The following is a 57671-nucleotide window of genomic DNA, read 5'->3' on the forward strand; positions in this document are numbered from 1 at the left end:
ATGCATTCAGATCAAGGGTGGCATTATCAAATGAAACAATATGCCCGGACACTTGAATCAAGAGGTATTGTGCAGAGTATGTCTCGAAAAGGAAACTGTTATGACAACGCAGTAATGGAGAATTTCTTCGGGATCATGAAGTCGGAATTCCTCTACATAAAAGAGTTTGAAAGTGTAGATCATTTTAAAATAGAATTAGAAAAATATGTAGATTATTATAATACGAAACGGATAAAGGCAAAATTAAAAATGAGCCCGGTGCAATACCGGACTCATTTGGATCAAGCTGCCTAATGAAATAACCGTGTCTAACTTTTAGGGGTCACTTCACATAAGGATGCTCGTTTTTACTTTTATGGGGGACTCTCGGGTCAATATCATCTCTTTCCAGAAAGTAAAAATCAAATCAGCTCATAAACAAGGTTTTTTAAATTTAATTCATAGATCTTACTGCAACTTGGAATTGTCCCTTAGAACCATCATCATTTGAAACGTAAATTTTATATGTTCCAATCGGTAATGGAGATAAAGCATTCCGTACATTTGTAACATTAATTTGTTGTTCTCCAGGCCTTATATAACCACCAGCAATTAACTCCGTATTTGGGCCTTTTACACTATACCCCATTGTATTTTGGCCATTATTTTTCATAAAGAAGCTTAAATCAGTACTCCCATTATATACAAAAGAAGTGACAGCCTCTCCACTATAATCCATTGTTTGAGTTAATAATATGTCTGCAGGAACGTGTTCAACTATATTAATTGCATCATTCGTTTTGTGCACTTCTTCAGCATAAGTATTATTCCCTAACACACCAAGTGTTAATGCCGAAATCACTCCACAACTAAGCATTAGTTTATTTAACTTCATTTTAAGTTCCCCCTTGATGTTTGTATTCTATTACCATCATACATTCTTTTTTAAGTGCGTTTTTATGTAATAATTCATATCCTTAAATATACATATAATAACTTTACGTATTAACATTTATTGAGTAACTCACATAGATAAAGCTACATTATTATGTTTTATAAAAAAGAACATGTTAATTTCAAAGGTTTTTTCACACAAAATGTATACGATTCATTACAATAATACTCGAGTGAACAGTGTTTTCATTTCAGATAAATTATATGAATAAAAAAATTTAAAATTTTCACTTTGTAATTCGGTAAATTCCATGTTAATATAACGAAAGCTACAAAACAATGGTCGTCATATATATTATTTTCACAGAATATTCACACTCATAAACCCATTATTTTACCAGTAATTCAATCTCAATTTTACCTATACAAAAGTTAGTTTCTAATTTCATATGTACATAAATTCAAGTAGATTTTTTATCTATTATTTTTTCTATCTTCCTCATCAATTCTAATACGAGTAATATAATAACATTTTTTCAAGTACCCTTCCTTTTTTAGATAGAAAGTCTACTAATACTAAACATCTAGGTCCAACTTATACATAATACTACTTACAAACTATCGGAGATGCAAAACTATGGGAATTTCTACTCTCTTATTAAATACCTTTATTATAATAATTTGTATCCTTAGCTATCACGTATTTTGGCTAGAATTTAAAGAAAAAATAACATGTAATAATATGTTAATTTCTACTCTCTCCTCTATTGCTATTATTTTTTGTATGACTTTTCCTTTTCATTTACATGCTGGCTTTATTTATGATTTACGTTTTATTCCTATCATATTAGTTTTTCTGTATGGAAATACAAAAAACATTGTTCTTATAGGAATTTTATATCTTTCTTATCGCTTTTACTTAGGTGGAAATGGCGTTCTTCCATCATTTATTATCTTTACAATTATTTCTGGTATAACAATGCTCTTCCGTTACTTATTACCTATGCATTTTAAAGAAAAAAAGATATTATTAAGCTTACTCCTTATTTTAGTATGTACAGCTTCACTTTCTATCTGCGGTATTGTAACTCAAATAAATACAGGAGGTAAAATAGACGCTACTCTCATAGAATTTTTATTAAATTATATAATCATTAATATTTTCACATTATTATTATCAGTTTATTTAATAGAGGGAATGATTGAGAAATATAAAATGAAAGAAAAACTGCAACGGGCTGAAAAATTTTATATAGCTAGCGAACTAGCGGCGTCAATTGCACACGAAATCCACAATCCACTAACCACGGTACATGGATTCACTCAATTATTAAATGAAAAACATGCCTCTAAGCTATCTCAGGATCAGTACTTAGAAATCATGTTAATTGAAATGCAGCAAATACAATCTACTATCAATAACTATTTATCTTTAACCAAACCACAGAATACCCTAAAAGAGAAAATAGATATTAATTACATTTTAAATCAGGTGAAAGACACTATTTCACCACTTGCTCTATCATACAAAGTTGAAATAAAACAAAATAGTACAGATTCCTTTTATATAAATGGGGATCCCGAAAAATTCAGACTCTGTCTAAACAACATCATACAAAATGGAATTGAGGCTATGAAAAATGGTGGAGTTTTACAAATAAATATACAAAAAATAAAAGGAAATATTATAATTAACATTATTGATTCAGGTATTGGAATGTCATCTCAACAAATAAAACGAATTGCTTTGCCGTTTTATTCAACAACAGAAAAAGGGACTGGACTTGGTACTATGATTGCTTACAGTATTATTAAAGAATTAAACGGAGATATAGAGATAGAGAGTGAATTAGGTAAAGGGACACGCTTTTCTATTAGTATCCCCTGCTAATGTAATGAAAGTTATTTAGATAATAAAAATTTTCTACTTAACTTTTTAAATAAATGAATTTTAAAAATTCCGCTACCTTACGTATCAATTATCTTACTTTCAAATAATAAGGATCAGAGTTTATCTGTAAAAATAGATAAACTCTGATCCTTTAATTAAACGTACTTACAATTCACTACTTTTCTTACATTTTGATGAACTAATAATTTATCGATTTCATCTCATTTACTGTTCAAATCTGTTTAATTTAAATATAAGATCTCTCGACACTTAATTTGTTAATGTCATTAGAGTCATTGTCTACAGTTGTTTTTTCATTAAAAGCATAGATCTTTTTGCTATTCATTGAAAAAAACAAATTCCCTTTTACTACTTCACTTCTACCGTATAATTCCCTGTTCCCCCACCATACTGATACACATGTAAATAATATTTCCCTGGATACGTATAGTAGCTACCTACTAGTTGATTTCCTTGTTGCTGGGCATACGTAACATAATTATTTAAATCTGCTTCTGAATAAAGAACCCAGTTTACTCCAATATTATTTTCTTTCGTTACATTGATTTGAAGGTTTTTAGCTGTTTCTACATTTATTTCAAAGAAATCACTTGTATCACCATTTCCTAAACTAGCACGTAAAATTTGATTCAACTGCAGTTTATTTGCTGTTTGGAATGAATTGTTTGGCTCTTTTTCTACACTGTTATCTTCTTTCTTTTTAACTGTCACACTCGTTGTAGCAGTATTAGTTGCTCCTTTATCGTCTGTTACTGTTAATTTCGCTGTATATGTTCCTTCTTTTGTATAAATGTGCGTTGAGTTTTGTTCATTACTTACAGTACCGTCTCCAAACTCCCATTTATAAGAAGCGATTTTTCCATCTTCATCTTTTGATCCATCGCTTTTAAAAGAGATTGCTTCGTCCACATTTCCGCTATACGGACCATTTATAACTGCGACCGGCGCTTTATTCACAGCTCCTTCTTCTGTATTCATACCATGGAACACAACGTCATACTCAAATTGTTCTGATGCATTCACACGATAATTCACAAAATAAGCTGTTACTGTTTTATAGCCTGTCCATTCTTTTGCACTTAAACGTTTTAACGTATCATTCACCTTTTGTGTAATTGTTTTCCAGTCTTCATATTCTCCTTTTGCAGCAGTACCTGTATATGTTCCTTGTAGTGTAAATGTATTAAAGAACTGTGATTTATGTTTCTTTACAGATACATTTTTTACATTTGCTTCCGCCGTAATTTCTGCTGCAATATCTGAAACTGGTTTCGGTGCGTGCGTTGCTAAATAATCGTCTGATACTAACGGAACATTATATTTATCACGATTATCAACTAACATTTGCATATAGTCTTGATACTCTTTATTTAAATTCGCATCTTTACTTAACGCAGAGCGATATGCATCATATGCTGTCACATCATTTTTCCTAATAAGGTCATGAACTTTATCAAATATATCATACCTCTTATTGTACATGTACGATTGTAAAGCGAAGGAATAATTATAGAAATCCCACGTTCCATACTTTGCATTTAACGTTCGCTCGGCCGTATAACGCTCTGCTGGATTTGAAGATAATCCTCCTATAATGCTCTTTCTCGGTACAATATTATCCGTTCTCGTTGCTCCTGCAAAAAATTCAGCATTTCCTTCTTCAAACCAAGATAATCTTTCATTTTCATACATCTTACCTTGTCCCCATAGTCCTGGCACTTCATATCTACCTTGTAAATAATGCGTGAACTCATGTCGAAATAACTCTTCTAAACTATAAATACTTTCTTGTGGTGTACGTTCATAAGTAAAGAATGTACCTGTTCCTTCTATATAAAGACCACCATTATTCGTTTCATACCCGTACAATTGACGATTAAATTGATATTCTGCTGGACTATTATAAATAACCATCGTCAATACATCATCTGGATTCCCTTTTTCTAATGGCTGGTCACTTTCAACGGTACGATGGAATTGTGCCTTCACTTCTTTCGCTGCCCAATATAGACGTTTTACTTTTTCCTCAGTCACTTTATCTCCAGCTTTTAAAACAATTGCACCATCATCAAACGTATACGTTTTCGGTAAATATTTTTTCTTACCATCTTCTCGTATTTGATCTAAATTAACCATATTTCCATTTGCATCTTTTCCGCCATAATTTGTCGCGATTTGCTCAGCTGCTACGAAATATTGCTCCCCTAAGTACGGGTATATGTTCATCGCATCTGTTACAACTTGTAACCCTTTCGTCCCTGTACTATGGAACGTACCGAGTCTACCTGTATAATAAATGCCATTGTTAATAAGCCATCCGTTTTTCGCTGTAATCGTTCCCATTAATGCAAAACGACTTAGCTCATTAATATAACTATCTATTTTCTGATACCATACTGTATCTTTCGGCACTTTTCTCGTATCGTACAAATATGATTGAATATCGTAATCCACACCTTGCATAATATCGTAAATCGCATTTCCAGCTGAAAGATTATCTACCAATGTAGAAAAACTATCATTATATTGTTTAAAAATCTTCGCAGCCGATGTTATCGTTTCCACATCACTCGAAGCGTTTCCTATTAATTTTCCGTATGATGATACAACTCTATTTTGTTCTAATGTACCGAGCTTAAAATTCGGGTTGCTCGCAATGGTTTTTAATGCAGGTAAGCATTTATCATGATAGCTTCGTTCATTCAGTTTACTTAATTCTGTATTATAAAATCCTAAATAAAACCCAGATCGCAATACCTCTACTAATGTCTCAATCCCTTTTGAATCATCTTGCGTATAAGTTTGCCCTTGCTGCTTCAATTTATCAATAATCGCCTGCATCCTACTATCATTTTGATAGAATGCTAGACTGTCTTTATTAAACTGAAATAGCCCCGTAATTTGCTCCCAGTCGATTGTTACAAGTAAATCTACTAATTGCTGATTGCTTAATTGATTTAATTCAGCAATTGTATAAGTTTTCGCTACAGCTAATTGTTTACTTTCTTTTTTTACTTCTGGCGGTCTTTGCGATAAATCAGCAAATTGTAGCCTTTTCTCAAAAGACTTATTTTCTAGCACTTTTGATGAATGAGCTAATTCTTGCACTGGAAATTGCACACCAACTGGCTCCATTTTGAGCACATTTCGATAAGAAACTTGCTCTTCCTTAGTATTTTCCGCCGATATGCTCCCTTGAAAACTCCCTAACAGTAAACTAGCAAAACTTACCCCTACTAAAACTTTTTTTGAATAGCCTTTCATACTCTCCCCTACCTTACATTTTTTAGTGTCCCGCACTAATACCTTACTATTCTGACTATTTATTATGTATTGAGAAAAAATAAGGTAACGTTCACATATGTATCCATTCATAGCAAAATTAACGCTTGACTCTCCATGCGAGTTGTGTCAAAAAAGGATAGATAATAGCAAAATTTCTGCTACATCTAACCTCTTTTTCAACGCTATGAATTTAACTTTACAAACGTTATTTCTGGTAATGTTTGTATATATTGAATGAATGCATTCTTTTCTTCAGGTGATATATTTTTCAGCTGCATTCCTACCTTATAAACTACACCTGTATCTTGCTGTAAAGATTCCACTTCATATGAAAGTATTGGAATACCTTTCATATGAAGCTTCTCTAATATTTGTTGTACCGTTTCATGTTTATTCATACAAATTTGCACTGTTATATTTTGCGGAAATAAAAATCGCACTTTAAAAATACGACTTACAATCTCTAACCCAATTAAAACGAGAATCGTAGCTCCAATCCCTACTACATACATACCCGCTCCAATTGCTAATCCAATTCCTGCTGTAGCCCATAAACCAGCCGCTGTCGTTAATCCTTTCACTACCTGTTTTTGAATAATAATTGTACCTGCACCTAAAAAACCTACTCCACTAACAACTTGCGCTGCAATACGACTTGGATCAAGGGACATATGATTTTCAAACATAATATCTGAAAAGGCATATTTCGAAACAACCATTATTAAAGCGCTCCCTACCGCTACGAGGAAATGAGTCTTTAATCCAGCTTCTTTTGATCGAATTTCCCTTTCAATACCAATCATTGCTCCTAATAAACCAGCAATACCAATTCGTAAAATAAAATCAATATGTAAGCTCACGAACACTTCCCCCTTTCATTCATTATAGATGGATAAAACAAAAATTATCACACACATCCATTTATCGATATAAAAACATTCCATCTAAATTCACTTACTATCCCAACGATTTTATGCTAATATTTTAAATATTAGCATAAACAAGATAACCTATTTCTCATACAAAAAAACCTTTAAGTTCAACACCTTACTTATCTTCAGTTAAAAATTGCATATGAAGTGCAAGAAATGAGGTTGAGAAAGTCGGAAAACGCTTTCATTTTCTGCCTTGATTTTTGTGAAATAAAACATAAATAAAAGGAGTTTACTAGCAATGAATGTCTTTTTGATTACACCTACTACTGATTTACAAGAAGAATACTTAGATTTTTATAACGAATGGAAAGAGAGCGGTGAAACGATGATTCCGTGGGTTATTTCAAAGGACCCTTCTAACTTTCCAGCTATGATTCAAGAATTACTCGATGCACATAACGGAGTAAACCTTCCTGAATCTTGGGTACCAGACTCTACGTATTGGCTCGTTACAGAAGAAAATAAAATTGTAGGAGTTGTTAATATACGTCATAGTTTAACCGAACATTTATTTAACACTGGAGGTCATGTCGGTTATGGCATTCGCCCTTCTGAAAGAAGAAAAGGTTATGCTACGAAGTTATTAGAGTTATCGCTAGAAAAAACGAAGGAATTAAACATCGAGAAAGTACTTGTCGTTTGTGACGAAGTGAATACAGGATCAGAAAAAACAATCTTACATAACGGCGGGCTTCGTGATGATGATTTCATTGAGGAAGATGGAAATATTGTAAGAAGGTATTGGATTGAACTATGAATAATTAAAAACAAGCCAGAAAGTGATTACACACTTTCTGGCTTGTTTTATGCTACTTCTATTTCAAACTGTACTGTAATACCACTTGGATCTACTACTGTAAATCCATTTGTAGTTTCATTTATTTCATGTTGTTTTTCTATTAATCTTTCTTTCACTTCATCTAACGCTTCTTTATGCGGTAGTACAATCGTATATACCTTTAGTCCAGTTGCATGTGTTGGTGGGTGCGGATTATTTACTCCGTTCCACGTATTTGCACCGATATGGTGATGATAGCCTCCTGCCGAAATAAATAAGCAATCCTCTTCACGCTGTTGTACCTCAAAGCCTACAGTCTTTACATAAAACTCATGTGACTTTTCTACATCAGCTATTCGTAAATGTACGTGTCCAACGACAGTATCAGCAGGTAAACCAGCAAACTCATAATCAACGAGCGTTGCCAATTCTTTTAAATCAAGTGGTGTACTTCCTCCTGGTCCTTCTCCCCATTGATCGCGCGGGCGGTCTGCATATATTTCAATTCCATTACCCTCTAAGTCTTGTAAATAAAACGCTTCGCTATACGTATGATCACTTGCACTATTAAACCTTGAAATTGGTAAAATTTCATTTGAATATGTATAACGCCCTTCTTGTTCAGCCGGGCTATCAATTACATTCTTATTACGAAGAACCCCAAATAGTGCCGAAGCAAAAGCTTCACGAGTCGGAACTAAAAAAGCAACATGATATATACCAGTCGTACGTGGTTCTTGTAGTGCCCCATCCTCCAACTTTTCAAGAACAAGCAGCGTATTCTTACCACCCTTTCCAGATAAATACGCTTTATTCCCCTCTTGTTTAATTACTTCTAAGCCTACTACATTCTCATAAAAAGCAATTTGACGTTCTAAATCTTTCACTTTAAATGCAACATGACCAATACGTGTTTTCGGATGAATTTGTACCATGAATAACTCCATCTCCTTATCCCAATATTTTTCCATTACATATAACCGTTACTATGAAGAATACAATCAAAATCACCCTATGTAAATAAGAAAAGTCAGAATTTATACATATTTTTATTTTCTTAATAAAAAAGCCACCTCTTCTAACTTTCAGAAAAAGTGACTTTATAACTCTTATCTCATTTTATGTACTTCAGCAACTAACTTTCCGCCCTGAATGCCCATATAAAGCTTCACAGGTGCGTCGTTCGTGTTTTCAAATACTAAGTCTAAGTATGGATATGCAATTGTAGCATCTCTTCCTTGTGGCACATAACCTACTGTTTTAGAATGCGTCGTTCTCTCTACCATTTTCAAACCAGCTTGATCTGCTGCATTGTATAAAGTCGAAGATGTTTGACAAACACCCCCACCATATCCATCTACTAATTTACCATCTACAATTTCTTTTCCTAATTGATATCCTTTATCTGGCGTTGTATCACCGATTAATGCATTAAAAGAGAAGCGGTCTCCTTTTGCTAATACAACTCCATTTATGCTCGCCGCTGACAAACGAATATTCTCAATACGGCCACCTGTTGATCCACCTAAATTCGTTTCATATCTACCAATTACCGTACCACTTCCTTGCGCATCACTTAATGTTGCCGTAGGCTTTTTCTCTGTGATCGGTAACTGATATGAAGAATCCCACATACCAACATTTAACAATTTATCTACTAATTCTTTTTCCATTAATTCATAAGAAGGTTTTCCTTCTTGCCAACTTCCATCAGGTGCTATACGTGATGGAACCATCTTTTTATCAACGGTTTTCCCAACCTCACTAGCAACCTTCGTTACCGATTTTTTAAATTTTGCTTCGTCTTCAAAATAGCCTAAACTAGACAAATCTATTTTTTTCACTTCAGTACCTGTTCGACTATCAACTAAACTAATAGAATCCTGCACTTCTGCTTTAGCCGCGACAGTGTGTCCACCAATATCACTTACTAATGCAACATCACTTACTTTTGTACCACAACCACTCACTACAGCTACACATAGCACCCCAACTAAAATACCCTTTATTTTACGGAACAATATACTCTCTCCTTTTCCCCAACACTGCTTTTATGTATTATTTCATTTTTATGTATGTTTTGTTACAATCATTTTACAATATGTTTATAAAATGTTACAAGTTATTTTTTACTCTATTTAAATTACTCTTTTCTTTTGTAAATGTCTATACATATTTTTATGAAAATGTAAGTTTAGCAAATCTGTAACCTTTATGTAACCTCTCCCCTTCTATCCATTATATACCATTAAATAAATGAAAAACAAATGTAACAACTCCCTGTTCTTATTTATAAAAGTAAATCACGTAAATATAATTAGGTATTTGCCGTGCCACTGCTCCGCTTTTACACATACAGTATCGTGTATTTAACCTATTTTAAAGAAATGGAGGATGTTTTTATGTACCCCTACAATCCATATGATTCATATAACCAATACGGTTATCAGCCGCAATATGATTTACAAGCACAATACCAACAATATATAGATCAAACAGAACAAGTTAATCCATATGACCAAAATAGACAATTTCAACTTCCAATCTCTTTCCCTGGTACTGGAAACCGTCAACTAGAACGACGAGTAAATGAGCTTGAGCAAAGAGTACGTCAATTAGAAAATACTGTTGAGCGCCATACACGTAGACTAAATCGCTTAAATCAACGTTTACGTACAGTAGAAAACAGACTTAACATTCCATTTGCAGCGCTAGAAGACGGATTTTAATTTTGAAAATAAAAAATATATAAGGAAGGGTCTTCCCTTCCTTATATAAATTGACGAAAGTTTTCTCCATCTCTATACTGATAAGAGTTAATGAAATGAAACAAGGTGATAAATATGGATTTTGAAATAAATTTCCTTTCCTTTTATGTTGTACAAGTAGAAGGAAAAGGCGAAGCAGTTGATAAACGCTATAAACATTTTCAAACATTAGACGCTGAAGAATATGAAGATAGCTCTTTAAAAGAATTTTTGAATGGTGAATTATTAAAAATTTCAAAGCGAAAAGTAGAACGTCATGCCAAAACGGAACAAGCCCCAACAAAGATTGGGCGCTTTATTGTAGAAGAAGGGCACGAACTCGATTCAAACCCTCATTACAACCTATTTAATCGTATTCGTTTTGCAGAAACAAAAGAAAACTTCAAAGATATGAGCGAGCCTCTCGTTTATACATACCTTGACACAAGCGCTGTTCGTGGTGGTGTATTTTTAATTGCTCAAGCAAAACTACGTAAATACTTTGATGACCCGTTTGTATTCGTTATGAAATGTGACTTTGAACCGAAAGTTGCCTCTATTTCAGATGAATCAACGCTTATTCGTAACGTTGAAATGGCCATCACAACGAAGAATATGAAATCTATCCAATATCCGTACATGCCTGAAGAAGGTATGGTTGAAGTAGGCGAACTAAAAATACACCAAGCATCACATGCCCGCTACTTCGAGGACTTCTTAAAATTCGTCGAATACGAACGCTCTATGCCTGAAATTATGAAAACACAAGTAATGGACATGGTATATGACCAAATTGAAGATGTATTTGAAGAAGGTACGGAAGAACGTGAACAATTCGACCAAGCAATGGAAGTATGGGCTGCCAGTCCGAAACGTGAAATTATGGAACAATTTTCAACCGAAGAAGTAATGGAAGCTACCGCTCAAATCGTCGAGCATGCTCCTGAAGTGGAATTAAAGCTAAAAGCAGATCATATCTCTGTGAAGGCCCTGCTTGCTGATTTCGGGGATCAAATACATATCGCAAAGGTAAATGACCGATACGTATTAATGATTGAGGCTGATACACTTACGTTTGAAAAAGGCTTCTCTCCTATTGAGTTTCTGAAGCCAGATGAGTTGCAAGATGTGATTGAGCGGATTGAGAATAAGCAACAGTTTTCATATGATCCAAACGGGGTTGAATAAAGAAAATCAAGTAACCAATAAACATGTTTTAAATAACAACTATGTGTCTACAAGTGAGACCACACAATACTAAAAATTTTGATTCTAACATTGAATAAATGCTTCCCTATAACTATTTTTTACTGAGCGCTATTAACAAAGCGCTCTTTTATTTTGGACTTACTTGACGTTTACTTTAAAAACCGACTCTACTAAGAATCGGTTTCTCTGCTTTATAACAAGATGTGCTTATGTATTAAATTTTTTTGATTTAAGATAAAATTTGTTGCAGTATCTAAATAAATTCGTTCCTTGTTGTACAAACACATTTCCATTTGGAATATCCTTTTCAATATGTTCTTGTATACAACGTACTACAATTTTTTCACTTTTTACTAATAGACCCAGTCCTTCTATAAGTTTTTGATGTTTTTCCTTATAGTCACTATGTATGTTATTAAAATAAAAATTTCACTTTACTACCTCAAATTTATTGTACTCGTAAAAAGATAATTGAAAACGATATTTTGGATGCTCTCTCACCCAATCGTAGGTTTCTTCTAAAATATCCATTTTATTTTGTGGGTCATTAAGTTCACTGCATTCGTCCCTTTTCTGTTTGCACAGAGGGCAGAACCCATTCACTATCGTGGCACTCATGGCACAAATAGTTTTATTTTCTAAGTCAACTAATATATGAAGAATAAGAGAATGTTCTGCTGTTGTAGTCACCATCATTTCAGCAATCCTATCCTCATTCCAAAAGACACCGTTTAATTCCATCTTTACGTTAATATCTTTGATATCCAAATTTATCATCATCGCATCTCCCATATATATAACGCTTATCTTACTCTTCAATTTTAATCTTTAATCCACCGCGGTTTAAAGATATATTAAGCTTTTTCTAACTCCTTTTTACTATAAGAGGAAGTGTAATAAAAATAAAAAGTGATGTGAATATAATATAAAAAATAAAACAGTTAAAATGTTAAAGATTGCTTCCATTTAACTGTACCCTCTTTCATTTTTATGAGCTCTTATTTTATTAATATATTTTAAGATTCTTACGACGCCTTAATTTTCAAAGCAATTATAATAGCCAAATTACAACAACAAATTGATTCCTAATTAAATTTGAATACTTTACTCATCCGTCAATACGATGACTTTAAATTTATATAGCTAGAAATGGAGGAGAATGTCACCTAGACTGTGCATTCTCCTCCATCTCAGCCAAATATTTAAGCTGCCGCTCCGCTTTTCTCACCGCTGTAGGGAAATGTTTTTTCAGAAGTTCTACTGTATTTTCACTTATATAATACCTTTCCGTTATACTTTCCCACGTTTCACTACTTTCAAATGTACTCCACACAAATGGTCGTTCTGCATGTTTCTTCAGTTCTTTAAACACCCATTTTCGCATCTTTTTTTTCGCTTTTTCTGTTAGTTTTCCGTTCTTTACAAGTTCAAGCTCACCATGTCTCTTGTATCGCTTATTAATATCTCTCTCGCTATATATTTTAAGAAGTATATTTGCTGTATTCTCAGCATCTGCTAAAGCGCGGTGCTGTTTCCCTTCCCACGTTAAGCCGAGCTGTTCTACTGCAAATTGTAAACTTGGTGTATGTTCAAACAATTCTTCATAAGCCTGGAAAACAAATTTTTGCAAATCAAATCTACTGTCTTTTTCCATACACGGGCATTCTAGGCCATGTAATGTACAATCATGAGATAGAAAATGATAATCTTCTTTTCCCCATGAAATAAATACAGAATCTTCTCCAATGAACTGAATAAATTTCTCTATAATTTGAGGGAATTTCTCTACACCAATTAAATCTTTCTTTGTAATTCCAGTTAATTTTGTTGTATGACGAGTTAATGGGGCACTTGGTTTTACTAACTCTGAAAATTCTCCAATAACCTTCATTGTACTCACATCTATTTTTACAGCTCCAATATCTACTATTTCTGACGGATCTTCTGATTTATACGGCCTAAAATTCCTTTCGATATCAAACACAATGAACCGTGTAGCGTTTTTCAATTTATTTACCTCTTTCTAAAATCCTTTTCACACACATACTTTATTTTCAGTATCTATTTATTCATACACTTTATGCATGAAATACCTCGTATAAAAAACAAAAATTCAGTCTTATTATCATATGTACATTGGAGGATATTCAATAAGAACGCAAAAAAAAGAAGGGCGAGCCCTTCTTTTTTTCAAAAATTACTTCTTGTTAACGTTAGTAGCTTGTGGTCCACGGTTACCTTGTTCTACTTCGAAAGTAACTTCTTGACCTTCTTCTAAAGTTTTGAAGCCGTCGCCTTGGATAGCTGAGAAATGAACGAATACGTCTTCTCCGCCTTCAACTTCGATGAAACCGAAACCTTTTTCTGAGTTAAACCATTTTACTTTACCGTTTTGCATGAAAAAAATCCTCCTACAATGTACCTATATGTACATATTCATTTTCAACCACCTTACAATAATAAACCAGACATTAAAAAACTGCAACCCCTGAGGAGATTTAACATTGCTATCCTCCTCGGAAGTTACAGCTCATTTAAATCTCTATATTATTAAAAGTAAAATGGTTTAAATATACTATATCATATCAATATAATAAAAGCAAAGTTTTTTTTGCTAAACAACTTTTTTCTTCCACTGCATCGCTTTTGATTCACCTGATCCAGCTACAACATAGCCTTCTTTTTGATTAACAATACGCCAACCATGCCCTTTAACCGAGTCACATACTGTAACAATCCCTTCATTAAGATGCACACGGCAAACCGTGCTAACGCCCGCCTTATTTTGCGTTGAAGTCGTATATAGCACATGTTGATCTAAACTTAAGTCTAAATAGCTACTAGCTTTTTGCTCACTTTGACATGTATGCCAATATAGTTTTTCATTCTCAATACTTTCATCTATTTTACAAAAAGAAATATTACCACCAATTCCTTTACACGATCCACTTGCTGCTACTAGATAAGAATTATGTAGAGTCAACGCAGAAATCATTTGATTCATCGCTATTTTAATTCTTTTTAATTTACGTTTCTCTAAATCAAAAAGCCAAACACCACCATATTTCGCATGTATTTTCGTACCAATAAATAAGTAATGTTTATATAAGAATAACGAACGAATAGACGGTGCATCACTGCCATAATCAAGAAATGGATGAATGGTCTCCCATGTAGAACCGAAATTATTAGAAAGATACAATGTTTTATCTCCATGAGCAATGACAGTTCCTTGTACATTACTACACACATTCCAACTCGTTGCTTTTGTTGGAAAACGCTGAATTGTCCAGTTCTCTCCACCATTCATGCTACGAATAAAAATCCCTTCGTCGCCTACACCATAAACTATATTATCTACGCTATGTAAATCCCGAATTCGTTTTTGAAAGCCATTTAAAATTTGTTTCCATTCTCCGTCTTGTTCAATAAATAAGCCATCATATGTAGTAGCTAACATAAGTTTTCCATCTCTTAATTTTGTAATAGCAGTTGCACTTAACATTGTCTCCACGTTGACACTCCCATTCTTAGAACTTCTCAGCAAATGCAATTGCAAAATTACTGCATTTTTCAATATCCTCTTCATCTTCTGGAGATAATTCAATTTTCAATCCTTCTTGTACAAGTTCTGCACCGCGTTCTACAAGACGTTCTTCAAATATCGTCACCGCTTCACAAAACAGTTCATATGCCGTATCACCTGATCCAAATACAGCTGCTTTTTTTCCTGACAAATCTATATTTTCTAAATCCTCGTGGAAATCTTCTGCCTCAAACGGTAATTCACCATCGCCCCACGTATAAGATCCTAAAATAATTCCATCATAAGCTAGCAATTCTTCAGCATCCATGCCTTCCATCTCTTGCAATACTACTTCATGATCAAAAGCATCCAAACTTACTTTTATTAAATCAGCAATACTCTCTGTATTTCCTGACATACTCGCATACGCAATTAAAATTTTCGCCACTTTGGCATCCCCCTCTCGCAATGAATGATTATCATTATCATTATATTAATAATGATAATCAATTTCAATTATATTTTTCATTTTTATTTATTCCATACAAAAAAGCACAGATGACTATACAATCACCTGTGCTTTTTTATTACTTTTTAAAAATACCAAATGGCTTTCCAACTGGTAAAACAACTTTTCCGAAGTGTGTATTTAACACTGCTGCGGCTGAACCATAGAAAGATAATAATGAAATACATAATTCAGAATATGCTGCTAAATTATGCATTGCGTGCGGCATAACACCTAAAGTACTTAATGAAAGACCAATAAATAAGAAATCAATAAGTACGAAAATCATAAATAATACTTTATGTGTTTCCATTGCACCAATCGTCATAAAGATTGTGAAAATTAAATATCCGATAAAGGCTACACCAAGCTGTTTTGAATCTGCAGTTTGGGCTAATTTTTCGCCGAATACTCCAAGTTGAATTAACCAAGTCATTCCAACACCTAACCAAAACAGGCCGTACGCACCAAATGCTGTCGTACCGAACGTGTTGTTATGCTTTGCATCGTGAATGCATGCAAAGATTTGTGCAAATCCCCCTAAAAAGATTGCCCATGGTAATACAAGTGAAACGCCATCTGTTAAACCTAACTTTTGAGATGATGCTACAAGTGTTACCATTGCTAATCCAAATAGACCGATTCCAGATGGATCTGCTGTTGTCATTTTCACATGATGTGTAGTAGTTTGATTGCTCATATAAACCTCCTGATTATAAACATACTCGAATACAATACTTAAATCAGCAGGCTATGTCAATGGTTTTTTTTGTATGTTGTCAGACCTTGCATCTTATAATAATCAAATATACTTTCGACCACTTCGTAAGGTTTTATATTCACATTTTTCAACTCATTTATCGGTATCCATAACGGAATATAACAACCTCTATCTTTCTGCTTAAACTCCTCACCTTTTCCGCTTCCGAATACTCCGTCCGTAATATAGGCTTCATAATAATATTCGGTACCTTTATACTTTATCTTTGTAATAAGGTGCTTTACTTCTATATGTACCCCTAATTCTTCGTATATCTCTCGCTTCGTTGCCTCTTTCGATGTTTCTCCTTCTTCTATTCCACCGCCTGGAAAAACGTAATATACTTCATCGTCTCGAACACGTTTTATTAGAGCAATTTTTCCATCCTGTACAATAATAGCCACGCCGCGATTTCTCATCATTTTATTACCTCAATACGAACCGCAACTGTTCCCCACTTTTCTTCTTGTTCTTTCGTATATATTTTGTATGTACTTTCTAACATTTCCTCTAAACTATCATTTTCACAATCCAATAACTTTTTATCAATTTGCTCGTACATTTCTTTAAAGCTTTCGTATCGCTTTACTTCCGTTACTTTTACAACCATCGTTTCTGCTGTCGTAAGGTTCGTAAATACAATTTCATCGCCTTGTTTTATAAGTTGACGTTTTTTATCGTATAAGCGTACTTCATATACCTTTTTTCCTGATTGAATTGACTGAAAAGGTTTATTATATAACCCCATTTCGTATCTCATCCACTCCACTCCCCTTTATTGATTTTCTCTACTAACATACTTACATCTTACTAATTCATACAACACAGTTCGCCTTACTCCACCTTGCATATAATGTTCCATATCAATTACTTGCTTTAGAAAGGATGCTAAATTTGTTATGTTATATTTAAATCAAAAACCTGAATATAGTAAATATGATATTGGTGATTATACTTATAGTAAAGTAGGTCCAACTATTTTTTCTTGGAATGATGAAACGAAATTGAAAATAGGTAAGTTTTGTTCATTAGGAGAAGAAGTCGTTTTCATACTTGGCGGCGAGCATCGTGCTGATTGGATAACGACTTACCCATTTAATGCTCTCTTCGATGAAGGAGCACATATTACTGGTCATCCTTCATCAAAAGGTGATATCGTAGTCGGCAATGATGTATGGATTGGTTATCAATCCTGCGTTTTATCTGGTGTTACAATTGGTAACGGGGCCATTATCGGCGCAAAGAGTGTAGTTACAAAAGACGTACCTCCATATGCAATTGTAGCTGGGAACCCTGCCAAACTAGTTCGCTATCGTTTTTCACAAGAAACCATTGAAAAACTAGAAAAACTTGCATGGTGGGACTGGGATATTTCTGTCATAAAAGGAGCTATTCCATTTCTACTCTCCAACAAAACCAATGAATTTTTCACCTCACCCGAAAAAGAATCTACATGATTGATACACATAAAAAAGAGCATCCTATTCTTACAGGATGCTCTTTTGGTATTTATTTTTTATTTATTTGTAAGTGATTACATGGAGAACATTGAAATGGAATTTTATCTAAGCAATTAAAGTTCGTTTCGCAAATTTGTTCTATCGTTGGAACAAATGGGATGACTACCATGTTACTTTCTATTATTTGTGTAACAGGTGGCAATACTGTACCTACTTGATGTTCAAAGCGAATACTCGCTTGGTTAATATAATTTCCTGAACCACTTGGTGCGCTCTGAACTACTACTTGAAACGAAACTGTCCGCGCTTCACCCGGATTTAAATTTCCTATAAGAAACCCTGATACTGGACTTACATTTCGTAATGGAACACTATCGACTATTACGCTTCCAGGGATAAATCGAACACTACTATCTAACATGTCTTGAAAACGAATATTTTGCATGACAGTATCACCTGTATTTGTAATGACTGTCGTAAACGTAATGACATCTCCAATTGTTGCTGTTTGAAGATTTGCCGTTTTTACGACTGTCGTTGAGACATTTTGAGGGATAAACGGGATAACAACTGTATTACTATCACCTTCAACTACTACAGGCGGCTCATTCGGATTTACAGTTGCGAGCCCAGTCGCTGTAGCAGTATTTGTAACTAAATTATTTATTTGTCCTCCCATTATTACAACTTGGAAATTAATAATTGCCGCATCATTTGGCTGAAAATCACCTAACGGAATACCCGTATTCGGATTGGCAAATGGAAGAGGTACATCATTTACCGTTACCGTGCCATTTATAAATAACGTATTTGGATCAATGATATCTGTTAAAACAATATTCGTCACAGGAACTGTACTATCATTTATGACGGCAATGCCGTAAGTGACAACATCTCCTACCATTGCTACTTCAAAGTTTGCTCCTTTTGCAACAAATAAGATTGCAGTATTTACCGTTACAATAACTGTATTACTCGTGTCCATCACTGTAACTGGCGGTTCACCTGGTACTAAAATATATTCTGCTGATGCCCCAGCAACGTTCACTACTGTACCACCATCTGGAAAACTCGTAATCGTAGCTTCATATGTTACAATCGCCGTCTCACCGACTGGAATGTCCAAAATCGTAAATCCAACCTGCGGATTTACTCCCGGACGCGCTACTCCATTTACCGTTACACTATTTGGTACAAAAACAGCTTCCGGAGATAGCACATCAATAAATTGAACATTCATTGCGTCAGCCGTACCAGTATTTAATATACGAACACGATACGTTACCGTTTCTCCTACTCCAACAATTGAATGATCTACTTCTTTCAGCATATCTAAACTACCTCTATTTACTGGTGTGACTGTCGTATTACTCGAATTGGTAATTGTAAACGGTGGTTCTCCTGGAATCAATTCGAAATTACCAGTTACTCTCGCTGTATTCATAATGCTACTAGAAGGCGGAATTGAAATTACATTTACTTCAAATGTGATTAATACGCTATCCCCTACTGCAAGATCCGGTAATGAAAAGCCTACAAAAGGATCTAAACCTACTTGCGGAATCCCATTTATTTGTACACTTCCAGGAACAAATTCTAAACTAGGTGATGGAACATCGATAAACTGAACATTCGTCGCTGTTACCGTTCCCGTATTTGTAACTTGCACACTATACGTTAACGTATCTCCTAAACGTGTCGCTTCTTTATTTACAGATTTTATAATGCTGAAACGTCCTCTATTTATTCTTGTTATAGTCGTATTACTCGGATCTGTCACTATAACCGGTGGTTCTCCTGGCACTAAAGTAAAACTTCCTGTTATATTTGCAACGTTCGTAATTGTTCCTGATGACGGGATGGTTGTAACTGTCGCTTGAAACGTCACTATAACCGTTTCACCAACTGGTATATCTCCAACTCCAAAGCCAGTAATCGGATTTAAGTTTGGTTGCGAAACTCCATTTACCGTTACACTATTTGGTACAAATGACGCTCCTGCTGAAATCGTATCAACAAACTGAACATCGTTAGCTATTACTGTTCCTGTATTCGTTATTTGAACCGTATACGTTAATACATCTCCAACGAGAGTAGCCGCTCTATTTACTTGTTTAATAACATTAAATTGTCCTCTATTGACAGTTGTGAGTGTTGTATTGCTCGGTTGGTTTACTATAACTGGTGGTTCTCCTGGTACTAATACAAAGCTACCTGTTACATTTGCCGTATTGACAATTGTTCCGTTTGATGGAACACTAACAACTGTTACTTGGAATGTTACTTCTACACTTTCACCTGGATTTATATCTGGAAGCGGGAATCCATTATTCGGATTGAATCCAGGTTGTAACACACCGTCTATCGTTACACTGTTCGGCACGAATGCTATAGAGGAAGGTAATACATCACTATATTGAACATTCGTTGCTGTCACTGTCCCTGTATTTTGAACTACTGTTGTATAGGTGATTGTATCCCCTACTGCAACAATCGGCTGACTCACTGATTTTAATACATTCAAACCAGATTCATTTATTTCTGTTAATGTCGTGTTACTTGTCGTAGTTTCAGTAATAGGTGGTTCTGTTTCACTTACAGCAAATGTCGCGGTAACGTCTACAAAGTTAACAACTGTACCACCTTCTGGTATGCTCGTTACCGTCTCCTGATATGTGACAAGTACAAAATCATCTACAGGTATATCTGGAACTGTAAAACCAATGAAAGGATCTAATCCTGGTGCCGGTACCCCGTTTATGCTCACACTTCCTGGTACAAATGCTACACCCGCGGAAGTAGTATCTATAAATTGAACATTCGTCGCTGCCACTGTTCCAAAATTAAAAATCAATACATCATACGTTAAAATTTCTCCTACAGTCGCTACTTCTTTATCTACTAGTTTTAACGGAAAAATAAACGCTATATTAATTGTCGTAACGACTAAATTCGTTAATATCGTTTCCGTAATCGGTGGTTCCTGCGGATTCGGTTGTGAAGTAAATGTAACGTCAGCATCGTTTAATATGACTTCATTATCTGGAATCTCTGTAATTGTCACTTGGAATGTTACCGTAATACTTCCACCAGCAATTAATAATGGAGTAACAGTAAATCCTATTTCTGGATTTAAACCAAATTGCTGAACCCCACCTATCGTTACACTATTTTCGACAAATGTCGTTCCTTCCGGAATGACATCTTGGAAGAGTACATCTGTAACAGGTATAATTCCTACGTTCGTAATTAGCACGCTATACGTTAATACATCTCCAACAGCCCCAGTTGCAACGTCAACTGCTTTTGTTGCTGTTACTTCACCAGGAGGAGGTAACGGTATTGTAACTACTGTCGTATTACTTGAATTTGTCGTTGTTACAGGTGGTTGTAAAGGATTTAATAAGAAAGTGGCTGTAACAGATGCCGTATTTAATACTGCTCCGCGTGGGGATGGCGTAACTACTGTAACTTGGAACGTTACTGTCACTGATGCCCCAGCTGCAATATTAGGAAGCGGGAAACCAATATTCGGATCTAAACCAAGCTGTGAAATTCCATTTATCGTCACACTGTTTGCGACAAATGCTGTTTCTGGAGCAATTGGATCGATGAAAGAAACATTCGTCGCTGGTACTGTGCCGTTATTTCGAATGACAACAGAATACGTATAAGTTTCTCCAAATGCCGCTTGTTGTACAGATGAAGATTTTTGTATATTTAACTGTGCTGTGTTTACTTGTGTCACGACAAAATTGCTATTCGTAACAGTCGTTATTGGAGGGTTTGCTGGATTTATAAGAAAACTTGCAGTAACGTTCGATTGGTTTCTAATATTTCCACCGCTCGGAACACTCGTCACTGTAACTTGAAACGTAATCGTAGCCGTTTGTCCGACCGGAATATTTGGTACTGGGAAACCTGCCATAGGATCCGCGCCTTGCTGAACAACTCCGTTTATCGTCACACTATTTGCTACAAACGCAGTTCCAACAGGAATCGGATCTTGAAAAATAATATTCGTTGCAGGAACAGTTCCTGTATTTTGAATAAGAATCGTATACGTTAACGTATCTCCTACACCTGCTTGCGGTGTGTTTACACTCTTTATTACATTAATTGATCCTACATTCACTCGCGTCACAACAATATTACTAATCGTTACAATTGTAATCGGTGGCTGGAGAGGACTTACTTGAAAATCAGCAGTTACATTTGCATTATTCGGAAGAACCCTATTTGGTGGTACACTCGTGATCGTCACTTGAAAAGCAACTGTTACCATCCCTCCTACTGGAATATTAGCAAGTGGAAATCCAGTTGTTGGGTTTAAACCTGGCTGAGGCGTTCCATTTATTGTTACACTATTTGCTACAAACGTTGTTCCAGATGGAATTGGATCAAGGAATGATACATTTGTCGCTGCTACCGTTCCACTATTTTGTATACGAACTGTATACGTTAACGTATCTCCTACACCTACTTCAGTAGCGCTTACACTCTTCATTACATTTAACCCTGAAGAATTCACGACTGTCATAACAGTATTACTTGGTACTGTTACAGTAATCGGTGGCTCTGTTGGATTTACAAGGAAATCTCCAGTTACATTCGCATTATTTACGACATTATTTCCTTGGGGAATTTCATCAATTAATACTTCAAACGTAACAATAACACTGGCGCCAGTAGGCAAATCATTTAATGGGAATCCAAGTTCTGGATCTGCCCCTTCTTGTAAAACACCATTCACAACTACACTATTTTCAATAAATAATGTCCCTTGCGGAATTGAATCTTGGAAAAATACATTTGTAGCTGGTACACTACCTGCATTTATAACTTCGATTGTATATACTAAAATATCTCCTACTGTTGCAACATTCGTATTCACTGCTTTCACAACTTCAAAGTTCCCTGATTGTACTGTCGTATTCACAACGTTACTCGGAACATTGATTGTTACTGGTGGTTCATTCGGATTCACTTGAAAGCTTGCTGTTACATTTGCTTGATTTAAAATATCTTCATTTTCTGGATCCTGTACAATTAATACGTCAAATGTGACTACAACTGTTTGAGCCGCAGGAATATTAGGAAGAGAAAATCCTGTATTCGGATTCAATCCACTTTGCGGTACTCCATTAATTGTTACAGAATTTGCAACGAAAGAAACAGCGGAAGAAATAGTGTCTTGGAAAAATACATTTGTTAACGGAACGTTCCCTGTATTTTGGACGGCAATCGTGTACGTTAAATTGTCTCCTACTGCTGCTTGCGTTGTATTCACTTCTTTTATTACATTTAAACCACCTGTATTAACTTGTGTCACTACAGTATTCGTTTGTCTATTAATCGTTACTGGCGGCTGATTTGGTTTCACGACGAAATTAGCCGATACATTTCCGCGATTCGCAATCGTACCTCCTGATGGTGTAGATGTCACTCGTACTTGAAAAGTCACTGTCCTACTTCCGCCGGGAGATATATTTGCTATCGCAAACCCAGTCGCTGGATTTGCCCCAGGTTGCGAAACCCCATCTACAGTCACACTATTTGCAATAAAAGTCGTTCCAATTGGGATTGGATCTTGAAAAACAACATTCGTCGCAAGTACATTTCCTGTATTCTCAATTGTAACGGTGTACGTAAGAACGTCATTCACTGTCGCAAAAGCTCTATCCACTGTTTTTCTCGTTCTTAGATCAGCTATATTAATAGTAGTAAATACAGTATTACTCGTCGCTTGACCTGAAATTGGTTGTTGACCTGGCACTGGGGTAAAGGTAAATGTTACACTCGCACGGTTCGGAATTGGATTGACAAGAGGGTTCGATGTCACTCGAACTTGAAAGCGCACTACAGTCGTTTGCGAAGTATTAATACTTCCGAGATCAATACTAGTTGATGGATTCGCTCCTGGACGTGCTACTCCGTTTACCGTAACGCTGTTTGCGACAAATGTTGTTCCTGCAGGGATACTATCAACAAAAATAACATTGTTTGCAGCAACATTCCCATTATTCGTCACATTAACTGTGTACGTTAATACATCATTAAGAGTTGCCGTCTGTAGATCTACAGATTTTTGCATACTTATAGTTGCTTGATTCACTGTCGTTTGTACTGTGTTTGAAGAAGACGTACTTGTAATAGGGGCACTACCGACAAAAGGACGGAATTGATATGACACCATTGCACGATTTGGAATAGGATTTGGGTTCGGGAACGATGTTATTCGAACTTGAAATGTAACAATTCTTTGCGTGTTATTTGGGATTGTACCTAAATTAATTCCATTCGCGGGATTCGCACTCGGTTGTGTTACTCCACCTACCGTTACACTACCTGCTACAAATGTCGTTCCGTTCGGAATACTATCTTGTAATACAACGTTTTCTGCACTTCCTGTTCCTGTATTCGGGACCGTAATCGTATAGGTGAGAGTATCCCCTACCCCTGCAACGCTTCTATTAACCGATTTAACAGGATTAATGATTGGACCTGTCGCATCAATTTGAACACCGAAACCAGCTGCAGCATATCCATCTCCATTTGTGACAAAGCGAACAGTTGCTGATGTTTGATTGTTTACTAAAGATGAGGAGGCATCTACATTCGTAATATCCCACCCCTGTCTTCGGACGGCCAAAGCTACCCCTAACGGCTGATTCAAATCTCCAAATGTACCGCTTGTATCTAAATTTCCACTGTCATTACAAATTTGTGACTGAAAGAAATTATTTGCAGGGTTTCTCGGACCGAATAAAGCAACTGTATTATTTGCATTCGGACCAAAGCGAAGTTGATCTCCAGAAATGTTAGAATCACCTTCTTGGGCAGTTACAAGTACCCTTCCTGTAACAGCTCCTGTTGCCGGAGTTGCAAATCCTGAAATAGTAGCATCAACTGGCGGGGATGAAGCATCGATAATTTCTTGACCTGCATATACTGACAAATTCCGAAGTGGTAAACTTGCATTTTGATACACAACCTCAAGCGTCCAGCCAGCTGAACGACTGATTGTTGGATCAGCTGAAGTTCTTGCAGCTGGCACGGCACCTGTTGTATATGTGCCTGCCCCACCTGCACTTACAAGATTCGTTACATTAGCAGAGCGAGCATAATAAAACTGGTTTCCTACTGAACCTTGCTGCGCTGTAGCAGGATCGGGCGTAACTGAAAAAGTTCCTGCTGGTGTTGTAAATGTAATATTATCATTTAAAAATGGTAAAACATCTTCCGTATCAGTCCGAAAAGTACCAGCCCAAACCAACTCTGCATACAAAATACTACTCCCTGCCGGAAGGTTTAAAATTGCACTTGAAGAATTCAATTGCCAGTCATCTGTTGTCCCTGCTGGGAATCCTGGTACTTGCAGCGCTGTATTTACTGTCGTAAATACAGCAAGTGTACCAAAAATATTACCTGGCGCAGGCGATGTAGGACTAAGTCCCAACGTATTCCCAGTGAACGTGACGGCACCAGTTACTGTCGTTGTAAAGCGATTTAAAAAAGGCACGTAATCATCTCATTTCATTTATAGTAAAAAGTGCTCTATACTATAAAATGTAGACAAACTATACAATGTACGTTGTCCAACAAAATTCCGCACATACGAGAGGAGTTTATAAAACTATGCGCTACGTTATCATAACAGGAACTTCACAAGGTTTAGGGGAGGCAATTGCCGCGCAATTATTAGAAGAAAGCACAACCATCATCTCTATTTCTAGAAGAGAAAATAAAGAGCTTACTAAACTTGCAGAGCAATATAACAGCAATTGTATTTTCCATTCCTTAGATCTTCAAGATGTACATCATTTAGAAACTAACTTTAACGAAATCATTTCATCCATTAAAGAAGACAATGTATCTTCTATTCATTTAATTAATAATGCGGGTACAGTTGCACCTATGAAGCCGATTGAAAAAGCAGAAAGCGAACAATTCATTACGAACGTTCACATTAATTTACTTGCCCCTATGATTCTTACATCTATGTTCATGAAACATACGAAAGACTGGAAAGTAGATAAACGCGTTGTAAACATTTCATCTGGTGCAGGAAAAAAACCTTACTTTGGCTGGGGCGCTTATTGTACTACGAAAGCTGGTGTAAATATGTTTACACAATGCGTAGCGACTGAAGAAGAGGAAAAAGAATATCCAGTAAAAATCGTCGCTTTTGCACCTGGTGTTGTGGATACAAATATGCAAGCACAAATTCGTGAAACAAATAAAGAAGACTTCACAAATTTAGACCGATTCATCACACTAAAAGAAGAAGGAAAGCTATTATCACCTGAATATGTGGCAAAAGCTATTCGTAACTTACTAGAAACTGAGAACTTCCCGCAAGGCGAGGTTATTAGAATTGATGAATAATAAAAAGGTGTGCTAAAATAGCACACCTTTTTATTCTACTTCTCTAAAAATATGAGCACAGACTCCGCAATTTGTTCATAACCAATTTCTTGATAAATTTTATTAGATGTCGGATTGGCTAAATCAGTATATAGTGTAGTCGTCTTGTACCCTTCGTCTAACATACGTTGACTGAGTGCCGCTACACAATTAGATGCGTACCCTTTTTTTCGTGCTTCTTTCGGGGTATAAACGAAATTTACTGTTATATTATTTGTAGTTGGTCTCGTTTTTGCAGCTACAGAAACGAGTTTCCCATCTACTTCTAGACCAAATAGACGATTATTAGTGATTAATGTATGTGCGGTTTGTTCCGCTTCTTCTTTCGTAGTTGGGAGCTTCACATCTTCACAAAATTGATATATCCATTTTTCTATTAATGGCAACTCATCATTAGTTATTTCTCGAAAAATTCCATCCTCGTTCCACTTCTTCTTAATTTGTTGTAATGCATATACACCTTGTTTCATTACAACATTCGTTTTCTTATTTTCTAACACCGCAATCTCTTCAGCTAATTTCTGTACAATTTCCTTATTACCGATCAATCCAGGAATGTCCGGATATACTTTCGATAACTCTTTTGCAAGTTTCACTATATCTACTTCCGAATTTTCAGAAGTTGCAACAATCATTTGTATCTTCTCTTCTGTTTGAAGAAATACAACTGTAATTTCTTCTCCTCGTTTCGCTACCCCCATAAACGTCGGTTCTTGAGCTATTTGTAATATACCTAACATTAAATTATTTTCCTGCTCATTCTTTTCTAAAAATGGTGTAACATCTTCTTTAAAATGAAGAATCTCTTTATATACGTGTAATTGAATCATCGACAATCTCTTCTCTCCATTTATATTTTAATTAAGTATTGGCGATTAATTCATTAAATCCTTCTTTTACGATTCGATAATATTTGAAACTAATATGTTCAAATTATATTCAGCTCGTAATATTCTCCGTTTTTCCGTTTCAAATCGCTCTTCTTCATTTTGAAATGACTCTTTACGCTTTTGAATCATTCGTTCCATCTCTTTTTTACTCGGTCCTCCGTATACATTTCTTTTTTGAATAAAAGCTTCTGGCGATATAATTTCTTTCCACTCTTTTTCTAATAAATGTATTTTAAATTTTTCTTGTAAGTATATATTTACATCTTTGAAATGTAATTCATGAAGCTCCTTTTTCTGCACCAATGACATATTAGCAATCGTACTTGCTGCATGATGAGCATGCCGAAATGGAATTTTATAGTTTTTTGTTAAAACATCTGCAAAATCAGTTATCGTTATTGCATGTTTATAGGAACGACTTTTTAACGTTTCTTCTTCTACTTTCATCGTTCGAATGACTGCATTCATAATAGAAAATACGCGAATCGTCTTTTCGATTCCTTTATATAAATACGGCTGTAAGTCATCTTCCGTATCGACAATATCCCCAAATGGTGTATTATGAATCATTTGAAATACTGTAAATGCTTCTCCTAAAGCGCTACTCGTAATAGCACGAGCATGCTCAATTGAAACTGGATTTCGTTTTTGTGGCATAATACTACTAATTTGCACATATGGCTTCGCAACAGTAATACCATCATATTCTTTCGTCGCTAATAATAAGAAGTCATGAATCCATCTACTCGTATTTGTCATCATTATCATAAGTAACGAGCTAACATCTAATAAATAATCCGCTCCAGCGACAGCATCATATGAGTTCTCAATTACATTTGTAAACCCAAGTAAATGAGAAACTCGTTCTCGTTTAATCGGAAAACTTGTTGTTGAAAGTGCAGCTGCCCCCATCGGAGACTGATTTAAAATTTGGTACGTTTTTTTCATTCGTTCTAAGTCTCTTTGCATCGTATCATAAATTGCTAACATATAATGACCAAACGTTGTTGGTTGTGCTGGTTGTGTATGTGTATAAGCTGGCATAATTGTTCCCTTATGATCATCAGCAAGTTGCAATATACTTTCTTGCAATAATAAATGGTGTTCCATTAATCGTAATACATATCGTCTTAAGCTCATACGATACATCGTTACTCCCATATCATTTCTACTTCGACCGATATGCATATTACTTACAAAATCACACTTTGCTTCCTGAGAAATTAAATGTTCAACTAAAAAAAAGAGATCTTCATGTTGTTTTGTATATCGCAATTGATCTTTGGGCATTCCTTCTACCTTTTTTAGTGCTTTTAATATAACTGTAGCTTCTTCTTTTTTTATTAAACTTTCTTCAGTCAGCATCATAATATGTGCTTTATGCACTTGAAACATATCTTTTAATAAGTAGTTATGCTGAAAATTAAATACATGTTGTAATACACAATCCACATATGTTTTCCCAGGGAAATCAGCGCCTTCATTCTTTATAAATTCTTCTTTACTCTGTTTCATCACCTTTTCCCCTTTCACCTAAGTATTACTACCCATCATACCCAGAGATAGTAAAAAAGTGCTTATACATAAAGTGAAACTTTAATTAGCCCTTACCAATCGGCCTTTTACAGGCAGTTGTACTCCCACCTAACTCTCTCGCATTCGCCCAATTTTGAGATGGGAGTCTTACTGTCCACAAATAGCGGGACAAAAATAAACTCGGTGCTTTATGCACCGAGTTTATTTAATAAAAGTCGCATCATACTTATCACTTTGCAACACTTGGAAATGTAAATTTGCTAAATGTTTACGTATTTCTGCACTGTCATCTTCATTTAAATTATTCGCTAAAAATACAATTTCTGTACAGTTCCCGCGCTTATCCATAGCATAAACCGCTTTTGTAACCGTCCATGGCGTATACCCATTCTTTTGTCCTGCGTGTCTGAATGTTTTACGATATTTCTTGGCACTCATATCTGTTTCAACGATACTTGCCCACACTTTTTCTTCAGCTTCTGTCAGGCCACCTTTATGGTTTGCCTTTTGCAGCAATACCATATAATCGTTTGCGGACGCAGCTGGTAATCTATCTGACCAAATTTTATCATAACGTTCCTCTAAATAAAGAGGAATTTCTTTCTGTAATAATGACCCCTTCTTTTTTAAGCGCTCATGAATAATCATCGCATATTCACGATATTGCTCTTGAGTCATTTCTTTTAATTTTTTCTCTATTTTATATTTTGGAACATGTAATTCTTTATGCAAATATCCCGGGATATATAAAGATGAAACAATCGGAAATAGTGGTTGATGTGCAGGGAGCGATAAACTTTGTAAATTTCGATTAATGTTATCTAATCCTAACACTTCCATTAAATATTCCGCATTAGCATTCGAACTAAACTTAACCATTCCTTTTGCCACGTCTTCTAAAGTAACGGCTCCTTCAGTTATCTTGCCTGTCTTCTCCAAATACTTTTGCCATCTATCTTGTGCACCACCATCTGTATTCGGTACATAATATCGATTGACATCATTAATTGAAACGAAACTAGCCGGGTCAATTTTCCCTTCTGTAACTTGTTTCGTATATTCAAGCGCCACAATTAATTTCATCGTACTAGCAACTGGTAATACAACATTTGGATTTACAGAATAAACAACTTTATCATTTCTCTTTACTAGAAGCGCACTATTTTTTTCATCTTTATGTTCTTCAATAAAAGATGCAATATACTGTGCATCATCGTTATTTGAACTCCACACTTTTTTCACTAAAAAGTTACCCGATATTACCAAAACGAAAATACCCACAATCATTGCGCATACTATAGTTTTTTTCAAGTAAAATTCCTCTCCTATTGTGTAACTCTTCTCTCTTTATCTAAAAAAAACAAAATAATGGAGATGGTTATTTAAGTAACCATCTCCATTATTTTAACTTGTATTCTCCTATTATGTCTACGTCATAATTTTCACGAAATCTTCGAGAAATTTTTTATAATGTAACGACCAACCAATTCGAACCCAATTTTTTAAGGCTTTTGAGTCAGGTTGTGGACGGAAATCAGCAATACTTTCGCCCTTTGCAATTCCAACAGTATCTACATCGACACGGCGGTACACATAATCTAAAAGGGACGGATTCGCCGCGACCATCATTGTGACAACGTCATGTACTGGACTTCCTGTTATTTTCGGGTTCAACTTTTTATAGGCTTTATAATAATACGTAAAAATCGGTTCAATTAATGTATTAAAACTCGTTTTAGAGTGTTTCGTAATATATTTTACCATCTCTGGCGTTATAATTGCCTCGGATGTAACATTAAGCGGCACTAATGTTACATTCTTCGCATTTTGCATAACTAACTGTGACGCAATCGGATCGCCATGAAAATTCGCCTCCGCCACTGGTGTAACATTGCCAGGCATTAAAAAAGCACCGCCCATTATATAATATTCTTTTACATATTTCATCATCGGCTTTTCTAAAATAAACGCTGTCGCTAATGTCGTTGACCTACCGGCATCAACTATTATTAATTCTCCTTTATACTTTTCAAGAATATCAAAAAATGCACAAAAAGATTTTATATTTGGTGAAAAAGCTTTCGGAGGCTTAATTGGTCCTAAACCGTCTGCTCCATGAATTTCTGGATAATACGTTGTAACATCTCCAGATAAAGGAATTTTCGCACCATTAATAACAGGTATATCTTCCCGTCCTGCCATTTGCAATAAATACGCAGCATTACTTGTTGCCTTTTCTTGCGTTACATTTCCATATCCGGTTACAACACCAACAATATCAATATCAGGATGCATAATTCCATACATGATGGCTAAAGAGTCATCAATGCCCGGGTCTCCCAAAAATAACACTTTTTTCATCGACCTCAACTCCATCCCCTCAGTTGTTATTAATTTATGAATAGCCCTACATATACAGAATAAAAAAGATGAATTTTATAAAAAAACGCAGTCCTATACGGACTACGTTCTTCATCTAGCCTATGCTGTTTTTTTCACAGCAATCATACTTCCCACTATGTAAGCGATAAACGCAAAGCAAATTGGGAAGACAACTGTATGTATACCGAACGGATTTGGGTAGAAAAGATGAATACACATATATGAGCCTACCCCAACTAAAATGGAAGCAAGCGCTCCAGTTGCATTCCCTTTTCTCCAATATAACCCTAAGACGATCGGCCAAATGAATGCTGCTTCTAATCCACCGAAAGAAAATAAATTTAACCATATTAAAAAATCTGGTGGTTTAATCGCCGCTGCATAAACGAGCAGTCCTACAATACCCGTAATCCACAAACTTCCTTTTTTTATCGTACTGTCTGCTGCATCTTTATTTATGTAATTTACATATATATCTTTAATAATCGATGAACTTACAAGTAACAATAGCGAATTTACTGTAGACATAATCGCTGCCATTGGTGCCGCTAAAAAAACGCCAGCTAGCCAAGGCGGCAACACTTCCATCGCGAGTAGCGGCATGACTTTATCTGGTACCGTTATACCAGGAAGTACTACTCGTGCAAATACACCCGTTAAATGCATCCCGATCATAATTGTACCAACGACAACCGTTCCAATGATTAGAGCTTGATGCATAGCTTTTGAATTTTTATAAGACATAGCACGTACACTAATTTGTGGTAAACCGACAACGCCAATTCCAATTAAAATCCAAAACGATGTAACATATGATTTCGTTAAACTACCATCTGCTCCGAATGGTGTAATTAAATTCGGATTGATTTGAACAAGTTCCTGCATAATCTTTTCAATTCCACCACCAGCAATAACAGTAGCAACTAAAATGATTGTCGTTCCAACTAACATAATGATACCTAATAACGTATCTGATAACGCAACTGCGCGGAACCCACCAATTAATACGTACACAAGTACAGAAAAAGTAAATAAAAATAGTGCAGTTGTATAAGATAGACCTGTTAGCGACTCAATTAATCGTCCACCGCCGACCCACTGGGCTACTGTTGCTGAAAATAAAAAGATAATAATACATAACGCCGAAAGTATAACAACCGCTTTATTATTGTATCTTCCTTTTAAATAATCGATAAGCGTAATTGCTTCCATCTTCCTAGCAATAATTGCAAACTTTTTACCGATAACCGTTAAAACGATATACCCTGTTACAACTTGAATCGCAGATAATAATACCCATCCAAGTCCCATATTGTAAGCAATACCAGGGCCACCAATGAAACTACTTGCACTACCGTACGTAGCAATCATTGTCATCGCTAATAATAAACCGCCAAGCTCACGTCCACCAAGAAAATATTCTTGCAAAAATTTATTATGAGCTGTTGCTTGTACGCGTCTTGAAGCATATATACCAATTAAAAATACAACGATAAACGAAATTATCATTGGAATGATTACATACCAATTCATCTATTATTCCTCACTTTTTTCTTCCTCATCGAGTGAAATATCTTGAAATACAAAACGAACAACTAAACTAAGCAAAATAACCATTACGACAAATCCAACAATACAACTATAAAAAAACCATGCTGGAAAACCGAATACATATGTATATTCACTTGGATTTTTACTACCAAGCCCATAAGCAAATCCGTACCATATTATAAAATTGATAATAGCAAGTCCAAGACCAATTAACGCTTCTCTATGGGCAATTCGAAAGCGTGGATCATCATGATAACTCTTCATTTTCTCCCTCCTCTCACGATGTATTATTGTACCATTGTTCTTCTAGTTTTTCCTACTAGAAAGCAAAAACAAGCAGGATTTTTTATAATTATATAGAAGACTCTCTTACATTACATATTTTTTACAATTGTAACACAAATGAAATTTGAATTTTCAGTAATTGTTAATTATGATTTTAATTAGAGGCTTTCCATCTAGTTCCTACATCCTTGATTTCGGAATAAACGCCGTCTCGTACTGCGTTTACATTATATTTTCAAGGGGGTTATACAATGAGTCAACTAGCTGTAAATCTTCATGAAAAGGTAGAAAAGTTTCTTCAAGGCACGAAAAAGTTATATGTGAATGGATCTTTCGTTGAAAGCGCTTCCGGTAAAACGTTTAAAACGCCTAACCCTGCAACTGGCGAAACACTTGCCATCGTTTCTGAAGCTGGTCGCGAAGATATTCATAAAGCTGTAGTCGCAGCTCGCATGGCTTTTGACGAAGGTCCTTGGTCTCGCATGAGCACTGCTGAACGAAGCCGCCTTATGTACAAGCTTGCCGATTTAATGGAAGAACATAAAGAAGAGCTTGCACAGCTCGAAACGTTAGATAATGGAAAGCCAATCCGTGAAACAATGGCAGCAGACATACCACTTGCAATTGAGCATATGCGCTATTATGCTGGCTGGGCGACGAAAATCGTTGGTCAAACAATTCCTGTTTCCGGTGATTACTTTAACTATACACGCCATGAAGCTGTTGGTGTCGTTGGTCAAATTATCCCTTGGAACTTCCCGCTTCTTATGGCAATGTGGAAAATGGGAGCGGCGCTTGCTACAGGATGTACAATCGTTTTAAAACCTGCAGAACAAACTCCACTATCCGCTCTATACTTAGCTGAATTAATTGAAGAAGCTGGATTCCCGAAAGGTGTTATTAATATCGTTCCTGGATTCGGTGAATCAGCTGGACAAGCTCTCGTTAATCATCCACTCGTTGATAAAATTGCATTTACTGGTTCTACTCCAGTTGGCAAACAAATTATGAGACAAGCATCCGAATCATTAAAACGTGTTACTTTAGAACTTGGTGGTAAATCACCAAATATTATTTTACCAGACGCCGACTTATCTCGCGCTATTCCTGGTGCACTTTCTGGTGTTATGTTTAACCAAGGACAAGTATGCTCTGCTGGATCACGCTTATTTATTCCGAAGAAAATGTATGATAATGTCATGGCTGATCTCGTCCTTTATTCTAAAAAATTAAATCAAGGTGCTGGTCTAAGTCCAGAAACTACAATCGGTCCTCTCGTTTCCGAAGAACAACAAAAACGTGTAATGGGCTTCATTGAAAAAGGGATTGAAGAAGGCGCTGAAGTACTTTGCGGAGGAAGTAATCCATTTGATCAAGGCTACTTCGTTTCTCCTACAGTATTCGCCGACGTCAATGATGAGATGACAATCGCAAAAGAAGAAATTTTTGGCCCAGTTATTTCTGCAATACCGTTTAACGATATTGATGAAGTAATTGAACGTGCGAATAAATCACAATTTGGCTTGGCAGCTGGTGTATGGACAGAAAATGTTAAGACAGCACACTATGTTGCAAGTAAAGTACGCGCAGGTACAGTATGGGTAAACTGTTATAACGTCTTTGATGCAGCATCTCCATTTGGAGGATTTAAACAATCTGGTCTTGGCCGTGAAATGGGATCTTACGCATTAAATAACTATACAGAAGTGAAGAGCGTTTGGTTAAACTTAAATTAAATCGAAAGAACCTGATCCACTCGGTCAGGTTCTTTTCATTATGTATTCCTTTAAACTTGCAGCCCTCCGCTCACATTTAATACTTCTCCTGTAATATAGGATGCGTATTCTGACGCTAAAAAGGCCGCCGCGTTCGCAATATCTTCTGGCGTTCCAATTCTGCCAACCGGAATCGCTCCAACCATTTTTTCTTTTACTTTATCCGGTATTGTTTTTGTCATATCCGTATCCATAAATCCTGGACAAATTGCATTACAAGTAATACCGAAGCTTCCAACTTCTTTCGCTGCTGTTTTCGTTAAACCGACAACGCCAGCTTTCGTTGCCGCATAATTTGCTTGTCCAATATTCCCTTCTCTACTTATTGAAGAAATATTAATAATGCGCCCATATTGTTGTTGTCTCATATAAAGAAGAGCTGGCTGCATACAATAAAAAACGCCAGTTAAGTTTACTTGTAATACTTGTTCCCAAGCTGATTTCTCCATCTTATGTAACATTGCATCTTTTGTAATTCCAGCGTTATTTACTAAAATATGCAGTGTCCCAAATTTTTGAACTGCATACTCAATTAATGATTTCGCTTCATTTTGATTACTTACATCACATCGATATAAGCTTACTTCATATCCTTCGTCCGATAATTCACGTGTCGTTTTTTGTAGTTTTTCTTCATTTACATCACTAATTAAAACTTTAGCCCCAAGCCTAGCAAAAACTCGTGCAATTTCTTTTCCAATTCCTTGGGCGCCACCTGTTACAACAGCTGTTTTCCCATTTAAAAATTCCATCCCTATCCCCCATTTCTATTACTTATACTGTATATTTCGGCTTTTTGCTTTCCAAATCCTCTTTGTATAAAAAAGTCTATTTGTGTCAAACTAACTTTGCAACGTCGCATAAAGTGAAACTTTAATCAGTGGGAAGTTTGTTCATCCCCCACTGATTATCAGCCCTCACCAATCGGGCAGTTAATCTCCCACCTAGCTTCTTTGTTCCATCTGAATTTTGAGGTGGGAGTTTTACTACCCGTTATGCGGGATAAAGTGCAAGGAGATTGTGTCGAATGAACAAAAAAAATTTCAAACAAAGCAAAGCCACTGATGGTATTGATGTTGAGTTCTCTCGTGAACTCGCTGACCACAATGACTTAGAAGCAAACGCACGTGCAAATGCCGCTGATGCACGTCAAAAACGCCAGTCAACAGAAAAATAAGGGTAAATCATAACCTTATTCTTTTCAACAGGGACCTACTACCCAACAAAATAAACCGAGAAACATCTCTCGGTTTATTTTTTGTATTTCTTTGCATAATGCGCCAAAGTAAGTAACGGATATATATGAGCGTAGCTATGGTAATGAATATAAAACCCACCTGGTAAAGCTGTTCCAGTAGGATATTTCTCATTTACATAAGGATTCGCAAGCAAATATGAAATACCTTTTCGAATAGCTGGTGTTTCTTTATCATAGTAAGAAATAAGAGCATCTAAAGCCCATGCTGTTTGCGATGGTGTACTAAATGGTAAAGTAGCAAATCTTTTTTCCACACTACTTTGACAAGATTCTCCCCAGCCACCATCTTCATGCTGTATATGTTCAAGCCATAAAGTTGCTCGTTTTAAAGAAGGGTGAGCAGAAGTAATTCCTAACGCCCGTAAGCCAGTCATCACTGCCCATGTACCATATATATAACAAATGCCCCATTTTCCATACCACGATCCATTTTCCTCCTGTTCATTCATTAACCAGTTGATTGCACTTTGTTTTTGTTTCTCGGGCAATTCATTTTGCGTATATGTCCCGAAAAACTCTAACACTCTGCCTGTAATATCTGGTGTAGAAGGATCTGTAATCATATCGCTTGCGTTTTCGATTGGTAAATTCGCTAATAACTTGCTTGTCACGCCTTTTTCAAATGCTCCCCAACCACCATCATTATTTTGTAATCCTTTAATCCAATTCGTCCCTTTCTTCCAAGCATCATCCACATTTCCGTTCCCTCTACTTTGTGCCAATGCTCTTAACACAGCTGTTGTATCATCAACATCAGGAACTGTCGTATTCACATCAGAAAAACCCCAACCGCCCGGAATAAGCACGGGCGCATGCACACTCCAATCAGCTTTTTTCTTATGTTGTTTTTTTAATAAATATGCTGACGCATTTTGAATCATTTTATTTTCTTTCGAAACACGAGCCTCTTGCAACGCATAACTAAGTAATGCTGTATCCCATACAGTTGACGGGGAATTTTGTAAATGGTTCCCTCTTTCCATCTTCCATATATAAGATGTTATCCCCGTTATAGCCTTTTGAATCATTGGCGATTGAATAGAATGACCTAGCGCAAGTAAAGCATAAATCATATAAAACGAAGCACTTGCGTAACTATATAACGTTCCATTCTCATCGATACGCTCTTTCATAAAACGTTCTACTTCCTCATTTCCTTTATGATGTAAGGAAAGCGGATAAGATATAATTTGTTTCACATTACCTAATAATGTTTGAAACATTGGAGATTGGTCCTCCCGAAACCATTCTCCGCCCCCGCCCGCAATATGATTTAAATTAGGCAGTAACTTTTTCCCTACACGAAACCTTTTATTTAAACACAACATCATCGGAATTAAATGGATACGTGCCGAACTACTTAATTCAAATATACTGAGGGGGGAATCATTTTGCAGAAACATAATCGGTGTTGGCAAATGAAAGAGCGAAGGATATTCATACTCTCCATGAATTGCTAATAAAAACTTCGTCATAAAATGAGCACGCGCCACTCCCCCACGTTCTGTAATAAACATTTCCGCTCGCTTCATATTCGCATCTTCTTTTGTATACTTTTTCGAAGCAAGTAGGGCAGCATAAGATTGAATGGTAGCAGATAAATTGCCCCCCATTTCATCATCATACAATTTCCATGTCCCTTCATTCGTTTGGAGTGAAGCTAATCTTTTTACAAACGGTTCTACCTCTTTATCTCTACCTAATAATTTTAATAAAAATATCATATGGCAATCAGTTAATGGTGCTCCTTCAAAACAGAATCTCCACGTACCATCTTGCCTTTGCATCGTTTGAAGTGCAGTTGTCCTTCTCGCTATTTCTTCATGCACTTTTTCATATAATAACAAGGCATTCACCTACCCTTTCGAAATCCGTATAACGATATTCAAAAAAGCAACCGAATATGTGTAAAAACAAAAAAAGCAGAACACATATTATGTTCTGCTCATAAGCAATATCCCACTCCGACAATAACCCCTAATAAAGCACCGACTACTACTTCATACGGTGTATGTCCGACAAGCTCATTTAACTTCTTATATTCTGTTTGTTTACCATGAAAAAATTCATTCAATATTTTCGCCTGTTTACTTACCGCAAGCCTTACTCCTGAAGCGTCATACATAACAATGATTGCAAAGATTGTAGCCACTGCAAATATGGTACTTTCCACACCTTCCACAACTCCAACACCTGTCGCAAGCGCTGTAACAGTTGAAGCATGAGAACTTGGCATCCCACCTGAAGCAAAAAATTTTGCAAAATCAAATTCACCCGTTTTAACTAATTTAAAGACTACTTTTGTTAACTGTGCTATAAACCACGAAATTACAGCAGCCATCAGCGGATCATTATGTAAAATTGTTTCCATGTTCTCAGCTCCCTACTAGCTATAATGGAAATTCTATATAGTATCAGTATAAAGAAAAATGCGTAGAAAATACTACGCATTATGATACTTTTGCTGATTTATTTTTTATAAATTTCGGTTGTTTCTGCACTAAAAACTTCGTCTTCGCTATTGAAAATACAAATAAAGCAACCCATATACAGAAAAATGCCATCATATGAGTAGATGTAAAATGTTCACCAAATACAAATACACCTAAAATTAAACTAATCGTTGGCGCAATATATTGTAAAAAGCCTACCATATAAAGCGGAATAAGTTGTGCTCCTTTTGCAAAATAAAATAGTGGTAGCGCTGTAACAATACCTGCTCCTATTAAAAGTAACGTCGATAGCATTGAAATAGCTCCAAATGAACCGAAACCATGTACCCCTGTCATAACGAGATAAATGAGCGCAAACGGCGTCACTAACATCGTTTCCATCGTAAGCCCAATCGTCGCATCATAGTTTAACAATTTTTTCGTTAATCCGTATAATCCAAATGAAAAGGCAAGTGATAAAGAAACCCACGGGATAGCCCCGAAACGTACTGTTAAAATGATAACCCCTACCCCAGCCAAACCAACTGCAACATATTGCCAAAAGTTTAACTTTTCCTTTAAAACGACTGTACCAAGTAAAATACTAATAAGCGGATTAATATAATAGCCAAGACTTGCTTCAATGACATGATTATGATTAACGGCCCATATGTAGACAAACCAGTTTCCGCTAATTAAAATTGAAGCAATTGTTAATGACATTAATAATTTAGGTCGTTTAAAAAGATTCACAAATTCCCCAATAAACTGGCGAAACCTCTTCGTAACAGCTAATACGATTAACATAAAAACGAACGCCCAAACAATGCGATGTGCTAATATTTCATCTGCTGGAACTTCCTCAACCCATTTCCAATAAATCGGTAGGATTCCCCACATCGTATAAGCACCAGCCGCATATATAATCCCTTTTTTTTGCTGTGCTGATTGACTCCCCATCTTCCTTTTTCTCCTCTTCTCATTTTTTCTCCATTATACGGTTTCATATGCTCACTTTACCAATAATCAATCTGTAATTCTTTCGACATTTCTCATATAGCGAAAAATAAACATACCGTTATTACAACAAGTAACGGTATGCCGAAAACAAATTTCTTTTTATGCGTTTTATGGTGAAACATATACATACCGATCCAAGCTCCAACAGCTCCTCCAGCTGCCGCTGATAAAAACAACGTGCTTTCTGGCGTTCTCCACTGTTTCTTCTTTGCTTTTCGTTTATCAAGCCCCATAAGGCTAAAAGCTATAACATTAATAATAATAAAATAAATCCATTTCATCGCTTTCTCTCCCTATGAAAAATTCGCTTAATGGTAACATGAAAAAACGATAGAAACAACTGAAGAACACTTTTTAGCAAACTAGTTTCATTCCTTTATTTTAATTGATTATCTTTACATTTATATAATCAATATAAAGCGCGATTACAGCTATTAAAAAGAAAGATGTTATGAACAGTATTTTATATTTCACTTCCTTCACCCACCACAACCACATCATCAAAAAAACTTCTCTCAATCTCTTTCTCATCAAAATGAAGAACAACAATTAACCCTACATATAAAGAAACAAAATTCAAAAACCATTCCCCATTATCATCTTGCTTAGCTAAACATTTAAATATCTCTTGAAATTGCATACGTTCATCAGAAGCAACGATCGGACGCACACCAAAATATTTCAACACAAGATTTAACTTAAGATTTATAGATAAAGACAAACTATATTTTAAGAACTCTGTATAATTTGCAACATTTTTTTCGCTATACAGTTTCACAAGCATTTGATGTAAAGTAGGAATCGATAATTCTACGTCAGTCACTTTTGTTGTTTCTATCGTTTCAATCATCTTTTTCATATCCATCACATTCACCCCTTCTGAAAAAACTTTAAAGCCAGAAAGTATCTAATTCATAATGTGCAATAATTGTGCATTTCTCTTCTCTCGTTCTTCTTCACTGACTAAGTCATACTTTTTTAATAAATGAAAGATGTCGTTTAATATTTCCTGCGAATGTTTATTTTGCAAAAATCCATTCACATCTTTGAAAAGAATTTCAGATAAAAAATCCTTTTGACTTTCAAGCTTATTCATTACATCTTCAATAGAATGATCAATATTACATGCCATATTAAACTTCCTCCTCTATCCTCTATAAATAATATCTTCTGCTAATGCAGTAAATACTTCTCCAACGAGAGAGTCTTCATCATATACAGATGAATCGTTATTTTCTTCACGTTTTGCAAAAGGTATTTGTGCAATTACTTCTGTTTGCAATTGTTCTGCTAACATTTCGCCGCCCCCTTTTCCGAAGAGATAATTTTTCGATCCATCTTGCTCTTCGTAATAAGCCATATTTTCCACAATTCCTACAATCTCGTGTTTTGTATATTTTGCCATTACGCCTACTCTAGAAGCTACAAATGAAGCTACATTGTGCGGCGTTGTAACGATAATTTCTTTCGCCTGTGGGATCATCGCTGCAACATCAATGGCAACATCTCCTGTACCAGGTGGTAAATCGAGAAGTAAATAATCTAAATCTCCCCAGTGTGTATTCGCAAGGAAGTTTTGAATCCATTTATTTAACATCGGTCCACGCCACATGACTGGATTATTTCCTTCTGTAAAAAATCCCATTGACATAATTTTAACACCGTGACTAACGACTGGAATTGCTGTTTGATCAATCATTGTTGGTTTTTGATTCGTTTCCATCATAGCCGAAATGCTAAAACCATATATGTCTGCATCTAAAATCCCAACCTTTTTACCCATTCTAGCTAAGGCAGTAGCAAGATTAATTGTCACCGTTGATTTTCCGACTCCGCCTTTCCCACTCGTTACAGTAATAAAATGTACACCTGAATCATGACGGAGCATGCTTGGCATACCTGTTTCTGTTCTACTATTTTTCTTTAATTTTTCTGTTAGCATAGCTCTTTCTTCTTGTGTCATCGAACCAAATGTTACATCCACTTTAGATGCACCAATTGCGTGAAGGGACTCTTCCACATCTTGTTGAATTTTCGCCTTTAATGGACAACCTTGAATGGTTAACACTACTTCAAGCTTAACCTCTGTTCCATGTATTTGTACATTTCTAACCATATTTAATTCTACAACACTTTTGTGTAACTCTGGATCCTCTACATGTTGTAATGCGTTCATTATTTGTTCTTGAGTAAGCATAGAACTCATCCCTTCTCTTATTCTAATTTATATATAGCATCTTCTTATTACTTCAACTGATGAAAGTTTCCATCTATTTTTTAATGTCTTTAATAGTCCTCGTTGCGAGAAAGCATTATTATCCCCCACTTACAGGCGGGATTAATGCGACGATATCTCCAGCTTTTATCATCTCTTCATTCGTTACAAACTCTTCATTAATTGCAACCATTACTGTATCCAAAGATTGCAAATGATAACTATCTTTCAACCATTCATTTAATTGTCCAACAGTCATTTCTTTTTTTTCTGAAATTATTAATTGATCCGATCCGACTTCCTCACGCAAATTTGCAAACAGTAAAATTGTAATCATTTTCTCATTATTCCTTCTTCGGTTTTCCTTCTGTATATGATGTATTTTCAAGTTGATCTCCAATCCACATCGTTCCATCTTCCCAAAATTCTTTTTTCCAAATTGGAACGATGCGTTTTATGCGTTCAATCGCGTACTCATTCGCTTCATAAGCTACTTTACGATGCGGTGATGAAACTGCAATAACTACCGCAATATCCATTATTTCCAGCCGCCCTACACGGTGCGTAATGGCTACTTGTGCGTCCGGCCATTTCCCGTTAATTTCCTCACCAATTCTTGTAAGTTGTTTTACTGCCATCGGTTTATATGCTTCATACTTTAAATGTAGCGTTCGTTTTCCTTTTGTTAATTCTCTCACCGTACCAATAAATGTTGTAATCGCACCCGCTTCTCTTCTTGCGACTTTATTCGTTACTTCTTCCACTAAAATTGGTTTTTCTACAATCTCAAATAGTGATTGCCCCATTAGAAACACCTCTCTTATAAAATGTCCAAGGCCATTCACTACCTTCGTTATCTTCTAATAAAAGAACATCGACAAACATTTCTTTTTTATATCCTCTTGTCCCGCCTGGCAATACGATAAAAGCGTTCGATTCTGCTAATGAAGAAACCGAGCTAGACTTATCAAATCCTGATGGATATGCAATTAATTGCCCTTCATTACATGTCAGTTTTGCTCGTACAAATCTTGTAAATGGATTTGGTTTCAGAAAATCTTTTCCTAATAATGCTTTTTCTCTTTTCAAATGCGCTTTTTCACTAAACATATACGCACGAATACATGGTCTTACAAACAACTCAAATCCTACATAACATGCTGATGGATTTCCTGATAAACCAAATAATAGCTTGCCATTTAATTGTGCTACAGTCGTCACACTTCCTGGTCGCATTGCAACCTTATTGAAAAGAACGGATGCACCTAACCTTTCATATATAGCTGGTAAATAATCGTAATCTCCTACTGATACACCGCCCGTTGTAATGAGCATATCTACTTGACTTAACGCATCTTTCACAGCTGTAAAACACGTATCAAAATCATCACTAAACTTCCCAAAGTATTTTACTCTTCCGCCCACTCTTCGAATTTGAGACAGTATCATGTACGTATTACTATTTCGAATTTTCCCTGGCTCTAGCGACTCATTTACATCAAGTAATTCACTACCAGTCGCTAATAGTCCAATTACTGGCTTTTTCGCAACTGGCACTTCACTATAACCGAATGTAGCAAGAAGAGCTGAAATACCTGGATTAATGTACGATCCTTTCTTTGCAAGAACCGTTCCTTTACGAGCATCTTCACCTTGAAAAGAAATATTATCACCCGTTTTGAATGAGCGTTTCACTTCCATATAATCGTTCCCATTATCCTCATATTGACGAGTCAGTTCTAACATAACAACCGCATCACAACCATTTGGAATTTGTGCTCCTGTCATAATTCGAACTGCTTGAAACGAACCTACTTTCTCATCGAATAGTGATCCTGCGCCAATTTCACCAACTACTTCAAATACAATTGGCGTTTCATAACTTGCTAAATTCGTATCTTCTGCTCTAATAGCAAACCCATCATACGGTGAACGATTGAATGAAGGTACGTCATAATCAGCTACTAAATCCTCCGCTAATATACGTCCGTAAGCTAATTCAATAGGTAGTAGCTCTTTTAAGCCATTGTTAGCAAATCCCATCACTTTTCGAATAGCTTCTGCAACCGTAATTGGCACTCTTCTTTCCATTATTGACAACCCTTTCTATTAACCGAATAAGCGATAATATAGTTGTTTCGCTTTTGGAATTTCGTTTGTACCATGAATGAACACACGACCATCTTGAAAAATAACGACGCGATAATCCTCTAATTGACAAGATAGTAAATATGGATTCCGCTCTACTTCCCCAAGTTTTTTTAATACTTTTTCTACGTCATCAAAATTGTATTGCCTATTTTCTATGGATCTTATTTGAACTGTATTTCTTCCGCATAAAACAGCTACCTTCGTTTGGTTTTCGTATGATAAATAAGGATAAGCTCGATTTAAACCGCACGATGGACAATCGTCCGTTTTTATTTTTCCTAGTTTTATAAAATGATTTTGATTACTCCATATATCAAACATGAAAAACGTCTTTCTAATTACTGAGTAATCTTCCACTAAAATTTTGAGTGCTTCTGCCACTTGATATGCCGCAACGATTTGAACAGCTGGACTAATAATTCCAGCCGTGTCGCACGTCACACCTATAACGGGAACATTCTTCAGTACACAATATAAACACGGCATTTTTTGCGGAATAATCGTATAACTCATACCGTACGATCCAACACAAGATCCATATACCCACGGAATATTATGTTTTTGTGATAAATCATTTATGATAAATCGAATATCAAAATTATCTGTAGCATCAATGATTACATCGACATTTTCTAATAGCCCTTCCATGTTTTCTACACTTGCATCCATTATGAAAGCATGTATTTGTACTTCTGAATTAATTTGTTCCAACCGTTTTTTAGCAGCAATTGCTTTCGGGATTTTCCCTCTTGCATCTTCTTCAGAGTAAAGTTGTTGTCTTTGTAAATTACTCCACTCTACGTAATCACGATCAATAATTGTCAACTTACCAATACCTGCACGCACGAGACTTTCTGCACTTGTACTTCCTAATGCACCTGCTCCTACAATTAACACATGCTTATTCCGAATTTTTTCTTGCCCTTTACTCCCGATTGGTTTGAACAACTGTTGCCGAGAATACCGCTCCTCCATTGCATACCCTTCCTTTCAAGAAATCTATTTCACATTAGAGTCTTGTTTTTGATAACAAGCAAAGTAAGCAAACCCTACAAATCCAGCTCCTCCAATGACATTTCCGATAAAAACAGGAACAAAGTTTTTAGCAAGGTCCAGCCACGTCAGATGGCCTGCAAAAATAACCGCTGATATGACAAACATATTTGCTACTACTTGTTGAAATCCAATCACTACAAATGCCATAATTGGAATCCAAATCCCAATTATCTTTCCGACAAAATCACTCGTCCCGTAAGCGAGCCAAAGCGCAAGACAAACGAGCCAATTACAACCAATCGCCAAAATTAAAGTTCTCCCAAACGATTCGTGTAACTTCCCTTCCGCTATCGCTAACGTTTTATTTAAATAATCTCCCTCTGTTAATCCGCCAAGATGTCCAAAGCAATACGCAACGAAAATTGCACCAACAAAGTTCATTACAGTAATCCAAGCCCAATTATTCAGTACACTTATCAATGAAATTTTCTTTGCATAAAGCGCCATAGACAGTGACATCATATTTCCTGTAATCAATTCTCCTCCTGCTAACACTACGAGCATAAGCCCAATAGGAAACACTGCTCCTCCTAAAACATTCACTAAACTTCCCCAATGCTCCGGCAAATTACCTAAAACTCGAATGTTAAGTAAAAATCCTAATGATATAAATGCTCCTCCTAAAAAACCGAGAATAAGCATTGCTGGCAGCGTCTGGCTTACTTTTTGAACACCGGCCTCGATTACGATTTCAGCAATTTGTTCCGGTTTATGAAATGCCATTACCAATTCCTCCATTTTCTCCAAATAAAAAAGCAGCTTCAAAAAACCTCCTCAAAATAAAGGTTTTTGAATGCTGCTTAATGTCTCTGCACATCTTTTACAGAGAAATCAATCATCACTTTTACTATGAAATAGAAAGTCCACATCTCTTGCACACTTTCCATTTTCCACTATTATGTCAGCCTTATATATTAACCACCGATATGTGACATTTCAATTTTAGGCATTGTTTTCTTATTAGTATGACTTAAGCGTTCGTCTGAATATCGATTTTCTCGATTATTCCAAATGTCGTGAATTACAGCTGTAATTTCCTCATCCGTATCCCCCGATCGAAGCAATGCTCTCAAATCATTTCCTTTAGAAGCAAATAAACAAGTATACAATTTTCCTTCTGCAGAAATGCGAGCTCTCGTACATGATGAGCAGAAAGAATCAGTTACAGATGAAATAATACCTATTTCCTCATCACTGCCTATATAACGGTACCTAGTAGCTACTTCACCTGGATAATTTGCTTCTATCCGTTCTAACGGCATAACCTCACGAATTGTATTTACTATTTCTTGTTTGGAAATAACTTCACCTAACTCCCAACCGTTATAATTTCCAACGTCCATATACTCAATAAAACGAAGAATATGCTTATTTTCCTTAAAGTATTGCGCCATCTGCAAGATGTCCTGTTCGTTTTTCCCCTTTTGAACGACCATGTTTATTTTAATTTTCATACCAACTTCAGCCGCAGCCTGTATACCTTCAAGAACCCTTTGCACTTTGCTTCTATTACCATTTAAATAGAAAAAGCGCTCTTCTTCTAAGGAATCCAGACTAACTGTCACACGTGATAACCCCGCTTTATATAAATCAGGTGCAAACTTTTTAAGTAACGATCCATTTGTTGTTAAACCGATATCCTCCACACCATCTATTTTATTAAGCCGCTCAATAAGCTCTGGAAGCCCTCTTCGAAGTAACGGCTCTCCGCCTGTAATCCGTAACTTTCTCACACCTAAAGAAACGAAAATACGTGTTATCCTTTCAATCTCATCAAAAGATAAAATTTTATCATTAGACAAAAACGAATAATCAGGACCAAATATTTCTTCTGGCATACAATATCGACAGCGAAAATTACAGCGATCAGTAACTGAAATACGTAAATCCTTTAACGGACGATGCAATTTGTCTAATGTAATTGATTTCATCTTCCTTGCCTCACTTTTACTTATTTTATATTTAAAACACGTTCTGGATGCGTATATATATTTAAAGACTGATTACGAATAAACCCTATCGTAGTAATCCCTAACTCTTCCGCTAACTGCAAAGCTAATTCAGTTGGCGCTGATTTTGACAGTATAATTTCACAGCCGATTTTTGCAACTTTCAATAATATTTCTGAAGAAATACGACCACTAAAAACAATGATTTTATCTTTTATAGAAATATTATTTTTTAAACAATAACCGTAAATTTTATCTAGCGCATTATGCCTACCAATATCCATTCGGCCTAAAATAATACCATTTACATCACATAAAGCTGCGTTATGCACTCCGCCAGTATGTCGAAATGTATCCGCAGATTGCTGCATTTCATTCATTAAATGAAAACAATCTTCGACAGCAACCTTTACATGGACACCATTCATTTTCTTTACGCTTAGTGCATCATTTGCAAAAACAAACCCTTGCCTACTCATACCACAGCACGAAGTAATATAACGTTTATTTTGCATTTGTTCGTAATACGGGTTTATTTTTGTTGTCGTTACATGTACAAATCCTTCTTTCTCCTGTACCCATATGTCATCAATATCTTCATACTTCCGAATGATTCCTTCAGATGCTAAGAAGCCTATTACCATATCTTCTATATATTCTGGAGTACTAACCATTGTAACAAACTCCTGTCCGTTCATTTTAATTGTGACTGGAAACTCTGTTACAATGCTGTCCTCTATATGCTTAAACACCCCTTGTTCATAACGGAAAACTTCTCTTTCTACCTGTATCGGTTTCACGATCAGTATCCTTCTCTCACGTTATATTTTTATCAAAAACAAATACCGAAACAGCAATATCTTCTTCTACTTTCATATCTGAAAATAAGTTCACTAATTTCGCTCCAACAAGTTCCTCCAAATGTTCACGAGAATTCGCAGCGTAAACTTCTTGGATCATTTTCGTTCTAGCCATATGAACCATTTCCGCGCCATCCATCGTACTTGAAATGAATTTCTCAGTAGGTGTTAAGTTCCCATACAGTGTTGCAATCGCCATATTTTCAGCAAATACAGTATGAATTCGTTCTGGTCCTTTTCCGAATAGTTCCTTTCGGAGTTTTCGTATCATATCATTAAATTCATGTACCTTTTTCGTCATAAAATCATACCTCCTAAAAGCCTCATTTTACTTTATTATATATTTTACCAAAATGATCTTTTCGCCCAAACTATTTCGTACAAATATTTGGACGAAAAGGTAAACTTCATGAAGTTTATTCGTCTTTTAATCCTTTACCCATACCTTTTAGGAAATGAAGACCAAACCCGATAGCACGGTTAATATCTGGATCTTTTAATACTTTCATAAGATCGAATATCCCCACTTTTTTATTACTTTCTAGATGCTCATTACCTTCTTCCAGTCCTACTAATAAACTACCTATAAGTTTTTTCGTAAGTTCTGGGTCAAGTTCTGTTAAAGCACCTGCAGCACCCATCATATTATTAATTAAATTTGTAACAGGTTTACGAGTTACTTGACCGAGAACGATCTTTGCGATTGGTTCTTTCGCTTTCAGCATAGAATTTGCTGCTTCTAGCATGCCAATATCATTTAATTCCCCGACAATATGAAACATTTGATTTAAAGCTTCTTCATTATTAGCTAGAAGCTCCTTTAAATCCTCTAACTTTTGCTGTTTTATTTCTTCCTCAGTTAATTCATGTTTTTGAATCGTTTTAATAGGTGCAGCCATATTTTTCTCCTCCCTACTTATCCGTTAAATGTACATACCCTGGACGTGCCCACTTACGATCTACCTCAATACCAGCTTGAGGATGACGTTTTTTATTACGCGGGTTCGCTTTTGGCATCGGATTTTCGCCATTAACTTCTAACACTTCCATGCGCACTTTCGTCTGTTTATAAGCAGGTGTATTCGTACGTACGTCAACAGCAGGGCCTGTTAAGAAATTAATTGCCGATTCATTATCTGTAGAGTTCATCGGTACATATAACTCATTCGCTTTTACACGATCCGTTACAAGTGCCCGTAATTTTAGTGCTCCAAAAGGAGAAACAAGGCGCACTAATGAACCTGTTTTCACGCCACGTTCTTTTGCAAGTTCTGGAGAAACTTCAACAAAAACGCCAGGTACTTTCGTTTGAATACCTGTTGATTTATTTGTCATATTTCCTTCATGGAAATGTTCTAACATACGACCGTTGTTAATGTGAAGGTCGAACTCCGCTGGGAATTCAGCTGGACGTACCCAGTCAGCAATCGCAAAACGCGCTTTTTTATCTGGGAAATTAAATCCATCTTGGAAAAGTAGCGGTGTATTCGTTCCATCAAAACTTCCCCAATGGAAACTATTCCATCCTTCAAGTACTTCATAGTTTGCTTGTGAGAATAGCGGTGATAAGCTTGCCATTTCAGCAAAAATTTCACTTGGGTGACTATAATTCCAGTTTGCACCTAATTTATTCGCAATCTCCTGCACGATCCACCAGTCTGGCTTCGCATCACCAAGTGTAGGAAGAACTTGATACAATCTTTGCACACGTCTCTCTGTATTTGTGAAAGTACCTTCTTTCTCAAGAGATGGTGCTGCCGGTAATACAACATCTGCGTATTGAGCAGTTTTAGAAAGGAAAACATCTTGTACAACGAAGAAATCAAGGCTTGATAACACTTCATGTACATGATTTGCATTCGAGTCTACAAGAGCCATATCCTCTCCGACAAGATACATAGCTTTCATCTTTCCTTCTTCAATTGCGTGAAGCATTTCAATATTATTAAGACCTGGTTCACTATCAATTTCCACTCCGTAAGCCATTTCAAATTTCGTACGTTCCATATCGTTCGTAACGTGCTGATATCCAGGAAGCCATCCTGGTAAAGTTCCCATATCACAAGCACCTTGTACGTTATTATGACCTCGAAGTGGGTAGGCACCTGCACCTGAACGACGATAATTCCCTGTTGCAAGAAGTAAGTTTGAAATTGCAGCGGAAGTATCAGAACCACCTGTATTTTGCGTTACCCCCATACCCCAAAGGATACATGTACCATCTGCATCACGAATCATTTCAGCCATTTGGATAAGTGTTTCTGTTGAAATACCTGTTACTTCTTCTGCATATTCAAGTGTATATTCTTTTAAGCTCTCTTTAAAATCTTCAAAGAAGTTTACATTTTCATTAATAAACTCCTGATCATGCCAACCTTGATCAATCATATATTTCGCAACAGCCATTAACCATACTTGGTCTGTTCCTTGTTTTGGACTAATAAAGACATCTGATCGCTCTGCCATTTCTGTTTTACGAAGATCCGCTACAATTAACTTTTGTCCGTGTAATTTATGTGCCCGTTTAATACGTGTAGCTAAAACAGGATGACCTTCTGTCGGATTACATCCTACAATAATAACAAGACCAGATTGCGCAATATCTTTAATCGTTCCTGCATCACCGCCCATACCAATTGTACGGAATAAACCATCCGTTGCTGGTGATTGGCAATAACGTGAGCAATTATCAATATTATTCGTTCCAAATACTTGCCGAGCTAATTTTTGAATGACATAATTGTCTTCATTCGTAATTTTAGAGGAAGAGATAAATCCGATAGAACCTTTGCCGTACTCTTCTTTAATAGCGCCTAATTTATTTGCAACTACATTCAGTGCTTCTTCCCATGTAGATTCAACAAACGTTCCATTTTTACGAATTAATGGTTTCGTAATTCGTTCTTTAGAATTTACGAAGTCCCAACCAAATTTCCCTTTTACACAAGTTGAAATTGCGTTAACTGGCGCATCTGAAGATGGTTGTACTTTCAGGATTTTACGCCCTTTCGTCCACACTTCAAATGAACAACCGACACCGCAAAATGTACATACTGTTTTCGTTTTCTTCGTACGAGTCTCACGCATGGCCGCTTCCACTTCTGATACCGCAAAAATACCGCTATATCCAGGCTCAACTTCTTTAATTAAATCTACCATCGGTTCAAGAATATCCGGCTTTAATCCCGTCATAAATCCAGCTTCACCAAGCATTGATTTCTCCATTAAAGCATTACAAGGACAAATCGTTACACATTGCCCACAGCTCACGCATGAAGAATCATTGATATCTACGCCATTATCCCAAATAACACGAGGACGCTCGGCTTCCCAGTCGATAGATATCGTTTCATTTACTTGTAAGTTTTGGCACACCTCTACACATTGACCACATTCGATACATTGATTAGGGTCGTAGCGATAAAACGGATGAGTCATATCAACTTCACTTACATCTACTTTTGGTTCGTAAGGATATTTTTGATGTTCAATCTCCATTAATTCTGCAGTATTATGCAGTTTACAGTTCCCATTATTGTTGTCACATACCGTACAATATAATAAATGGTTTTCTAATAATCGATCCATCGCCTCTGTTTGTGCTTCTTTCGCACGACCAGAACCGAGTTCAATGTTCATACCTTCCGTCGCCACTGTCGAACAAGATCTCATCAACTTTCCATCAACTTCTACAATACAAGTGTCACACGTTTGAATAGGGTCTACTTCTGGTACATAACAAATTTGCGGATGTTCAATCCCGTTGTCATTAATGATGCCTAATATCGTTGAACCGGGCTCCGCTGTATACTTTTTTCCGTCAATTGTAATATGAACCATGTTGTCATTCATGGTCTTTCCCCCTTTTTGAGAATAAAAAAACTCCACCACGAAAATATACGCACCACATTTTGGGCACGTTATCATCATGGTGGAGTAGTGTATTAGCACATCTTGCTAAAATACCAATCCATTTATTCATAAATAAAACGATAGATTCATAACAGGTCATATCACGATTCCATCTTTAACACTATTATTATAACGTTAAAGTTAAAAATATACAATATGTAATTTAAACTACGCATATGTCTGCATGCAACTATCCATAATAACCCATATAAAGTGAAACTTTAATCAACCTTAACCAATCGGGCTTTTACGGGCAGCCCGTTAATCCGGGATAAAACATAATAAGGAGAAAGTGAACAAATGGGGTCTTTTAACAAATGGATACGCGGTGAAAAATCTTTTTCTGCACAAGAGCAAGCTGATCATACATTACATAAACCTATTTCTTCTTCTCTTCCACTTAATTTAAAACACTTGTCCAAGTTATTTAGTGGTATTCCAGAATTAATTACACGTACTTTTCCGTTAAAAAACGGCCAAGAGGCTGCTCTTATATATATGGAAGGACTTGTAGATAAAACTGTTATTAATGTAGATATTCTTCGTCCTCTTTTATTTAAAGAGTGGAATGAGGACGATTTTTGGGAATCTTCCGTTTCTATCGGAAATATAAAAAAGGTTCAGAAGTGGACAGACATTGAGCAATCCCTTTTACATGGTAAAAGTATTTTATTTATAGATGGGCAACTATCAGCTTTAGAACTAGATACGCAAGCGGCACCAAAAAGAAGCATTGAAGAACCTACAACAGAGACATCAATAAAAAGCTCACATGAAGGATTTAATGAAGTAGCGAGCGACAGTCTCGCTCTTATTCGCCGATATATCCCAAATCGCGAATTAAAGGTGAAGGAATTCACCGTTGGCGAGCGAGCAAGTTCTAAAGTTTTTTTACTTTACCTAGCAGACATCGCAAACGAAGATGTCATACAAGAAATGACATGCCGCATTGAATCAATAAAAGTGGATGCTATTCTTACTACCGGTGAATTAGAAGGTTTTGTTGAAGATAATTCATACACGCTCTTTCCACAATTATCAATAACCGAACGTCCTGATACGACGGCCCATCACATTTTGAATGGGCGAATCGCTGTTGTTGTAGATCGCTCACCCGGCGTATTAATTGGACCTATGACCTTTTCAGCTTTTTTTCAAACAATAGATGATTACAGCTTCAGGCCAATGATTCCATCTTTTATACGTCTCCTTCGTTTCACAGGATTATTTATTGCAATTTTTGCTCCTGCTCTTTATATTGCTATGATTTCCTTTCATTATGAAGTGATTCCGCTTAAATTATTGTTAACAATCGGCGAGTCTCGTGCTAAAATTCCTTTTCCACCTATATTAGAAGCACTTTTGATGGAATTAGTACTTGAAATGCTCCGTGAAGCTGCGGTTCGGCTTCCGGGTCCCGTTGGACAAACGATCGGCGTCGTAGGAGGAATTGTAATTGGACAGGCTGCAGTGCAAGCAGGAATTGTAAGTAACGTTATGGTTATCGTCGTATCCATTACTGCAGTCGCTTCTTTCATCATCCCTAACATGGAAATGTCTGCAGGGATTCGGCTACTTCGATTCCCAATGATGTTAATTGCTTCTTTATTTGGTGTCATTGGCATTATGGTTGGGATGGCAGTTATCATCATCCATATTCTTTCTATGGAATCACTTGGTGTACCATATGGTAGTCCTTTTTCTCCGTCATTTGCTTCGGATTTAAAAGACATTCTTATACGTTTACCATGGAAAGTAATGAAAAAACGACCGCTCTCTCTTAACTTAAAACAAGAAAACCGACAACGAGACGTGAAAGAAAGGAAGGAAAATAAGTGACAAATCGTGCAAAGAGGGAGATCACTTTATTTCAATACATTCTAACAATTAGTGGTGTTCAAGTTGGATTCGGCGTCCTCACGCTTCCTCGTGAAGTTGCACAAGGAGCGAATACCGATGGCTGGATGTCAATTATTATTGGATGGGCTATAACGACTTGTGTAAGTCTTTGCATTATACAAATTATGGCGAAACATCCTGGTTATTCTTTACTTGATGTATTAACACGTTATTTAGGGAACTGGCTGGGAAAAGTCGCGATGCTTCTTTGGATTTTATATGCTGTACTTGCCGCTGTTTCTTTAATATTCTCCCTCTTATATGTCATTCATATTTGGATTTTACCTAGATCTCCAATGTTTTTAATTATGATTTTGCTTTCTATTCCAATGGTTATGCTAGCATGTAAAGGTGTTCTCATTATAAGTCGCTACGCTGTTTTTACTGTTCTATTTACTTTGTGGATGCCATTGCTATTATTTATCCCTCTTAAAGATAGTCATTGGATTTACCTTCTTCCTCTTCTTAAGGAAGGTTGGATGCCAGTTTTACACACAGTAAAATCAACTATTATTGCGTTTCTCGGATTTGAGTTTGCATTTGTCCTTTATCCTTACCTTAGTAACAAATCATCTGCAAAGAAAGGAATTGTTCTTGCAAATCTAATTACACTATTTGTTTATCTTCAAGTCACTTTCGTCTCTTTTGTTTATTTTAGCCCAGATGGTATTACAAAGTTTTTATGGCCCACTCTTTCTCTTGTTACACCATTTCACTTTTCATTTCTTGAGCGCTTTGAAATTATCTTTTTGTCATTTTATCTCTTTATTATTTTTGATTCTTGCATTCCTTATATTTTCACTGCTTCAGATGGAATCAATCAATTACTTAACAAAAAAAGCAATTCATTGCCTGTTTGGTTTTTATTATTCGGGTGTGTTTTCGTTTTATTCTTTTATACTCCTTCCTCTTATCAAATAAGTGCCTTACGGGAATTTTGGGGAACTACAAGTTATTTTATCGTTTTTCTATTCTCAGTCGTATTTCTCTTATACATGACACTTTATCAGTATTGGAAAAGGAGGCAAATTTAAATGAGACGCTTTATTCATTTCACTATTCCTTGCTTTCTCATAATCTTTTTAACAGGCTGTGGCGATCGGCTCGACTTAGAAAAACAATCGATTTCATTAATTTACGGGTTTGACGCAAAAGCAAAAGGTAAATTAATTGTGTACCATGTAAACCCTATTTTTAATGAAGATGTAGAGAAAAAATACGAAACCCATGTAGCGAAAGTACATACCCCTCGAGAAGCAAAAGCAACGTTTAATAGTTCAAGCAACGGTCTAGTTTCTACAGAAAAGTTACAGCTCATTTTATTTAGCAATAATTTTTTAAAACAAGAAGGTGCTATGCCTTACCTTGATGTTTGGTATCGCGACCCTAAAAACACTGGAAATATGCGTTTGGTTGCAGTAAATGGTCCCATTTCCTCTGTTATATATAATAACTTTAAAGATAAGCCTGCTCTTCCTGAGTACTTAACTGATTTAATTAATACGAACAAACTGTACAATCGGACCGTTTTTACGACATTTCATGAATTTCACAGGCAAACGTTTAATAAAGGTATAACACCTGCTATTTCAGAAATAAAAAAAGGTAAAAAAGATGTTATCGTTACCGGTTCTGCACTACTAACTTCTCGTGGAATTTATAAAATGTCATTAAATCGTTATGAAAGCGCACTTCTTCTTCTATTACAAAAGAAGGCTAATACACCAGTTTCTCTTACAATGAAGATCCCTTCTACTCGAGTTGAAAGTAATAGTAATTTAAAAGATACAGAAGGCAACGATTTCGTAACTATAAATGTTCTTAGCATGAATCGTAACATTCGTTCAGGCTATAGCGATAACCGTTTCAAATTTAATATTAAAATGAATTTAAAAATTGCTATATCTGAGATTACATTCAATATGGATTTAGATAAAGATAAAAAGAAATTAACTTCACTTATCGCAAAACAACTAAACAAAGATTTAAACGAATTAATTCACAAAATTCAAAAACAGCAACTGGATCCATTCGGATTTGGTGATTATGCGAGGGCTTTTCAATATAAAGAATGGAAGAAGGTTGAAGACGATTGGCCTAATTCCTTTTCCAAAGCTAGCGCAAAAGTAACACCGACTATCAAAATTTTAGAAAGTGGGATTATTAAATAAAAAATACACGCTATCTGTTCTTATAAGTATAAAGAACAGATAGCGTGTTTTCATTTACATGACAAGTATTATTTCAACAGACTATACTCTATTTCCGTTTCTAACATTACTATGTTTTTTTGCGTATATAAAATATATAAAAACACCGATTATAATCCATGCCACAAAACTAATTAAAGTAAGCTTAGAAAGGTTCAAAGCTAAATATATACAACTTACTATTGAAACGATAGGTAAAAAAGGTACTAGGGGCGCACGGAATGGTCTTTTCATATTAGGATGTGTCTTCCTTAGTACAATGACAGCTATAGATACAAAAACAAATGCTGTTATCGTTCCCATATTCACTAAATTAGCCAATAAGTTCAAATCCACTAATCCCGCTAATAAAGCTGCTAGTATGCCTGTAACCCACGTATTAAAAAATGGCGTTTGTAAACGTTTATGAACACTGGAAAGTCTTTTTGGTAATAACCCATCTCGACTCATCGAGTAAGATACACGAACAAATGCAAACATAGCTACTAACAGAACTGTCGTTAGCCCCGCTATTGCCCCCACCGATAACAAGCCAGCAATTCTATCTTCTCCTACAGTGCGCAACGCATATGCAACTGGATCAGCAACATTCAACTCCGTAAACGGAACCATTCCAGTCAACACGAATGAAACTCCTACATATAGAACGGTACAAATGAATAAAGAAACAAGTAGCCCAATCGGGACGTTACGCTGTGGACGCTTCACTTCCTCTGCAGCTGTTGCAACTGCATCAAATCCTAAAAAAGCAAAGAATACAGTGGCTGCTCCTCCTACCACACCGTGAAAACCAAACGGTAGAAATGGTTGCCAATTTTCTGGTTTTACATATTGTGTCCCTACAATAATAAATCCTACAATAACAGCCAGTTTAATAATAACCATTATATTATTAATTCGGGCACTTTCTTTTGCACCACGACTTAATAAAAATGTTACAACTAAAATAATCAGAGCTGCTGGTAAATCAATAATTCCACCCTTCCCCATACCAGGTGCTGATGCAAAGATTGTAGGGATGTGAATATTAAACCCTAGTAGCAATGACTGAAAATAAGCTGACCATCCTGCTGCCACCGCAGAAGTTGCTAATAAGTACTCCAACATCACACACCAACCAACTATAAATGCAAAAATCTCACCTAATGTCATATATGTATACGAATATACACTTCCTGAAACTGGAACTGCAGATGCAAATTCAGCATAACAGAAAGCTACACATGCACATACAATGGCCGCTAATATAAATGATAATACAATCGCTGGACCAGCATGTTTCGCCGCTACGATACCAGTTAATACAAAAATCCCTGTACCAATAATCGCTCCAATTCCTAAAAGAGTTAAATCAATCGCTCCTAAAGTTTGATTCAATACTTTTTTCTTTTCTTCATCCATTGTTTTCTTTATTAAAAGACTCATTCATTGAAACCTCTTTTTCAAGTTTATCTCTTACTAATTACAATCTTTATTACTGTTCTGTTTAGAAAATAAAATTATACACAATTTACTCCTTTTCTCTTATAGACTTAGCAATCTTAAAAACAGAAAAATCAATCTTTTTAACTCATAGTAAATTTTAAAAATAATTATTGCGAAAATACATCTCTAAGAATGCTGATTGAATTTATCATACAATTAATTATATTGTCAACAATATAATTAATTAAACAAAGACGGTTAATTATGTATCAAATGTTATTTTTAAACATAATTATTTTCTCGAAAACATTGTTTTTTTTCTGTTTTCATGTTCATATTCATTTTCCCTCACTGATTTTTATACAATTTTCATTACATAGAATTCAAATAAAATCACCATACCTTTAATCAAAATACTATCTTTAAATAATAATTCATTCGAAGT

The 57671-nt window shown here is 35.9% G+C and carries 51 protein-coding genes; 12 read left to right on the forward strand and 39 right to left on the reverse strand.

Annotation, left to right across the window (positions count from 1 at the left end):
• Positions 1 to 294 (forward strand): IS3 family transposase (locus tag JDS98_RS19260; RefSeq protein ID WP_199634215.1); only part of this gene is annotated, 294 nt, incomplete at its 5' end.
• A 139-nt stretch (positions 295 to 433) separates the two neighbouring features.
• On the opposite strand, the gene JDS98_RS19265 is transcribed toward JDS98_RS19260, so the two are convergent.
• The gene (locus JDS98_RS19265) at positions 434 to 874 is read right to left on the reverse strand and encodes a hypothetical protein (protein WP_000773479.1); all 441 of its coding nucleotides are present in this window, start codon (positions 872 to 874) and stop codon (positions 434 to 436) included.
• 636 nt (positions 875 to 1510) lie between these two features.
• Between JDS98_RS19265 and JDS98_RS19270 the strand changes: the two genes are divergently transcribed.
• Positions 1511 to 2764 carry a sensor histidine kinase gene (locus JDS98_RS19270; protein WP_000513020.1) on the forward strand — a complete coding sequence of 418 codons (1254 nt, stop codon included), beginning with the start codon at positions 1511 to 1513 and terminating at the stop codon, positions 2762 to 2764.
• A 369-nt stretch (positions 2765 to 3133) separates the two neighbouring features.
• On the opposite strand, the gene colA is transcribed toward JDS98_RS19270, so the two are convergent.
• Complete coding sequence (gene colA / locus JDS98_RS19275; RefSeq protein WP_199634216.1) at positions 3134 to 6049, reverse strand: collagenase ColA; 2916 nt, start codon at positions 6047 to 6049, stop codon at positions 3134 to 3136.
• Between the two features lie 203 nt (positions 6050 to 6252).
• A complete protein-coding gene (locus JDS98_RS19280) occupies positions 6253 to 6930 on the reverse strand; it encodes an MgtC/SapB family protein (protein ID WP_000052096.1) in 678 nt (225 codons plus the stop codon).
• Between the two features lie 313 nt (positions 6931 to 7243).
• On the opposite strand from JDS98_RS19280, the gene JDS98_RS19285 reads away from it, so the two are divergent.
• A complete protein-coding gene (locus JDS98_RS19285; protein ID WP_097958369.1) occupies positions 7244 to 7762 on the forward strand; it encodes a GNAT family N-acetyltransferase in 519 nt (172 codons plus the stop codon).
• A gap of 47 nt (positions 7763 to 7809) precedes the next feature.
• Here JDS98_RS19285 and JDS98_RS19290 read toward each other — a convergent pair whose 3' ends face one another.
• Both JDS98_RS19290 and JDS98_RS19295 read right to left on the reverse strand, forming a co-directional pair.
• Positions 7810 to 8718 (reverse strand): VOC family protein, encoded by a 909-nt coding sequence (locus tag JDS98_RS19290; protein ID WP_097958372.1) that lies wholly within the window; start codon positions 8716 to 8718, stop codon positions 7810 to 7812.
• 174 nt (positions 8719 to 8892) lie between these two features.
• Positions 8893 to 9804: a VanW family protein gene (locus tag JDS98_RS19295; protein ID WP_000488650.1), complete on the reverse strand. Its 912-nt coding sequence runs from the start codon at positions 9802 to 9804 to the stop codon at positions 8893 to 8895.
• Positions 9805 to 10185: 381 nt separating this feature from the next.
• Here JDS98_RS19295 and JDS98_RS19300 point away from each other — a divergent pair, with 381 nt between their 5' ends.
• Positions 10186 to 10512: a hypothetical protein gene (locus tag JDS98_RS19300; RefSeq protein ID WP_000283717.1), complete on the forward strand. Its 327-nt coding sequence runs from the start codon at positions 10186 to 10188 to the stop codon at positions 10510 to 10512.
• A 114-nt stretch (positions 10513 to 10626) separates the two neighbouring features.
• A complete protein-coding gene (locus JDS98_RS19305) occupies positions 10627 to 11718 on the forward strand; it encodes a DUF3900 domain-containing protein (protein WP_000345023.1) in 1092 nt (363 codons plus the stop codon).
• 450 nt (positions 11719 to 12168) lie between these two features.
• On the opposite strand, the gene JDS98_RS19310 is transcribed toward JDS98_RS19305, so the two are convergent.
• The 8 genes from JDS98_RS19310 to JDS98_RS19345 form a co-directional block, all read right to left on the reverse strand.
• Entirely contained in the window at positions 12169 to 12516 is a 348-nt protein-coding gene (locus JDS98_RS19310) for a hypothetical protein (protein WP_141523508.1), read from the reverse strand.
• A 385-nt stretch (positions 12517 to 12901) separates the two neighbouring features.
• Positions 12902 to 13747 carry an exonuclease gene (locus tag JDS98_RS19315; RefSeq protein ID WP_000786433.1) on the reverse strand — a complete coding sequence of 282 codons (846 nt, stop codon included), beginning with the start codon at positions 13745 to 13747 and terminating at the stop codon, positions 12902 to 12904.
• A gap of 189 nt (positions 13748 to 13936) precedes the next feature.
• Complete coding sequence (gene cspB / locus JDS98_RS19320; RefSeq protein WP_001179148.1) at positions 13937 to 14137, reverse strand: cold shock-like protein CspB; 201 nt, start codon at positions 14135 to 14137, stop codon at positions 13937 to 13939.
• Between the two features lie 216 nt (positions 14138 to 14353).
• The gene (locus tag JDS98_RS19325; protein ID WP_097958375.1) at positions 14354 to 15253 is read right to left on the reverse strand and encodes a WD40/YVTN/BNR-like repeat-containing protein; all 900 of its coding nucleotides are present in this window, start codon (positions 15251 to 15253) and stop codon (positions 14354 to 14356) included.
• Positions 15254 to 15269: 16 nt separating this feature from the next.
• Positions 15270 to 15713 (reverse strand): flavodoxin, encoded by a 444-nt coding sequence (locus JDS98_RS19330; RefSeq protein WP_001062761.1) that lies wholly within the window; start codon positions 15711 to 15713, stop codon positions 15270 to 15272.
• Positions 15714 to 15852: 139 nt separating this feature from the next.
• Positions 15853 to 16473 carry an acetate uptake transporter gene (locus tag JDS98_RS19335; protein ID WP_000070943.1) on the reverse strand — a complete coding sequence of 207 codons (621 nt, stop codon included), beginning with the start codon at positions 16471 to 16473 and terminating at the stop codon, positions 15853 to 15855.
• A 56-nt stretch (positions 16474 to 16529) separates the two neighbouring features.
• Positions 16530 to 16955: an NUDIX hydrolase gene (locus JDS98_RS19340; RefSeq protein ID WP_199634217.1), complete on the reverse strand. Its 426-nt coding sequence runs from the start codon at positions 16953 to 16955 to the stop codon at positions 16530 to 16532.
• Positions 16952 to 17293 (reverse strand): ASCH domain-containing protein, encoded by a 342-nt coding sequence (locus JDS98_RS19345; protein ID WP_001268354.1) that lies wholly within the window; start codon positions 17291 to 17293, stop codon positions 16952 to 16954. The genes JDS98_RS19340 and JDS98_RS19345 overlap by 4 nt, the downstream gene beginning before the upstream one ends.
• Before the next feature lie 139 nt (positions 17294 to 17432).
• Here JDS98_RS19345 and JDS98_RS19350 point away from each other — a divergent pair, with 139 nt between their 5' ends.
• Entirely contained in the window at positions 17433 to 17990 is a 558-nt protein-coding gene (locus JDS98_RS19350; RefSeq protein ID WP_000966319.1) for a CatB-related O-acetyltransferase, read from the forward strand.
• 52 nt (positions 17991 to 18042) lie between these two features.
• Here the strand turns inward: JDS98_RS19350 and JDS98_RS19355 are convergent, their stop codons facing one another.
• The gene (locus tag JDS98_RS19355) at positions 18043 to 25515 is read right to left on the reverse strand and encodes a DUF7507 domain-containing protein (protein ID WP_199634218.1); all 7473 of its coding nucleotides are present in this window, start codon (positions 25513 to 25515) and stop codon (positions 18043 to 18045) included.
• Between the two features lie 116 nt (positions 25516 to 25631).
• Between JDS98_RS19355 and JDS98_RS19360 the strand changes: the two genes are divergently transcribed.
• Complete coding sequence (locus JDS98_RS19360) at positions 25632 to 26381, forward strand: (S)-benzoin forming benzil reductase (RefSeq protein WP_001271041.1); 750 nt, start codon at positions 25632 to 25634, stop codon at positions 26379 to 26381.
• A 35-nt stretch (positions 26382 to 26416) separates the two neighbouring features.
• Here the strand turns inward: JDS98_RS19360 and JDS98_RS19365 are convergent, their stop codons facing one another.
• The 6 genes from JDS98_RS19365 to JDS98_RS19390 form a co-directional block, all read right to left on the reverse strand.
• On the reverse strand, positions 26417 to 27256 hold the full coding sequence (locus JDS98_RS19365) for a GNAT family N-acetyltransferase (RefSeq protein ID WP_106080631.1): 840 nt from the start codon (positions 27254 to 27256) through the stop codon (positions 26417 to 26419).
• A 60-nt stretch (positions 27257 to 27316) separates the two neighbouring features.
• Complete coding sequence (gene argH / locus JDS98_RS19370; RefSeq protein WP_098911805.1) at positions 27317 to 28825, reverse strand: argininosuccinate lyase; 1509 nt, start codon at positions 28823 to 28825, stop codon at positions 27317 to 27319.
• Positions 28826 to 29047: 222 nt separating this feature from the next.
• On the reverse strand, positions 29048 to 30157 hold the full coding sequence (locus JDS98_RS19375) for a serine hydrolase (RefSeq protein WP_098053819.1): 1110 nt from the start codon (positions 30155 to 30157) through the stop codon (positions 29048 to 29050).
• Positions 30158 to 30274: 117 nt separating this feature from the next.
• The gene (locus JDS98_RS19380) at positions 30275 to 31207 is read right to left on the reverse strand and encodes a nucleoside hydrolase (protein WP_097953644.1); all 933 of its coding nucleotides are present in this window, start codon (positions 31205 to 31207) and stop codon (positions 30275 to 30277) included.
• Between the two features lie 120 nt (positions 31208 to 31327).
• On the reverse strand, positions 31328 to 32761 hold the full coding sequence (panF, locus tag JDS98_RS19385; protein WP_001104810.1) for a sodium/pantothenate symporter: 1434 nt from the start codon (positions 32759 to 32761) through the stop codon (positions 31328 to 31330).
• Positions 32762 to 32764: 3 nt separating this feature from the next.
• On the reverse strand, positions 32765 to 33043 hold the full coding sequence (locus JDS98_RS19390; protein WP_098911804.1) for a YhdT family protein: 279 nt from the start codon (positions 33041 to 33043) through the stop codon (positions 32765 to 32767).
• A gap of 272 nt (positions 33044 to 33315) precedes the next feature.
• Between JDS98_RS19390 and dhaS the strand changes: the two genes are divergently transcribed.
• Positions 33316 to 34800 carry an aldehyde dehydrogenase DhaS gene (dhaS, locus tag JDS98_RS19395; RefSeq protein WP_000080298.1) on the forward strand — a complete coding sequence of 495 codons (1485 nt, stop codon included), beginning with the start codon at positions 33316 to 33318 and terminating at the stop codon, positions 34798 to 34800.
• 50 nt (positions 34801 to 34850) lie between these two features.
• Here dhaS and fabG read toward each other — a convergent pair whose 3' ends face one another.
• Entirely contained in the window at positions 34851 to 35591 is a 741-nt protein-coding gene (fabG, locus tag JDS98_RS19400; protein WP_000395047.1) for a 3-oxoacyl-ACP reductase FabG, read from the reverse strand.
• 275 nt (positions 35592 to 35866) lie between these two features.
• Between fabG and JDS98_RS19405 the strand changes: the two genes are divergently transcribed.
• Positions 35867 to 36016, forward strand: coding sequence for a YfhD family protein (locus JDS98_RS19405; protein WP_001035815.1), 150 nt, complete (start codon positions 35867 to 35869; stop codon positions 36014 to 36016).
• Between the two features lie 74 nt (positions 36017 to 36090).
• Here the strand turns inward: JDS98_RS19405 and JDS98_RS19410 are convergent, their stop codons facing one another.
• The 17 genes from JDS98_RS19410 to fdhF all read right to left on the reverse strand — a co-directional run bounded on the left by JDS98_RS19410 (position 36091) and on the right by fdhF (position 51632).
• A complete protein-coding gene (locus JDS98_RS19410; RefSeq protein WP_097958386.1) occupies positions 36091 to 37944 on the reverse strand; it encodes a terpene cyclase/mutase family protein in 1854 nt (617 codons plus the stop codon).
• A gap of 98 nt (positions 37945 to 38042) precedes the next feature.
• Positions 38043 to 38468, reverse strand: coding sequence for a divergent PAP2 family protein (locus JDS98_RS19415; protein WP_000447811.1), 426 nt, complete (start codon positions 38466 to 38468; stop codon positions 38043 to 38045).
• A 79-nt stretch (positions 38469 to 38547) separates the two neighbouring features.
• The gene (rarD, locus tag JDS98_RS19420; RefSeq protein WP_000535545.1) at positions 38548 to 39489 is read right to left on the reverse strand and encodes an EamA family transporter RarD; all 942 of its coding nucleotides are present in this window, start codon (positions 39487 to 39489) and stop codon (positions 38548 to 38550) included.
• 92 nt (positions 39490 to 39581) lie between these two features.
• Positions 39582 to 39830, reverse strand: coding sequence for a DUF1294 domain-containing protein (locus tag JDS98_RS19425; RefSeq protein ID WP_000871326.1), 249 nt, complete (start codon positions 39828 to 39830; stop codon positions 39582 to 39584).
• 182 nt (positions 39831 to 40012) lie between these two features.
• Entirely contained in the window at positions 40013 to 40414 is a 402-nt protein-coding gene (locus JDS98_RS19430) for a hypothetical protein (RefSeq protein WP_098911802.1), read from the reverse strand.
• 42 nt (positions 40415 to 40456) lie between these two features.
• Complete coding sequence (locus JDS98_RS19435) at positions 40457 to 40681, reverse strand: group-specific protein (RefSeq protein WP_097958388.1); 225 nt, start codon at positions 40679 to 40681, stop codon at positions 40457 to 40459.
• A 15-nt stretch (positions 40682 to 40696) separates the two neighbouring features.
• Positions 40697 to 41746, reverse strand: coding sequence for a P-loop NTPase (locus JDS98_RS19440; protein ID WP_097958389.1), 1050 nt, complete (start codon positions 41744 to 41746; stop codon positions 40697 to 40699).
• A 118-nt stretch (positions 41747 to 41864) separates the two neighbouring features.
• Positions 41865 to 42101: a molybdopterin converting factor subunit 1 gene (gene moaD / locus JDS98_RS19445; protein WP_000628491.1), complete on the reverse strand. Its 237-nt coding sequence runs from the start codon at positions 42099 to 42101 to the stop codon at positions 41865 to 41867.
• 7 nt (positions 42102 to 42108) lie between these two features.
• Positions 42109 to 42570 carry a molybdenum cofactor biosynthesis protein MoaE gene (locus JDS98_RS19450; RefSeq protein ID WP_097958391.1) on the reverse strand — a complete coding sequence of 154 codons (462 nt, stop codon included), beginning with the start codon at positions 42568 to 42570 and terminating at the stop codon, positions 42109 to 42111.
• The gene (locus JDS98_RS19455) at positions 42551 to 43855 is read right to left on the reverse strand and encodes a molybdopterin molybdotransferase MoeA (protein WP_098711100.1); all 1305 of its coding nucleotides are present in this window, start codon (positions 43853 to 43855) and stop codon (positions 42551 to 42553) included. Before JDS98_RS19455 ends, JDS98_RS19450 begins: the two co-directional genes overlap by 20 nt.
• A gap of 18 nt (positions 43856 to 43873) precedes the next feature.
• A complete protein-coding gene (locus JDS98_RS19460; RefSeq protein WP_097958393.1) occupies positions 43874 to 44890 on the reverse strand; it encodes a molybdopterin-synthase adenylyltransferase MoeB in 1017 nt (338 codons plus the stop codon).
• Between the two features lie 24 nt (positions 44891 to 44914).
• A complete protein-coding gene (locus JDS98_RS19465; RefSeq protein WP_087968830.1) occupies positions 44915 to 45694 on the reverse strand; it encodes a formate channel in 780 nt (259 codons plus the stop codon).
• A 191-nt stretch (positions 45695 to 45885) separates the two neighbouring features.
• On the reverse strand, positions 45886 to 46902 hold the full coding sequence (gene moaA, locus JDS98_RS19470) for a GTP 3',8-cyclase MoaA (RefSeq protein WP_000836455.1): 1017 nt from the start codon (positions 46900 to 46902) through the stop codon (positions 45886 to 45888).
• 20 nt (positions 46903 to 46922) lie between these two features.
• Complete coding sequence (gene fdhD / locus JDS98_RS19475; protein WP_087950586.1) at positions 46923 to 47720, reverse strand: formate dehydrogenase accessory sulfurtransferase FdhD; 798 nt, start codon at positions 47718 to 47720, stop codon at positions 46923 to 46925.
• 16 nt (positions 47721 to 47736) lie between these two features.
• A complete protein-coding gene (locus JDS98_RS19480; protein WP_000163331.1) occupies positions 47737 to 48081 on the reverse strand; it encodes a Na-translocating system protein MpsC family protein in 345 nt (114 codons plus the stop codon).
• 115 nt (positions 48082 to 48196) lie between these two features.
• Positions 48197 to 48679, reverse strand: coding sequence for a helical membrane plugin domain-containing protein (locus JDS98_RS19485; protein WP_000729911.1), 483 nt, complete (start codon positions 48677 to 48679; stop codon positions 48197 to 48199).
• Between the two features lie 13 nt (positions 48680 to 48692).
• Complete coding sequence (gene fdhF / locus JDS98_RS19490; protein WP_199634219.1) at positions 48693 to 51632, reverse strand: formate dehydrogenase subunit alpha; 2940 nt, start codon at positions 51630 to 51632, stop codon at positions 48693 to 48695.
• Positions 51633 to 51992: 360 nt separating this feature from the next.
• Between fdhF and JDS98_RS19495 the strand changes: the two genes are divergently transcribed.
• From JDS98_RS19495 to JDS98_RS19505, 3 genes are read left to right on the forward strand one after another with little or no spacing between them, the layout of a single operon-like run.
• Complete coding sequence (locus JDS98_RS19495; protein WP_097958398.1) at positions 51993 to 53531, forward strand: spore germination protein; 1539 nt, start codon at positions 51993 to 51995, stop codon at positions 53529 to 53531.
• Positions 53528 to 54625: an endospore germination permease gene (locus JDS98_RS19500; RefSeq protein ID WP_199634220.1), complete on the forward strand. Its 1098-nt coding sequence runs from the start codon at positions 53528 to 53530 to the stop codon at positions 54623 to 54625. The genes JDS98_RS19495 and JDS98_RS19500 overlap by 4 nt, the downstream gene beginning before the upstream one ends.
• A complete protein-coding gene (locus tag JDS98_RS19505) occupies positions 54626 to 55762 on the forward strand; it encodes a Ger(x)C family spore germination protein (protein WP_098911799.1) in 1137 nt (378 codons plus the stop codon).
• 81 nt (positions 55763 to 55843) lie between these two features.
• On the opposite strand, the gene JDS98_RS19510 is transcribed toward JDS98_RS19505, so the two are convergent.
• Positions 55844 to 57226: an APC family permease gene (locus JDS98_RS19510; RefSeq protein WP_106080629.1), complete on the reverse strand. Its 1383-nt coding sequence runs from the start codon at positions 57224 to 57226 to the stop codon at positions 55844 to 55846.
• Between the last annotated feature and the right edge of the window lie 445 nt (positions 57227 to 57671).

The sequence above is a fragment of the Bacillus cereus group sp. N11 genome (genome assembly GCF_016483605.1).
GTDB lineage: Bacteria > Bacillota > Bacilli > Bacillales > Bacillaceae_G > Bacillus_A > Bacillus_A toyonensis.

What these genes read in the sequence shown, in the direction of transcription:
- JDS98_RS19265 (WP_000773479.1), bottom strand. Translation starts at nt 874, where the DNA reads ATGAAGTTAAATAAACTAATGCTTAGTTGTGGAGTGATTTCGGCATTA.
- JDS98_RS19270 (WP_000513020.1), top strand. Translation starts at nt 1,511, where the DNA reads ATGGGAATTTCTACTCTCTTATTAAATACCTTTATTATAATAATTTGT.
- colA (WP_199634216.1), bottom strand. Translation starts at nt 6,049, where the DNA reads ATGAAAGGCTATTCAAAAAAAGTTTTAGTAGGGGTAAGTTTTGCTAGT.
- JDS98_RS19285 (WP_097958369.1), top strand. Translation starts at nt 7,244, where the DNA reads ATGAATGTCTTTTTGATTACACCTACTACTGATTTACAAGAAGAATAC.
- JDS98_RS19290 (WP_097958372.1), bottom strand. Translation starts at nt 8,718, where the DNA reads ATGGTACAAATTCATCCGAAAACACGTATTGGTCATGTTGCATTTAAA.
- JDS98_RS19300 (WP_000283717.1), top strand. Translation starts at nt 10,186, where the DNA reads ATGTACCCCTACAATCCATATGATTCATATAACCAATACGGTTATCAG.
- JDS98_RS19305 (WP_000345023.1), top strand. Translation starts at nt 10,627, where the DNA reads ATGGATTTTGAAATAAATTTCCTTTCCTTTTATGTTGTACAAGTAGAA.
- JDS98_RS19310 (WP_141523508.1), bottom strand. Translation starts at nt 12,516, where the DNA reads ATGATAAATTTGGATATCAAAGATATTAACGTAAAGATGGAATTAAAC.
- cspB (WP_001179148.1), bottom strand. Translation starts at nt 14,137, where the DNA reads ATGCAAAACGGTAAAGTAAAATGGTTTAACTCAGAAAAAGGTTTCGGT.
- JDS98_RS19335 (WP_000070943.1), bottom strand. Translation starts at nt 16,473, where the DNA reads ATGAGCAATCAAACTACTACACATCATGTGAAAATGACAACAGCAGAT.
- JDS98_RS19340 (WP_199634217.1), bottom strand. Translation starts at nt 16,955, where the DNA reads ATGATGAGAAATCGCGGCGTGGCTATTATTGTACAGGATGGAAAAATT.
- JDS98_RS19345 (WP_001268354.1), bottom strand. Translation starts at nt 17,293, where the DNA reads ATGAGATACGAAATGGGGTTATATAATAAACCTTTTCAGTCAATTCAA.
- JDS98_RS19350 (WP_000966319.1), top strand. Translation starts at nt 17,433, where the DNA reads ATGTTATATTTAAATCAAAAACCTGAATATAGTAAATATGATATTGGT.
- JDS98_RS19360 (WP_001271041.1), top strand. Translation starts at nt 25,632, where the DNA reads ATGCGCTACGTTATCATAACAGGAACTTCACAAGGTTTAGGGGAGGCA.
- argH (WP_098911805.1), bottom strand. Translation starts at nt 28,825, where the DNA reads ATGAAACAGAGTAAAGAAGAATTTATAAAGAATGAAGGCGCTGATTTC.
- JDS98_RS19380 (WP_097953644.1), bottom strand. Translation starts at nt 31,207, where the DNA reads ATGAAAAAAGTGTTATTTTTGGGAGACCCGGGCATTGATGACTCTTTA.
- panF (WP_001104810.1), bottom strand. Translation starts at nt 32,761, where the DNA reads ATGAATTGGTATGTAATCATTCCAATGATAATTTCGTTTATCGTTGTA.
- JDS98_RS19390 (WP_098911804.1), bottom strand. Translation starts at nt 33,043, where the DNA reads ATGAAGAGTTATCATGATGATCCACGCTTTCGAATTGCCCATAGAGAA.
- dhaS (WP_000080298.1), top strand. Translation starts at nt 33,316, where the DNA reads ATGAGTCAACTAGCTGTAAATCTTCATGAAAAGGTAGAAAAGTTTCTT.
- fabG (WP_000395047.1), bottom strand. Translation starts at nt 35,591, where the DNA reads ATGGAATTTTTAAATGGGAAAACAGCTGTTGTAACAGGTGGCGCCCAA.
- JDS98_RS19405 (WP_001035815.1), top strand. Translation starts at nt 35,867, where the DNA reads ATGAACAAAAAAAATTTCAAACAAAGCAAAGCCACTGATGGTATTGAT.
- JDS98_RS19415 (WP_000447811.1), bottom strand. Translation starts at nt 38,468, where the DNA reads ATGGAAACAATTTTACATAATGATCCGCTGATGGCTGCTGTAATTTCG.
- rarD (WP_000535545.1), bottom strand. Translation starts at nt 39,489, where the DNA reads ATGGGGAGTCAATCAGCACAGCAAAAAAAAGGGATTATATATGCGGCT.
- JDS98_RS19425 (WP_000871326.1), bottom strand. Translation starts at nt 39,830, where the DNA reads ATGAAATGGATTTATTTTATTATTATTAATGTTATAGCTTTTAGCCTT.
- JDS98_RS19430 (WP_098911802.1), bottom strand. Translation starts at nt 40,414, where the DNA reads ATGGATATGAAAAAGATGATTGAAACGATAGAAACAACAAAAGTGACT.
- JDS98_RS19435 (WP_097958388.1), bottom strand. Translation starts at nt 40,681, where the DNA reads ATGGCATGTAATATTGATCATTCTATTGAAGATGTAATGAATAAGCTT.
- JDS98_RS19440 (WP_097958389.1), bottom strand. Translation starts at nt 41,746, where the DNA reads ATGCTTACTCAAGAACAAATAATGAACGCATTACAACATGTAGAGGAT.
- moaD (WP_000628491.1), bottom strand. Translation starts at nt 42,101, where the DNA reads ATGATTACAATTTTACTGTTTGCAAATTTGCGTGAGGAAGTCGGATCG.
- JDS98_RS19450 (WP_097958391.1), bottom strand. Translation starts at nt 42,570, where the DNA reads ATGGGGCAATCACTATTTGAGATTGTAGAAAAACCAATTTTAGTGGAA.
- JDS98_RS19455 (WP_098711100.1), bottom strand. Translation starts at nt 43,855, where the DNA reads ATGGAAAGAAGAGTGCCAATTACGGTTGCAGAAGCTATTCGAAAAGTG.
- JDS98_RS19460 (WP_097958393.1), bottom strand. Translation starts at nt 44,890, where the DNA reads ATGGAGGAGCGGTATTCTCGGCAACAGTTGTTCAAACCAATCGGGAGT.
- JDS98_RS19465 (WP_087968830.1), bottom strand. Translation starts at nt 45,694, where the DNA reads ATGGCATTTCATAAACCGGAACAAATTGCTGAAATCGTAATCGAGGCC.
- moaA (WP_000836455.1), bottom strand. Translation starts at nt 46,902, where the DNA reads ATGAAATCAATTACATTAGACAAATTGCATCGTCCGTTAAAGGATTTA.
- JDS98_RS19480 (WP_000163331.1), bottom strand. Translation starts at nt 48,081, where the DNA reads ATGACGAAAAAGGTACATGAATTTAATGATATGATACGAAAACTCCGA.
- JDS98_RS19485 (WP_000729911.1), bottom strand. Translation starts at nt 48,679, where the DNA reads ATGGCTGCACCTATTAAAACGATTCAAAAACATGAATTAACTGAGGAA.
- fdhF (WP_199634219.1), bottom strand. Translation starts at nt 51,632, where the DNA reads ATGAATGACAACATGGTTCATATTACAATTGACGGAAAAAAGTATACA.
- JDS98_RS19495 (WP_097958398.1), top strand. Translation starts at nt 51,993, where the DNA reads ATGGGGTCTTTTAACAAATGGATACGCGGTGAAAAATCTTTTTCTGCA.
- JDS98_RS19505 (WP_098911799.1), top strand. Translation starts at nt 54,626, where the DNA reads ATGAGACGCTTTATTCATTTCACTATTCCTTGCTTTCTCATAATCTTT.
- JDS98_RS19510 (WP_106080629.1), bottom strand. Translation starts at nt 57,226, where the DNA reads ATGAGTCTTTTAATAAAGAAAACAATGGATGAAGAAAAGAAAAAAGTA.